Origin of the sequence: Sphingobacterium sp. CZ-UAM (genome assembly GCF_002000245.1) — a bacterium.
Lineage (GTDB): Bacteria > Bacteroidota > Bacteroidia > Sphingobacteriales > Sphingobacteriaceae > Sphingobacterium.
Genome location: NZ_MTCM01000003.1, coordinates 1 through 57671, shown reverse-complemented (window position 1 = coordinate 57671; position 57671 = coordinate 1). Strand labels below are relative to the sequence as shown.

45 protein-coding genes and 5 tRNA genes (1 of these 50 running past the window's edge) are annotated in these 57671 nt (G+C 41.3%); 18 read left to right on the top strand and 32 right to left on the bottom strand.

Annotation, left to right across the window (positions count from 1 at the left end; genetic code table 11):
- The 3 genes in view from nrdE to BWD42_RS14150 are tightly spaced (at most 35 nt apart) and all read right to left on the bottom strand, a layout consistent with a single transcriptional unit that may run on beyond the window.
- On the bottom strand, positions 1–699 hold the 5' end (the start) of the coding sequence (gene nrdE / locus BWD42_RS14160) for a class 1b ribonucleoside-diphosphate reductase subunit alpha (RefSeq protein ID WP_077437061.1). Its footprint begins 1407 nt before the window's first position; only the first 699 of its 2106 coding nucleotides appear in the window; it begins with the start codon at positions 697–699; its stop codon lies off the left edge, out of view.
- The gene (gene nrdI, locus BWD42_RS14155) at positions 659–1066 is read right to left on the bottom strand and encodes a class Ib ribonucleoside-diphosphate reductase assembly flavoprotein NrdI (protein ID WP_077437060.1); all 408 of its coding nucleotides are present in this window, start codon (positions 1064–1066) and stop codon (positions 659–661) included. The genes nrdE and nrdI overlap by 41 nt, the downstream gene beginning before the upstream one ends.
- 35 nt (positions 1067–1101) lie before the next feature.
- Positions 1102–1335, bottom strand: coding sequence for a thioredoxin family protein (locus tag BWD42_RS14150; protein WP_077437059.1), 234 nt, complete (start codon positions 1333–1335; stop codon positions 1102–1104).
- A 357-nt stretch (positions 1336–1692) separates the two neighbouring features.
- Between BWD42_RS14150 and BWD42_RS14145 the strand changes: the two genes are divergently transcribed.
- The 9 genes from BWD42_RS14145 (at position 1693) to BWD42_RS14105 (ending at position 17320) form a co-directional block, all read left to right on the top strand.
- Positions 1693–4095: a prolyl oligopeptidase family serine peptidase gene (locus BWD42_RS14145; protein ID WP_077437058.1), complete on the top strand. Its 2403-nt coding sequence runs from the start codon at positions 1693–1695 to the stop codon at positions 4093–4095.
- Positions 4096–4518: 423 nt separating this feature from the next.
- Positions 4519–5388, top strand: coding sequence for an AraC family transcriptional regulator (locus BWD42_RS14140; RefSeq protein ID WP_077437057.1), 870 nt, complete (start codon positions 4519–4521; stop codon positions 5386–5388).
- A gap of 487 nt (positions 5389–5875) precedes the next feature.
- On the top strand, positions 5876–8893 hold the full coding sequence (locus tag BWD42_RS14135; protein WP_077437056.1) for a SusC/RagA family TonB-linked outer membrane protein: 3018 nt from the start codon (positions 5876–5878) through the stop codon (positions 8891–8893).
- A 43-nt stretch (positions 8894–8936) separates the two neighbouring features.
- On the top strand, positions 8937–10559 hold the full coding sequence (locus tag BWD42_RS14130; protein ID WP_077437362.1) for a RagB/SusD family nutrient uptake outer membrane protein: 1623 nt from the start codon (positions 8937–8939) through the stop codon (positions 10557–10559).
- Positions 10560–10669: 110 nt separating this feature from the next.
- Entirely contained in the window at positions 10670–11122 is a 453-nt protein-coding gene (locus BWD42_RS14125) for a hypothetical protein (RefSeq protein ID WP_077437055.1), read from the top strand.
- 129 nt (positions 11123–11251) lie between these two features.
- Positions 11252–13072 carry an aryl-sulfate sulfotransferase gene (locus tag BWD42_RS14120; RefSeq protein ID WP_077437054.1) on the top strand — a complete coding sequence of 607 codons (1821 nt, stop codon included), beginning with the start codon at positions 11252–11254 and terminating at the stop codon, positions 13070–13072.
- A gap of 29 nt (positions 13073–13101) precedes the next feature.
- Entirely contained in the window at positions 13102–14313 is a 1212-nt protein-coding gene (locus tag BWD42_RS14115; RefSeq protein ID WP_077437053.1) for a glycosidase, read from the top strand.
- A 145-nt stretch (positions 14314–14458) separates the two neighbouring features.
- Positions 14459–15364 carry an endonuclease/exonuclease/phosphatase family protein gene (locus tag BWD42_RS14110; RefSeq protein WP_077437361.1) on the top strand — a complete coding sequence of 302 codons (906 nt, stop codon included), beginning with the start codon at positions 14459–14461 and terminating at the stop codon, positions 15362–15364.
- A 42-nt stretch (positions 15365–15406) separates the two neighbouring features.
- Complete coding sequence (locus BWD42_RS14105) at positions 15407–17320, top strand: sodium:solute symporter family protein (protein WP_077437052.1); 1914 nt, start codon at positions 15407–15409, stop codon at positions 17318–17320.
- A gap of 111 nt (positions 17321–17431) precedes the next feature.
- On the opposite strand, the gene BWD42_RS14100 is transcribed toward BWD42_RS14105, so the two are convergent.
- The 28 genes from BWD42_RS14100 to panC form a co-directional block, all read right to left on the bottom strand.
- Positions 17432–17947, bottom strand: coding sequence for a DUF2911 domain-containing protein (locus BWD42_RS14100; RefSeq protein ID WP_077437051.1), 516 nt, complete (start codon positions 17945–17947; stop codon positions 17432–17434).
- Positions 17948–18246: 299 nt separating this feature from the next.
- Positions 18247–19494, bottom strand: coding sequence for a threonine ammonia-lyase IlvA (gene ilvA / locus BWD42_RS14095; protein ID WP_175992065.1), 1248 nt, complete (start codon positions 19492–19494; stop codon positions 18247–18249).
- Between the two features lie 220 nt (positions 19495–19714).
- On the bottom strand, positions 19715–20878 hold the full coding sequence (locus BWD42_RS14090) for a 2-isopropylmalate synthase (RefSeq protein WP_077437050.1): 1164 nt from the start codon (positions 20876–20878) through the stop codon (positions 19715–19717).
- Positions 20879–20944: 66 nt separating this feature from the next.
- Positions 20945–22018 carry a 3-isopropylmalate dehydrogenase gene (leuB, locus tag BWD42_RS14085; protein ID WP_077437049.1) on the bottom strand — a complete coding sequence of 358 codons (1074 nt, stop codon included), beginning with the start codon at positions 22016–22018 and terminating at the stop codon, positions 20945–20947.
- A gap of 104 nt (positions 22019–22122) precedes the next feature.
- Entirely contained in the window at positions 22123–23601 is a 1479-nt protein-coding gene (locus tag BWD42_RS14080; protein WP_077437048.1) for an ATP-binding cassette domain-containing protein, read from the bottom strand.
- Positions 23595–24185 carry a 3-isopropylmalate dehydratase small subunit gene (gene leuD / locus BWD42_RS14075; protein ID WP_077437047.1) on the bottom strand — a complete coding sequence of 197 codons (591 nt, stop codon included), beginning with the start codon at positions 24183–24185 and terminating at the stop codon, positions 23595–23597. The genes BWD42_RS14080 and leuD overlap by 7 nt, the downstream gene beginning before the upstream one ends.
- 41 nt (positions 24186–24226) lie before the next feature.
- On the bottom strand, positions 24227–24748 hold the full coding sequence (locus BWD42_RS14070) for a PEGA domain-containing protein (protein ID WP_077437046.1): 522 nt from the start codon (positions 24746–24748) through the stop codon (positions 24227–24229).
- A gap of 29 nt (positions 24749–24777) precedes the next feature.
- A complete protein-coding gene (gene leuC / locus BWD42_RS14065) occupies positions 24778–26175 on the bottom strand; it encodes a 3-isopropylmalate dehydratase large subunit (RefSeq protein WP_077437045.1) in 1398 nt (465 codons plus the stop codon).
- A 178-nt stretch (positions 26176–26353) separates the two neighbouring features.
- Positions 26354–27835 carry a ketol-acid reductoisomerase gene (gene ilvC / locus BWD42_RS14060; protein WP_077437044.1) on the bottom strand — a complete coding sequence of 494 codons (1482 nt, stop codon included), beginning with the start codon at positions 27833–27835 and terminating at the stop codon, positions 26354–26356.
- A 45-nt stretch (positions 27836–27880) separates the two neighbouring features.
- Positions 27881–28345 carry a DinB family protein gene (locus BWD42_RS14055; RefSeq protein ID WP_254846238.1) on the bottom strand — a complete coding sequence of 155 codons (465 nt, stop codon included), beginning with the start codon at positions 28343–28345 and terminating at the stop codon, positions 27881–27883.
- A 14-nt stretch (positions 28346–28359) separates the two neighbouring features.
- On the bottom strand, positions 28360–28950 hold the full coding sequence (gene ilvN / locus BWD42_RS14050) for an acetolactate synthase small subunit (RefSeq protein ID WP_077437042.1): 591 nt from the start codon (positions 28948–28950) through the stop codon (positions 28360–28362).
- Between the two features lie 8 nt (positions 28951–28958).
- The gene (gene ilvB / locus BWD42_RS14045; protein ID WP_077437041.1) at positions 28959–30701 is read right to left on the bottom strand and encodes a biosynthetic-type acetolactate synthase large subunit; all 1743 of its coding nucleotides are present in this window, start codon (positions 30699–30701) and stop codon (positions 28959–28961) included.
- 121 nt (positions 30702–30822) lie between these two features.
- Positions 30823–32523 (bottom strand): dihydroxy-acid dehydratase, encoded by a 1701-nt coding sequence (ilvD, locus tag BWD42_RS14040; RefSeq protein ID WP_077437040.1) that lies wholly within the window; start codon positions 32521–32523, stop codon positions 30823–30825.
- Positions 32507–33397: a branched-chain amino acid transaminase gene (locus tag BWD42_RS14035; protein ID WP_077437039.1), complete on the bottom strand. Its 891-nt coding sequence runs from the start codon at positions 33395–33397 to the stop codon at positions 32507–32509. The genes ilvD and BWD42_RS14035 overlap by 17 nt, the downstream gene beginning before the upstream one ends.
- A gap of 396 nt (positions 33398–33793) precedes the next feature.
- Positions 33794–34042: an ATP synthase F1 subunit epsilon gene (gene atpC / locus BWD42_RS14030; protein ID WP_028071934.1), complete on the bottom strand. Its 249-nt coding sequence runs from the start codon at positions 34040–34042 to the stop codon at positions 33794–33796.
- Positions 34043–34151: 109 nt separating this feature from the next.
- Positions 34152–35654: a F0F1 ATP synthase subunit beta gene (gene atpD / locus BWD42_RS14025; RefSeq protein ID WP_077437038.1), complete on the bottom strand. Its 1503-nt coding sequence runs from the start codon at positions 35652–35654 to the stop codon at positions 34152–34154.
- A gap of 368 nt (positions 35655–36022) precedes the next feature.
- Positions 36023–36673: a hypothetical protein gene (locus BWD42_RS14020; RefSeq protein WP_077437037.1), complete on the bottom strand. Its 651-nt coding sequence runs from the start codon at positions 36671–36673 to the stop codon at positions 36023–36025.
- Between the two features lie 184 nt (positions 36674–36857).
- Positions 36858–38771, bottom strand: coding sequence for a DUF294 nucleotidyltransferase-like domain-containing protein (locus tag BWD42_RS14015; protein WP_077437360.1), 1914 nt, complete (start codon positions 38769–38771; stop codon positions 36858–36860).
- 8 nt (positions 38772–38779) lie between these two features.
- Positions 38780–39403: a 3'-5' exonuclease gene (locus BWD42_RS14010; protein WP_077437036.1), complete on the bottom strand. Its 624-nt coding sequence runs from the start codon at positions 39401–39403 to the stop codon at positions 38780–38782.
- A gap of 377 nt (positions 39404–39780) precedes the next feature.
- A complete protein-coding gene (locus BWD42_RS14005; protein ID WP_077437035.1) occupies positions 39781–40353 on the bottom strand; it encodes a DUF4136 domain-containing protein in 573 nt (190 codons plus the stop codon).
- A gap of 259 nt (positions 40354–40612) precedes the next feature.
- Positions 40613–42256 carry an NAD+ synthase gene (locus BWD42_RS14000; RefSeq protein ID WP_077437034.1) on the bottom strand — a complete coding sequence of 548 codons (1644 nt, stop codon included), beginning with the start codon at positions 42254–42256 and terminating at the stop codon, positions 40613–40615.
- A gap of 674 nt (positions 42257–42930) precedes the next feature.
- Positions 42931–43530, bottom strand: coding sequence for an FKBP-type peptidyl-prolyl cis-trans isomerase (locus tag BWD42_RS13995; RefSeq protein WP_077437033.1), 600 nt, complete (start codon positions 43528–43530; stop codon positions 42931–42933).
- Positions 43531–43792: 262 nt separating this feature from the next.
- Positions 43793–44482: an FKBP-type peptidyl-prolyl cis-trans isomerase gene (locus BWD42_RS13990; RefSeq protein ID WP_077437032.1), complete on the bottom strand. Its 690-nt coding sequence runs from the start codon at positions 44480–44482 to the stop codon at positions 43793–43795.
- Positions 44483–44557: 75 nt separating this feature from the next.
- Entirely contained in the window at positions 44558–45025 is a 468-nt protein-coding gene (locus BWD42_RS13985; protein ID WP_077437031.1) for a DUF255 domain-containing protein, read from the bottom strand.
- Positions 45026–45069: 44 nt separating this feature from the next.
- Complete coding sequence (locus BWD42_RS13980) at positions 45070–47406, bottom strand: TonB-dependent receptor (RefSeq protein ID WP_077437030.1); 2337 nt, start codon at positions 47404–47406, stop codon at positions 45070–45072.
- Positions 47407–47761: 355 nt separating this feature from the next.
- Positions 47762–48124, bottom strand: a complete 363-nt coding sequence (locus BWD42_RS13975) for a hypothetical protein (RefSeq protein ID WP_077437029.1) — start codon at positions 48122–48124, stop codon at positions 47762–47764.
- Positions 48125–48234: 110 nt separating this feature from the next.
- Positions 48235–48585 (bottom strand): aspartate 1-decarboxylase, encoded by a 351-nt coding sequence (gene panD, locus BWD42_RS13970; RefSeq protein ID WP_077437028.1) that lies wholly within the window; start codon positions 48583–48585, stop codon positions 48235–48237.
- A gap of 155 nt (positions 48586–48740) precedes the next feature.
- The gene (panC, locus tag BWD42_RS13965) at positions 48741–49589 is read right to left on the bottom strand and encodes a pantoate--beta-alanine ligase (protein ID WP_077437027.1); all 849 of its coding nucleotides are present in this window, start codon (positions 49587–49589) and stop codon (positions 48741–48743) included.
- 148 nt (positions 49590–49737) lie between these two features.
- Here panC and BWD42_RS13960 point away from each other — a divergent pair, with 148 nt between their 5' ends.
- The 4 genes from BWD42_RS13960 (at position 49738) to uvrC (ending at position 55903) form a co-directional block, all read left to right on the top strand.
- Entirely contained in the window at positions 49738–50556 is an 819-nt protein-coding gene (locus tag BWD42_RS13960) for a glycogen/starch synthase (protein WP_077437026.1), read from the top strand.
- Positions 50557–50880: 324 nt separating this feature from the next.
- Positions 50881–51360 (top strand): 2-C-methyl-D-erythritol 2,4-cyclodiphosphate synthase, encoded by a 480-nt coding sequence (ispF, locus tag BWD42_RS13955; RefSeq protein ID WP_077437025.1) that lies wholly within the window; start codon positions 50881–50883, stop codon positions 51358–51360.
- Positions 51361–51651: 291 nt separating this feature from the next.
- Complete coding sequence (locus BWD42_RS13950; RefSeq protein WP_077437024.1) at positions 51652–53922, top strand: transglycosylase domain-containing protein; 2271 nt, start codon at positions 51652–51654, stop codon at positions 53920–53922.
- 169 nt (positions 53923–54091) lie between these two features.
- A complete protein-coding gene (uvrC, locus tag BWD42_RS13945; protein ID WP_077437023.1) occupies positions 54092–55903 on the top strand; it encodes an excinuclease ABC subunit UvrC in 1812 nt (603 codons plus the stop codon).
- Positions 55904–56064: 161 nt separating this feature from the next.
- Here uvrC and era read toward each other — a convergent pair whose 3' ends face one another.
- Positions 56065–56943 (bottom strand): GTPase Era, encoded by an 879-nt coding sequence (gene era, locus BWD42_RS13940; RefSeq protein WP_077437022.1) that lies wholly within the window; start codon positions 56941–56943, stop codon positions 56065–56067.
- A 115-nt stretch (positions 56944–57058) separates the two neighbouring features.
- Between era and BWD42_RS13935 the strand changes: the two genes are divergently transcribed.
- The 5 genes from BWD42_RS13935 (at position 57059) to BWD42_RS13915 (ending at position 57655) form a co-directional block, all read left to right on the top strand.
- Positions 57059–57131, top strand: a tRNA-Met gene (locus BWD42_RS13935).
- 59 nt (positions 57132–57190) lie between these two features.
- Positions 57191–57263: transfer RNA gene (locus BWD42_RS13930), tRNA-Met, on the top strand.
- Between the two features lie 57 nt (positions 57264–57320).
- Positions 57321–57393, top strand: a tRNA-Met gene (locus BWD42_RS13925).
- Positions 57394–57451: 58 nt separating this feature from the next.
- Positions 57452–57524, top strand: a tRNA-Met gene (locus tag BWD42_RS13920).
- A 58-nt stretch (positions 57525–57582) separates the two neighbouring features.
- Positions 57583–57655 (top strand) — tRNA-Met (locus BWD42_RS13915).
- The last annotated feature ends 16 nt before the right edge of the window (positions 57656–57671 follow it).

Below are 57671 nucleotides of genomic sequence, written 5' to 3'. Positions count from 1 at the left end.
ATCTTCCATGATTTTCATGATCGGAAGGACACCACCTGCACGGCCCTCAACACCTTTGATCGCCTCGCCACGAGCGCGGATTTTGGAGATATTGAATGAAACGCCGCCACCGATAGACGATAATTTCATCGCTGAATCAACCGCATAACCGATCCCGTTCAGGTTGTCACCAATTTCATCCAAGAAACAGGATACCAATTCCCCCGAACGTTTTTTACCCGCATTCAAAAATGTTGGTGTCGCAGGTTGGTACTCTTGGTTGATCATGATCTCCGCATATTCAATCGCTTTTTTTACCCCTTCTTCGCGTGCTAAGAATAGGGATACCGCAACAACGCGGTCTTCATAACGCTCTAAGAATTTTTCACCGGAATCATCGCGAAGTGCATAGCTCTGGAAAAATTTAAAGGCCGCCATAAAGGATTCGAAACGAAATTTTTTGGCATACACATAATTGAATACCTCTTCCATTTCTTCAAATGTAAACCATTGATAAAAATCAATATAATAGTTGTTCTCTACCAAATAGTCTATTTTTTCTTTCAATGTATAAAAGAACACGGTGTTCTTATTTACATATTCCAGGAAATATGCGCGAACAGCTTCTTTATCTTTATGTAAGCTGAACTCGTCATCATGCTTAATCATGATTTCATTATTAAGCAATATCCAGTTTTTTGCTACTTCGTTTGCTACCATCGCAAAAGTTCTTTAAGATGTCAATAAATTGGTTTATGTCTTCCATTGTTCCGGACAGTTCAAATTTGAACGCCAGTGGAATGTCGAAATCCTGTGAAATACGATCAGCAGCCAAACCGAAATTTGGTCCCCAGTTGCGGTTGCCACTGGAGGTGACGGAATAAATATTTTTAGCTTCTCGTTTCATGAATTCTTTTGTGTTTTCGGGCACCTGTCCAAAATTTGTGGTAAATGTGACCAAATGGCCAGGCTGATTTACCTGAAGGTCAGCGCTGATTTTATGGATCTGCCAGCCAGTAATCTGTGCGACTTTATCCATAAAACGCTGTACGTTACCCGTTCTGGAATCGTAATAAATGTGTATCATGTTATTGTGTCTGTTTTAATGATACCCTCGATTTATTAAAGTGCAATGGCAGCCAATTCTTCTGGTTTAAAGCCAATGATACGGTGTTGAATTTCTTCATCTTCCAATACGATCACTGTTGGTACCGTACGGATTTTGAATTTTGCGGCCAAGTCAGGTTCATCAAAAGGATTAACCGTTTCATATTGGATACCTTTTTGATCCAAATAAGCCGATACTTGTGCACAAGGAGCACAATCGTTTTTCTCAAATTTGATAATTCTTGCCATGTGTGTATGTTTATTTTTTTAATCCGATCTTCATAGAAAAAGAAAGGTCGTTACTTCGTTGAATTGCCAATTCTTTCATTAGCTTAACAAATATCATATATTTTCTTGCGAAGCGCTAGTTTGACTTTTCCACATTTTGGGCAAAAGTTTGTCATAGGATGCGTTTACTGCTAGTTAACACTCTTAAGTTGTTCATATATAGTAATGTATGAATGTGGATAACTTTAAATAAACAAATTTTACCTGTTTTTTACGAAACAATCTAAGTTTAATTTTACTGTCATAAAACGGCTACAAAACTTGGTTTTTTTTCATAAATTTATTACCTTTTAATGCCCTAATTTGCAAAATAAATTTATGAAGAAGCTATGCTATGCTCTCCTGTTGTTATTGTCGTTGAAGACGCAGGCACAGGAGAATATCACGTTCCAAAAACCGAGTTCCGAAATTTTGGCCCTGGCTGATTTTGTCCGGCCGCCCCAAATTAAGATTTCCAGCGATAACAAGTGGATGTTATTCACCTATCGTTCGACTTATAAGAACTTGGAGGAACTGGGGCAAGAAGAAATGAAATTGGCAGGATTAAGGATCAATCCAAGGACCAATATGGAAAGTTCGACCGTCTTTTACAACAAGATCGGTTTGAAAAAAATCGGACAGCAGACCGAAGATAAAGACTTCGTAGGAATGCCTCAAAAGCCTGCTTTGTCCAATTTTGCGTTCTCCCCCGACAATAGCCTGCTGGCATTTACCAATACAAACGATATGGGAACGGCTTTGTTTGTGCTGGATTTGGCAACAAAGACAGTAAAGCAGTTAACCACTTACAATTTAAATGCGACGTTGGATGTCCCTTTTCAATGGTTGGGTAATTCAAAGCGTTTACTGATCATGGCATTGCCAAAAGAGAAAAAAGCCTTATTGGATCCGTCAAGAGACCTGCCTACAGGGCCAGTGGTATCAACAAGTGATGGAAAAGTATCCCAGTTAAGAACCTATCAGGATCTATTGAAAAATCCACAGGACGAACAGAATTTTGAAACATTAGTGCAGTCCAATCTACAGTTTGTGGATCTGGAAGGTACAATTTCCAATTTCAAAGATAAGGGGATCTATACAGGGGTATCTTTTTCTCCAAATGGGACCTACGTAATGATAACAACAATTGCAAAACCTTATTCGTATGTGGTACCCGCTTCACGTTTTCCCCAACAGACGCGGATCTATGATCTAGCTGGTAAGGAGGTTGCCCTGGTTAATGAGGTGCCTTTGACAGAGGTTATGCCCAAAGGTTTTTCTTCCACACGTCCCGGCAGAAGATCCTTACAATGGCGCGACGATCAGCCGGCCACTTTAGCTTACGTTGAAGCCCTGGATGGAGGTGATGCCAACAAACCAGCGGAATTTCGTGATGCGCTCTATACATTGGATTACCCTTATACGGGAAATGGAAAATTGATCTTCAAAACGAAGGATCGGTATGCTGGGGTAGTATGGGGTAACGACAAATACGCGCTGGTCTATTCGCAATGGTACGATACGCGCAATGCCAAGACTTTTGTTGTCAATCCTTCTACAGGCGAGTCTAAGTTGTTGCATGATCGGAACAGCCAGGATATCTATAACGATCCGGGTACAGTGTATCAACACAAAAATGCACTCGGAAACTACAGCATGTATATCGATAAAGACAAAGTGCTATTTGTAGGCAAGGGCTTTACCAAAGAAGGCGAATTCCCTTTTGTCGAAGAATTAGACCTGCAAACACTAAGGAAAAAACGGCTGTATACCGCAGCTGCATCTGAACTGCAGGAACGGATCAGTGAGATTATAAACCCCAAGACGGGCGAATTGTTGGTCTCACTTCAATCGGCGTCGGTGTATCCGAATTATTACCTGAAAAATATGAAATCGGGTAAACAGTTTGCCTTGACTGCATTAGAGAATCCGTTTAAATCACTTGAGAAAGTTCATAAAGAAATCCTAAATTATAAACGTAAGGATGGAGTCGAACTTTCGGGCACGCTATATCTGCCAGCAGGCTATGATATGACAAAAAAAGAAAAATTGCCCTTGTTGATGTGGGCTTATCCGAGGGAATATAAAGACAAAAATACTGCTGGCCAAAGTACGGCGAATCCTAAGGAATTTACCTTCCCGAGTTATGGTTCATTTATTTATTGGGTATCAAAAGGATATGCGGTACTGGATAATGCTGCCTTCCCGATCGTAGGTGAAGGAAAGAAGGAACCGAATGACAACTTTATTGAACAGTTGGTAGCCAATGCCGAAGCAGCAATCAATGCTGTGGATAAACTAGGCTATATTGACCGTAAAAAGGTTGCTGTAGGTGGACATTCCTATGGCGCTTTTATGACTGCGCATCTGCTTTCCAACTCAAAGCTTTTTGCTGCCGGAATCGCGCGTTCAGGAGCTTACAACCGTACCTTGACGCCATTTGGCTTTCAAAGTGAACAACGGAATTTTTGGGATGATCCAAAACTGTATATGACCATGTCTCCATTTGTCAGTGCAGATCGGATGAAGACACCATTGTTGCTTGTACACGGCGGGGCAGACAATAATCCCGGAACTTTTACCTTACAGACAGAACGTTATTTTCAAGCTTTAAAGAACTTAGGAGCACCCGTGCGTATGGTCATTTTACCACGTGAAGCCCATGGTTATGTTGCCAAGGAAAATATCTTTCACCTGCTATGGGAGCAGGATCAATTCCTGGAAAAATACTTGAAGAACTAATTATCGTATTTAAATATTAGGCTTGGGTGCTTTCGCAAACGACAACTGTCAGGGGCGATTGCTTTAAAGTTCTTCTGCTTATTAAGCAAGATACTGTGAGTTCATGGGCACCTTAATACAAAATAAGAATCCCGATAAATGGACACTTTCCGAAAAAAAATGGGCTGCCTAAAAGCAGCCTATTTTTTTGACTGATCGCTATTGGCAAAATAGAGTCCTGTCGATACTTCTTGGCTTTTTTAACTGGGGTGTAACGCATTTATAATTGGGGGAGGAAGATGATCAACATGGGGAGCAGGGACAGCAGTGTAAATTAGACTATTGTTATTGTGTGGAAATGTGTATCGACAAGAAGGGGGATTGATTATGCGTATAATTTTAGTTAAGTTTGGGTAATTTACCAAAGGGAGAAAAAATCTGATTATGAGACCTGATATATTTCGCGAAAAGTCACCGTTGTCCTCTGATGATTGCTTTGTGGTCTTTGACAGACGGAAGTCTTCTTTCACTTTTCCCGTACATATCCATCCTGAATATGAGCTCAATTATGTCGAAGGCGCATCTGGAGCACAGCGTATTATTGGTAATTCTGTAGAGACGATCGGTGAGCAGGATCTGGTACTCATAGCAAGCCCCGAGCTGGAGCATGCCTGGAAAGATGGTGAATGCCTGTCCAATGATATCCATGAAATCACGATACAGTTTCATCCATCCCTTATTGACCAATATCTGGACAAAAAACAATTTGCCAGCATACAACAGCTTTTGTCAAAGGCATCGCGGGGCGTTGTATTCGGAAAAGATACGGTAGACCGTGTGCTCCCCTTGCTTCGCATATTGACCTTGGAACGCGATGGGTTTTATTCGGTTATGAAGCTCCTCGTCCTGCTTTATGAATTGTCAAAAGGGGAGGATATCCGTGTACTTTCTACAGCGACAAATTCGATCTTGAGCAATAGCGAGCTGCTGATGGGGCGTTTACAGGAATATGTCGTTGCGAATATCAACAAAGAATTAAGTCTACCTATGGTGGCCGCGATGATGAACATGAGCAAATCGACTTTCTCCCGCTTTTTAAAATCAACGACAACATTGAACTTTACGGATTACTTGCTTGATTTTCGGATCAATATGGCTGTCAGGCTGCTAAAGGAGGAGACCCCAATCGCTGATATCGTTGAACAATGTGGTTTTAATAGTGTTTCCTATTTCTATCGTGTATTCAAGAAGAAAAAAGGGATAACACCAATTGAATACAGAAATAGTCTGCGGAAGCAGCAGATGATTATTTAGTGATCCAATTGCACCCTACCCCAATGCTCCGCCATTGTATATTCCTTTACACATAAGTAAGATAGTATTGGCCAAACAGCTATTGACCCATTTGATGGATGGGGATGTTGCGGTCTGACAAAAGAGTGCATGGAATTGCTTGAAACTGTGGAATAATTCAATAAATATGAATGCAGAGTTCAATGAATTGCTGTTGCTGTTTTTGTAAAGTATTGTTTTTCAATTTGTTGTTATTATCTCAAGATCGTCGCATATTTTCATTATTATCTTTTGTTTTTTAGATCGCGCAATCGTTTGCGTTTGTTCTGTTGAAGCTTATTTAGCCGAAATATGAAGTAAAAGTGCAATACAAATGACCTGATCTTGCTATTCTTGGCTTTTCCTTTTCTCTAATTTCGTCCTATAGACCAATAATAGTATACCCAATTAAGTATAGACATATTATATACAATCTATCTATTTATTGTAAACCTTAAATACACAAAATATGAGAAAAACAGCTTTACTGCTTTTACTTTCGGCTTATGGCACATTTGCTTGGGCGCAACAATCCCAAAAAGTAAGGGGAAAAGTTCTTGATGCAGATAATAAGCCAGTGGCAGGAGCCACCGTAAACATCAAAGGCGGTACCGGGGGAACAAAAACCGATGCGGATGGTTCGTTTACGCTTGATGTTGAGAAAGGAAAAACCTTAAAAATTACCTATGTAGGGATGAAGGAACAGGAGATCCTTGTCAATGATGCATCGACTTATAGTATTGTACTTCAATCAGGAACCGACTTGGATGAAGTTGTTGTTATCGGATATGGTACAGTGAAAAAAAGTGATTTGACAGGCGCTGTCGCTTCTGTTACAGGTAAAGATCTACAGTCTAATTTAGCGAAGAGTACAGCAGGTGCCTTGCAAGGCCGTGTGGCTGGGGTAAGTGTTTCAAATGCGGGTGGCTCTCCGGGCGCCGGAATGAACATTAATATACGGGGTATCGGTTCCATGGGAAGCACTAACCCATTGTATGTCATTGATGGCGTATTTGGTGATATTAATACGGTAGATCCCAACGATATTGCTTCGCTGGAAGTTTTGAAAGATGCTTCAGCTGCTGCGATATATGGATCTCGGGCGGCCAATGGTGTTGTTATTATTACGACAAAAGGTGGCAAGAGGGGGACAGCAGCAACCTTGGGTTTAAATGCGTATACAGGCGTGCAGAGTCTTCCAAAAAAAATGAGCTTAATGGATGGGCCACAATGGAAAAAATTTGTGGATGAAAAAGGCTATCTGCCTGCGCAGGCGAAAGACTTTAACGCAAATACCGATTGGCAGGATGAGGTTTTTCAGACTGCACCAGTGAATAAGGTCAATTTGGACATTGCCGGTGGGGGAGAGCGATCTACTTATAGTGTTTCGGGAGGATATTTGAATCAAAAAGGTATTCTGAAAACAACGGGTTATGAATCTTTCAATGTACGCAGCAAAAATACATTTAACTTTTTCAATGATCATCTTCGTGTTGGAAATACCTTTTTAGTTAAATCGGGTGACCGCCAATATGCCAACTTAGTGATTACAGATATTTTGCGTCAAAATCCATTGTTACCGGTTTATGATGCGAATGTAGTTGGGGGATATTCCACATATGCTCCTTGGATGAAAAATCTGGATAATCCTGTCGGTAATTTAAATCTGTATACGAATCATGTCTATCAGACGGATATAATGCTCAATGGATATGCAGAAGCAGATCTTTTTGTTAAAGGGTTGAAATACCGATTAAACGTTGGTATTAATCGGACCACTGGAAGGAATTATAATAAAGCTGACAGACGTCCCGATGGTACTGCTGTCTTACAGTCATCATTGAATGAGAGTGCTTTCTTCAATAACCAGTGGTTGATTGAAAATACTTTGCACTATGATCGTACATTTGACAAGCATACACTATCTGTTTTGGCTGGATATTCAGCGCAGGAAAATTCGAACAGAGGGTTTGGCGCCAAGAGACTTGATATTCCAACTGGAACAGATGCAATTGATGCGGCATCGCCGGCAGAGCAATCGACTTCAGGAAGTTTGCAGGAAGCATCCATGATATCGCAATTTGGGCGTGTGATGTATACTTATGATAATCGTTATCTATTTACGGCAACAGTCCGTCGAGATGGATCTTCTAAGTTTGATAATGGACACCAATATGGCGTTTTTCCATCGGTAGCGTTAGGATGGAACGTAATGAATGAAGGTTTCTTTGAAAAGGCAAAAAATACAGTCAATGAATTTAAGATTCGTGCAACTTATGGCCGCCTGGGTAATCAGGAGATTGCTAACTACACAACGCAAAATGTTACACGATATGGAATCAACTATATCCAAGGTGGGGTATGGTGGCAAGGAGCAATCCCTGGGACAAGCTGGGTTTCGCCATCTAATCTAACTTGGGAAGAAACCGAGACGAGCAATGTCGGTATTGATCTGGCTTTTCTGCAAAGCAAGCTAAGAATCAGTGCAGATTATTATGTCCGAAATACGAAAAATATCCTTTTATCAATTAACCAACCTCCTTCTGCTGGAAAATCAGGATCACCGGTGATGAATGCTGGTACGATCAGTAACAAAGGATTTGAGTTTCTCGCGAGCTACCGTGACGCAATCGGGGAAGTAAATTATAATATCGGAATCAATGCTTCTGCCGTTAAAAATAAAATGAAAGCTATTACGGTTGGAAATAAACAAGAATTTGAAGGTTATAATCCACAAGGCGAAGGAGTAATCAGCTGGGCTAAAGTCGGCTACCCAATTGGAGGCTTCTGGTTGATCCAAACCGATGGATTGTTCCAGTCAGATGCTGAGGTACAGGCCTATAAATCGGAGAACGGCACAGTGATCCAACCTACCGCCAAAGCTGGAGATATTAAGTTTATCGACTACAATGGCGATGGAAAGATCGACAACAATGATCGTCAATACATGGGTAGTCCTTATCCTTCGTTAGCTTATGGTATTCGAGGTGGTCTGGATTATAAAGGTGTTGATTTTGCTTTCTTCTTTGATGGCATGTATGGTAATAAGATCTATAATTATACACGTGCAAGGATAGAGAGCACAAGTGAGGTGCATAACTACTCGACCAGTCTTTTGAATTCGTGGAGCCCAACGAATACGAATACCGATATTCCACGGTATACGCGTGAGGATCCCAATGGCAACGTTCGTAGGGTAAGCGACCGTTGGTTGGAAAGTGGAGCTTTCTTCCGTTTGAAAACGATAGAACTGGGGTATACGCTGCCAAATGCTTGGTTAGACAAGGTGACTTTAAGAAATGCGCGTATTTATCTAGCAGCAGATAATCTGTTTACCGTAACGAAATACAAAGGATATAGTCCTGATTTGGGCCCGAGCAACAATGATAATGGTGTCGGTCAAACTGGGGTAATGACGGCAGGTACAGATCATGGTCGGTACCCGCTGGCACGAACAATAATGTTTGGTTTACAGGCTAATTTCTAATGGATTGCCAGAAGTTTTACGATTAAAATTTAAAATGACAAAAATGAAGATTTCAATTAAAAAATATACAGCGGCCGCTGCGCTTCTTTTATTAATGGGAAGCTGTAGTAAAGATTTTCTCAATCATATTAATCCCAATAAGCCAGTAGCGGAGATTTTTTGGTCGAATGAAAGCGAAGTACAGGCGGCTATGGCGACAGTTTATTCCCCTATCCGAGGACAGATGGAAGGATATTATGGGGCCTATACAGGGTGGCAGACGATGAATCGTGCGGATGATGTTTGGTTTCTGGCAGGGGAGGAAAGGTTTACTTGGGAATACGCTACATTTCTAAATTCTCCAGGAACTGGAGGAAGCGATTTCGGAAGTTTGTACAATGGAATTAACCGAGCCAATGTGCTTTTGTATAATATTGGTAAAGTTGCGATGGATGAAACAAAGAGAAAGCAATTGATTTCAGAGGCTACTTTCTTGCGTGGTGTTTATTACTTTTTGCTTGCCTCCAATTATGGGGATGTACCGCTATTACTGGTTCCGGCAGATGTTGACCCTGAAAACAAGCCATCAAGCCCTGAGGCTGACGTATGGAAGCAAGTGATTCTAGATTTTAAGGCTGCCAAGGAAAACTTGCCGGTGACCCGTCCCACTGCAGAAGCAGGTCGAGTAACGAAGGGGGCAGCGATTGCCTTTTTAGGAAAGGCATTGGTTTATACCAAACAATATGGAGAAGCCGAAACCGAGTTGAAAGCGCTATTAACTGCTCCATATAACTATGATCTAGTTGAAAATTTTGAAGATAATTTCAAAGATAACACAAAGCTCAATAAGGAGTCAGTTTGGGAGTTGGTATACGACGGTAAATATGGTTCAGATGGTATCTGGGGATCAGAAAACCCGAATAGTCGTCAGGGCTTTATTATCCCCAATTTTGCAGGACCTGCTGGCACGGGAGCCTGGTTTAAATTGGTACCTGGTATTTCTGTCGTTCGTGATTTTATAGCAGAAGAGCGCCCGAAAGGATCAGACACACGCTTTGATAAGCGGATGTACACCAGTTTCTACTGGAAATATTCGGATTATGAAACTGGTCTTACGGATGGAGCCTGGTTCGGAAATCTTTCTTTTGATAAGTTGTGGTCGGAATCCATGGCAAAGATTTCAGCAAATCCCGGCTTGGTATATCCGAAAATTGATAATAAGGAAGGACGTTTCCTGATTAAGAAATATACCAATTTCTTTAGAAATGTATCTGGGGGTAACAGCATGTATGATGCTGCAAATACAAACAATAACTTTCGTTTGCTGCGTTTTGCTGAGGTATTGTTGTTGCATGCAGAGGCCTGTGCTCGAAATGGAAATACTGCTGGAGCTGCCGCTAGTTTAAAACGCGTTCGCGATCGCGCAGGTTTGGCAAATAAAACTTGGGCCAATGCAGATGAATTGATGAAAGAGGTAATCAGGCAAAATGAATTGGAATTTTTCTTTGAGGGGCATCGGTTTTTCGATCTAAAACGTTGGTATGCCTATGCCGATATGAAAAAGATCTTTGTAGATAACAAAAAACAGGGTGCCGCAGAGTTTCAACCAAAACATTATTATTTGCCTTTGCCAGAGAGCGAGATAAATACCAACACAAAAATTCAGCAGCATCCGTTGTGGAGATAAATCAGGAATAGCTTACAGCTTTGTTTATGGTTACAAGCTGTAAGCTATCCAATTTACTTGGTGAGAAATTTTAATGATAAACTCAATTATAATTTTAAAAATAGTAAATTATGAATTTTTTAAAATCAATTCCACTTTTAATTTGTGCAGCAGTTAGCTCGGCCTATGCAAACTCTACTTCCGATAAGGACAAAAATGTGCAACCAGGTAAACAAACTGTTGAAAAGAACTTGGCCACTCAAGGCACCGTTAAAATTGTTGCTGGTGCGACGCTTCGCCTGAACAATAATACCGCGTACACCTTAACAGCAGGTGTGCAGTTGTGGCGCGGTAATGATGTCATTAATTTGAGTTTTCCTTCCGCACCCTGGTCTAATATTTTATACGAAAATATTCCGGAGGGCACCTATAGTATTTCAGTTTATGGGGCGGGCATGTTTGAATATGAATATTGGATTCCTCAATTGGGGGAAAAGAGAACAGGCAATTCAGATTTTTATGGTATTCAATTTTCAGCTGACAAGCCGCTGGGTATTTTTTGCAGTATAAAAAGCGGTAATTAAACAATTTTATTCCTCAAACAGCAGTAAATGATAGTACAGTACTGCACACATAAACCTAAATTTTTATCCAGTAGCAGAATTCCTGCTACTGGAATATTAGAAAAAGCGCCATTTTAACAAAATAAATGTATGATAGCAACGAGAAAAATAGGAAGTACTTTTGCAGATTTGTTCTTATATGGAGCAACCTTTCTGTTGCTGTTTGTTTCTTGTAAGAAAGATCGAGAAACGCCAGTAGAATTACCTGCCAAACAATCCTTGAATGCAAAGGTAGAGGGGGGCGAATTGCTGCTAGAAGTCACAAAGAAAACGGATGAGTATATCTTCAATTTTGAAAAAGGAAGTGTAAATGTCCCACTGCAGAACATTTCAAAAATAGACGCTGAACTAGCCCGCTGGCGAACTGAACTTACATTTAGTGATGGTTCCAAATTGGCAATTCCAACGAAAGGTACATCGCTTGATTATATCGTTGAGAACATTAAAATCAATCCTTCGGGATACAATCCCTTGGCGGCATCAGTGGATGTCGGATTACCAACATATGGTCGTGTGAAGGTAATAGTGCACGGTAAACAAGGTAAACAAGGTACGATCAGCCATCTCTGTACAAGCGAAACGCAACGTCAGCGTATTCCCATATTGGGTTTGTATGCCGATTATAATAACGTTGTCGATCTGATTTTTACCGATCGGGAAGGCAATGAAAGAGGGAAAACGACCCTACATATCCAGACTGCAGCATTGAATGTACAGGACTTTCCAAGATGGAAAATAGTAAAAGCCCAAACTGGTAAAATGGAGCCGGGAGTCAATCTGGTGCATTATCCCGGAAGAAGCGAAGCGGATGTTTCTCTTCCTTATATGGTTGATCAAGAAGGGGAATTGCGCTGGCTTCTACAGTTTAAATCATCGCCTGATTTGAAACGTCTCTCTTATTCTATTGGTCTTAAACGAACCAAAAATGGAACATTCATTGCAGGTGATCAGGCGCAGCAAAGGGTAGTGGAAATTGATATGTTCGGTAATCTCAAGCGGGAATGGGATCTCGCTAAACTGGGATTCGGATTTCATCACGAAATTACAGAGGCTGCCAACGGCAATTTTTTAATAACAGTCACAAAAACAGCCGCACGTCTGGTTAATGGTGAGCCTCGTATCAATGACTTTATCATTGAACTGAATCCCCAAACAGGGGCCTTGGTCAATGAGTGGGACCTGGCCAAACAGCTGGATACTGCCCGTTACGTAAAACCTGATGGTATTACACCGCCTGCATTTTCTCAGACAGCAAATAACTGGGCACACAACAATTCCATTGCCGAAATAGGTGATGACCTATTGGCGACATTACGTTATCAGGGAATTGTACGTTTTAACCGCGCTGGCCAAGCCCAATGGATGATTTCACCGCATAAATTCTGGGGAGCCAATTACCAGTCGTTGTTGTTGAAACCCGTCGCCGAAGATGGTACAGCGATTACTGATCCGGCTGTCATCAATGGTGATGCAAGCAGCGCAGGATTTGATTGGCCTTGGGGACCGCATACGCCAGTAGCGCTTTCCGAAGATCGTATCCTGGTCTTCGATAATGGTTATAATCGAAGCTGGATACCCAATTTTGGATCAGGTGCAAACAATTATAGCCGTGTTGTAGAATATAAAATTGATAGGACCAAAAAAACAGTCCAACAGCTTTGGTCATATGGAAAAGAAAGGGGAGGAAGTGCATTTTCTCAGGCTTTATCAGGGGTTCAATACCTGTCGCAAACGGGCAATGTGCTATTTTTCCCTGGTATGGGTGTGAAAACGAGCATAGGGACCGGAGGCCGTGTGATGGAAATTGATCCAAAAACAAAAGAAGTGCTGTTTGAACTTGAAATAGCAACTAGTAGCGGCACTGCTTTTCACCGGGTGACACGTATTCCACTTTATCCAGCGAATCTATAATAAACTATTTTTTGAACTTACGTAATTTTATGTCCGAATCCTTTAAATGCCAGCAAGCTTACATTATTGAAACACAGCGTTTATTAATCGAAAAAACAAATGTTGGATTATCCAGTGCCGGTAAAATCGTTACGCGTTATTTTAATCCTGTCGTCACCAAAGAACATATTCCGCTGACCTGGCGCTACGATTTCAACCCTTTGACAAATCCTCATTTTTTGGAGCGGATTGCCTTCAATTCGACGATGAATGCCGGAGCTTTGTATTGGAAAGGAAAGTATCTGCTATTCGTTCGTGTGGAGGGGGTAGACCGAAAATCTTTTTTTGCAATTGCCGAAAGTGACAATGGTATTGACCATTTTCGTTTTTGGGATCATCCTGTCTTACTTCCAGATTCGGAAGCTGATGAAACCAATGTCTACGATCTGCGGCTTACAACACATGAAGATGGTTGGGTTTATGGGATTTTCTGCAGTGAACGTCGTGCCTCAGATGCTGCCCCGGGAGATCTCTCCAGTGCGGTAGCTTCCGCGGGGATCATCCGGTCCAAAGATCTGATACAATGGGAGCGCCTGCCTAATTTAAAAGCAACTAGCCAACAACGGAATGTGGTACTTCACCCTGAGTTTGTGCAGGGCAAATATGCATTCTATACACGCCCGCAGGACGATTTTATTTTGGCAAAAAGTGGTGGCGGCATCGGATGGGCGCTAGTGGAGGATATCACTAAAGCTGTTATCCGGGAGGAAAAGATTATTAATAAACGTTTTTATCATACCATCAAGGAACTTAAAAATGGGGAGGGACCGGCACCACTAAAGACGGAAAAAGGTTGGTTGCATCTTGCACATGGTGTCAGGGGGACTGCAGCGGGTTTACGCTATGTGTTATATCTTTATCTCACGAGCCTAGCGGATCCAAGTGAATTAATCGCGGAACCTGCGGGCTATCTCATGGCGCCAGAAGGAGAGGAAAGGGTGGGCGATGTATCCAATGTGCTTTTTTCCAATGGCTGGATCATGGATCCGGATGGAACGGTGTACATTTATTATGCGTCTAGCGATACGCGGACACATGTTGCGGTTTCTTCTATAGCGAAATTATTGGATTATTGCCTGAATACACCGGCAGATGGACTCCGTTCAGCAGAATCACTGCGTAAAGTGGTTAATCTAATTGATGATAATATGCGGTATATAAATAATAAAAGTCGGGGGGAGGTCGGACGGCTTTCACAATAGCACTCGACCAACAAGAAATACAAAGTGTACCCGAGTTATAGTAAATGATCGTAAATTGTATGCCTAAAATAGTGTGCTTAGCACAGGTTATGCAAAGGGAGATGAAATATATGATAACAAAATGTGCAATGAAAAAAACAATGCTATGTTAAAGAATGTTTGTGCTAAAATTCTCGCTTTGATCAGTCTTTTCAGCTTGGCGTTTTCGGTGCGGGCTCAAGAATCGGAGACCTTAAAAATTATCTCCTATAATATCTGGAATGGCTTTGAGAAGCAGCAGGACCGTAAAGATAAATTTAGTGATTGGATTCGAAAAGAGCAGCCTGATATTGTTGCATTGCAGGAACTGGTCGATTTTAAGCAAACAGATCTCGCACAATTGGCCAAAACATATGGCCATCCCTATACGGTTTTATTAAAAGAGAAAGGTTACCCCGTCGGTATCTCCTCGCGTTATCCAATTACGCTGATTAAAGCGCAGGTGGATAGCTTCTGGCATGGCATGCTACATGTAAAGATCAAAAACTTAGATCTTATTGTGACCCATTTAAGTCCCTTTTCCTGGAAATATCGACTGGGAGAGGCAAGACAAATTGTAGAATATATAAAGACTAACCGTTTGGACAACTGTATCATTATGGGAGACCTGAACGCTTATTCTCCGTTGGATGCCAGCTGGTTGGAGCCGAAGTCTGCATTGAAGGCGAATCTAAGAAAATGGGATCAGGAGCATCCACAATATGGCAATATGAACGGTAGTAGATTTGATTATCGTGTATTGTCAACTTTTATGGCTGCAGGTTTTGATGATTGTATCGGACGCGCTGTGTTTCCTGAGTCCAAACGGGCTAGCTTCCCTACAGCCACGCTCTATAATTGGAAATGGGGAGACGCCCGACTGCCTGCTGTTTCCGAACGTTTGGATTATATTTTGTTATCTGAAGCTTTAGCCCCGCATGTGCAACAGGTAGAAGTTCATAATGGCGCAGCACTTGAAGGGATATCCGATCATTACCCGGTGTCGGTCGTCATTGATCAATTGGAGAAATAGAAATATAATTGTAGATTGCGGATGACCACGAAAAGAATATTCATGGAAATTTCCGTAATAGATATAGTTATCATCGTTAGTTATTTAATAGCGATGATTGTAATCGGTTTGATCCTCAAAAAACGAGCCGCTAAGAATCTCGATTCCTATTTTTTAGGCGGGAAGACCCTGCCTTATTATATGCTCGGTATTTCTGATGCGTCAGGTATGTTCGACATTTCGGGGACCATGTGGATGGTCTATCTTGCTTTTGTATATGGCTTAAAAAGTATGTGGATTCCCTGGTTATGGCCTGTTTTCAATCAGATCTTTTTGATGGTCTATTTATCTGTCTGGCTTCGACGTTCCAATGTTCTGACCGGAGCAGCGTGGATCCGTACGCGTTTTGGTCATGGTCGGGGTGCAGACGGGGCGTACACCATTGTGATTCTATACGCTATTGTTGCGGTACTCGGGTTTTTATGTTATGGTTTTATTGGTATAGGGAAATTCATGGAGGTTTTTTTTCCATGGGAGCAGGTATCCCGCTTTATTCCCTTGACGATTGACCCTGCAATGGCGCCTCAATTGTACGGCATTTTCTTTACCGCAATCACGACTTTTTACGTCATGCTTGGGGGAATGCATAGTATTGTCTGGGCGGATATAGTCAAGTTTGGCATTATGATTATTTCGGGGATTGCCATTGCTGTGATTGCCATGCAGCAGGTTAGTCCCGAGCTATTGGCGGCTAATACGCCAGAAGGTTGGGATTCGCCCTTCTTTGGTTGGCAATTGGATCTGGACTGGAGTACTTTACTTCCTTCCATCATGGACCGGATCGCCAATGATCAGTATAATCTTTTTACCGTATTTGTCATGATGATGCTGTTTAAGGGTATATTTATGAGCATGGCAGGACCGGCGGCCAACTATGATATGCAGAAGATATTGGCCTGTAGATCTCCGAGAGAGGCGGCTTTGATGAGTGGTTCGGTGTCGGTGATCCTACTTATTCCGCGTTATCTGATGATCATGGGTTTCACAGTGCTAGCACTTGTGTTTTTTAGGGATGAATTTGCGCAGATGGGCAATCAGATGGATTTTGAGATCATCTTGCCCAAAGCAATCAGCCGCTTCGGCAAAGTTGGGCTGACTGGATTATTGTTGGCAGGTCTATTGGCGGCATTTATGTCTTCATTTGCATCAACGGTGAATGCTGCACAGGCCTATCTAGTAAACGATGTGCTGTTGAAGCTTATGTACCGGTCTGCCTCTCCCAAAAAGCAGATCCGTCTAAGTTATATTGTATCGATTGCAGTGGTCGTCTGCAGCACGGTTATAGGTTTGTATGTGCAGAATATAAATTCGGTTTTGCAATGGATTGTCTCCGCTCTTTATGGTGGTTATATCGCAGCAAATGTATTGAAATGGCATTGGTGGCGTTTTAACGGCGCCGGATTTTTCTGGGGAATGTTGACCGGGATATTTGGAGCAATCCTATTACCGCAAATTTTTCCGGATACACTGCCGCTGTATTTCTTTCCTGTTTTGTTTGCCTTATCCCTATTGGGCTGTTTTGCCGGTACATGGCTATCCCAGCCTACCGAAGAGGACGTGTTAGTCGATTTTTATGTGCGTGTACGTCCTTGGGGATTCTGGAGGCCTATTCATCAAAAAGCGCTCGCAAAATATCCTGATCTCAAGAAGAATAATCATTTCAAACGGGATATGGTGAATGTAGCGGTGGGTATCTTATGGCAATGTTGTCTAACCTTGGTGCCGATGTATATTGTGATCAAACAAGGGCAGGGTTTACTTACAACAATCCTTGTATTGGGTATTACGACGCTAATCCTAAAAAAGAACTGGTACGATAAAATGAACCGTGATGAGGAGGAGTATAACGCCTTTATGGTAAAGTACGGCTTGAATAAAACAGATAAGACCGTTACTGAAAAGACGATTATTGACTAAGCATACGAATTGCTTTTTGACCATATAAAAGCTTTCCGATCCTATAACAATAGGCTACCCGTCGTACTTTGACCGGTAGCCTATTGTTATAAAACGGACTTATGGGATCCGCTAGTTGCTTGCCTTGACTTTAAAAGGGACGGCATATTCTCCCCATTCCAGGGAAATATTCCCATCTGCGGTCGCGTTTATCTTGAACTGTTCCTGCATATTGCTGCTGGTACTATTGCTAACAGAAACGCGCAGAGCATCATCTTTAGCATCATATTTTGTACCCCATTGGTTCCACACTTTGCTGAACATCAAGGTTGTCTCATGCTCTCCGGGGATGCTGTAAAGACCGTATTTCCCTGCTGCTAGCTTTTTACCCTCTACGAGTACATCTTTGTTGAACTCGATCGTGGTGGCTTCATTGGCGCCCGTACGCCAGACTTTTCCAATGGGGGCGATATCGACGCCGAGCTTGCGACCTTTCAATGAAGGACGGCTATAGTTGATGTCAATTGTCACACCGTCGGTGGTCGTTACTTTCGTATTGGCCGGAGGACTTGGACGTTTACTTTTGTCTTCCTGTGCGAAGGTAAGCTGACCGATTAAGGTCAGAATCGTTAAAATTAGTACTCTCATTTTTCTTGTAGTATTGATTAAACACTTAAATATAAGATTTTTATATCATGAAAAATAGCATAAATTTTAACCGCTATAATGGACTTGCGTGAATGGCGCAGACTGATTTTCGGAATGGTTGATAAAATGAGCCGATTTTACCCATTTTGCTCTTGTTAAGCTATTGAAATGTAATTTTCGGAAAGGGTATGCTGCACAGTTTTGACAATGGGGCTGCGTTCTTTCCTATATAAAAATGCCTCCATAAAGTTCGTTAAACTTCTGGAGGCATTTTATACCTAAATGGTGGATTTATATTTTTAGACCAGATACTCAAATAAAGTTTGATCTTTATTGATTTCAATAACATCAAATTTGTATTCTTTCATCCTTGCGATCAGTGTTTCGTAATCTTCAGGCTTGTTGAGCTCAATACCGACCAAAGCGGGACCTCTTTCCCGTTCTGTTTTTTTGATAAATTCAAACCGGGTGATATCATCTTTGGGACCGAGAACTTCGGATACAAAAAGTTTCAACGCGCCTGGTCTTTGTGGGAACCGGACAATAAAATAATGCTTGTAACCTTCATAAAGTAAAGACAGTTCTTTGATCTCACTCATGCGGTCAATATCATTATTGCCACCAGAAATAATACAGACGACTTTCTTACCTTTAATTTCGTCTTTGTGGAACTCCAATGCGGCGACCGAAAGTGCGCCCGCAGGTTCAACCACGATTGCATCCTTATTATATAGTTCCAGAATGCAGGTACAGATTTTACCTTCGGGGATGGAACGTGTATCATCCAGCAGCTGCTTGGCGATGGCGAATGTTGTGGCGCCTATTTTTTTCACAGCAGCCCCATCCACAAACTTGTTGATATGCTCGAGTTCAAAAGGGGCATCGTTTTCCAACGCGGCCTGCATCGATGGTGCTCCCTCAGGCTCGACGCCATAGCACTTGATTGCTTTGTTTTTACTTTTCAGGTAGTAGCTTGCACCCGCAGCGAGTCCACCACCACCGATCGGTATAAAGATCGCATCCATATCGGGTAGATCCTGTAATGCCTCTACCGCTACCGTGCCTTGTCCTTCCACAACTTTGAGGTCATCGAATGGCGGAATAAAAGTCATTCCATGTTCTTCCGTATAGGCCAGAGCCGCTTTTTGACAGTCATCAAATGTATCGCCGGTCAATACAATTTCAACATTGCCATTGCCCCACATTTCGGTCTGGGAGATCTTTTGGCGTGGGGTTGGTCCAGGCATAAATATGACGCCCTTAATGTCTAATTTGTTGCATGAAAAGGCTACCCCCTGAGCGTGATTACCTGCGCTGGCACAGACCACACCACGTTGTCTTTCTTCTTCTGTCAACGAGATAATTTTATTGTAGGCACCCCGCAGTTTATAGGAACGTACCACTTGTAAATCTTCTCGTTTGAGATAGACTTCCGCGCCATATTTTTCAGATAAATGTCGGTTATATTGTAAGGGCGTACGATTGACCACAGATTTGATACGCTCAAGCGTAGCTTCGGAATCGATGTTTAGGGTTGATAGATTCATAGTTAGATGATATGTCTAATGAAGGTAGTAAAGAAAACGGGGATATCCGCCGCGATGCTAGAGATGCTACCTATGTTGTGTTTAAATTTGATTTAAATTCAGTTGATTTTTATGAAAAAGATCAGGCGTACATAGTACAAAAAAGTTTATACATGTTATTGCAGAATCCTCTTAAAAATGTATTCCTGATAAAAAAAGGCTGCATGTGCAGCCTTCCTTTTTATATCTTTTCTTGGATGAGGCTTTTTAGGTCATCATCGCAAATATTTTTCTTTTCGTCGGCCAAAACCAAAAAGCGTTGATAGCAATCTGCTAGGTCATCTTTTTCAAGATGAAAGCCCAAACGCTCTAAATGGTGTTTAAGTGCATGTCTACCTGAACGCGCCGTTAAGATAATATCTGCTTCATCCAAACCCACATCTTCTGGTCTGATGATTTCGTAATTTTCGCGGTGCTTCAAAAAACCATCCTGATGGATACCTGAACTATGGGCAAAGGCATTCCGTCCAACAATTGCTTTATTGGGTTGCACAGGCATGTTCATCATTTCACTCACCTTACGGGACAGGTAGGTAAACATACGGCTATCGATATTTGACGTTAAGCTACCGAAAGCTTGGTTATGTACTTTAAGGATCATTGCTACTTCTTCCAAAGAGGTATTTCCCGCGCGTTCACCGATTCCATTGATGGTACATTCAACCTGACGGGCGCCGTTCTGTATAGCTGCGATAGAGTTCGCAGTAGCAAGGCCTAAATCATTATGGCAGTGTGCCGAGATAATTGCCTGATCAATATTGCGTACATTTTCCTTGAGATACTTGATTTTGGAACCATATTGGTCCGGTAAGCAGTAGCCGTTGGTATCTGGAATATTTACGACCGTTGCGCCGGCAGCAATGACAGATTCAACCATTTTAGCTAAAAATTCCAGATCTGCACGACCCGCATCTTCGGCATAAAACTCTACATCTTCCACATAGGATTTAGCATGTTTTACAGCTGCTACTGCACGTTCTAAAATTTCTTCACGTGTACTATTGAATTTATACTTGATATGCATATCCGAAGAGCCAATACCGGTATGGATACGCGGACGCTTGGCAAATTTCAATGCTTCTGCAGCTACATCAATATCATTCTGATTGGCACGGGTCAATGCGCATATAATAACATCATTCACCGCCTTGGATAGTTCTACTACAGATTGAAAATCTCCGGGACTGGAAACAGGAAAACCAGCTTCGATAATATCAACCCCTAGTTTTTCTAAGTCCTTTGCGATCTCAATTTTCTCTGGTGTAGTTAATTGGCATCCTGGTACCTGTTCGCCATCACGTAATGTGGTGTCGAAGATATAAAGATGATTAGGATCGTGTAACATAATTTCTTAATTCAAAAGATTTATAAAAAAACGTAAGAAGCAAAACTCCCCACGCATATCTCATTATTATTTAATAAACGCTAATACTTTTTCACCCATTTCCTGCGTACCTAAGATTTTTGATGCATCGGTGTTACTATTGGCGATGTCACCTGTTCTCCAGCCAGCTTTCAACGTTTCAGCAACAGCGTTGGTGACCGCTTTTGCTTCCTCCTGAAGACCAAAGCTAATGTCAAGCATTAGGGCTGCAGATAAAATGGAAGCAAGTGGATTCGCTTTATTCTGACCCGCAATATCGTGTGCTGAACCGTGGATAGGCTCAAAGAAACCTGTGCCATCACCCACTGAAGCGGAAGCCAACATACCCATTGAACCGGCAATTTGTGAAGCTTCATCGGTCAGGATATCACCAAAAAGATTAGCCGTTAATACAACGTCAAATTTTTTCGGATTTTTAACCAATTGCATGGCTGCATTATCGATAAACATGTGCTCCGTTTCCACATCTGGATATTCTTTGGCAATCTCTTGGACTACTTCTCTCCAAAGGCGAGAGGTTTCTAAGACATTGGCTTTATCAACCGAGCATAATCTTTTGTTACGTGTACGGGCTGCGTCAAAAGCTTTGCGTGCGATACGCTTTACTTCATAACGGTGGTAATTCATCAGATCCGAAGCGAAGGTATTGTCTTCATTACGGTTTTTCTCACCAAAATATACATCGCCTGTCAATTCACGGAAGAAAAGAATGTCGGTGCCGCGAAGAATTTCAGGTTTTAGGCTTGAAGCATCCAATAATTCATCAAACAAAAGGATTGGACGAAGGTTGGCGTAAAGTCCTAGTTCTTTGCGGATTTTCAATAAGCCCTGTTCTGGTCTTACTTTAGCTGAGGGATCATTGTCATATTTGATATGTCCAATTGCACCGAAAAGAATGGCATCGGATGCCTTTGCCTTCGCCAATGTTTCATCTGGAAGTGGGTTGCCAGTCGCTTCAATTGCAGTATGTCCCATGATGGCCTCATCAAAGTTGAATTCATGGCCATAATTTTCACCGATTTTCTCTAAAACTTTTTTACCCCAGGTTGTTACTTCTTGGCCAATGCCATCTCCAGGTATGATTAAAATATTTTTGTTCATTGTATTTTAGTATTGAGATATTAGATCTGAGTACAGAGACGCTAGCTCGTGCCTGATCTGTTATCTTTTTTATTTGTTTCTAATTAATGGGTTTTCCACAATTTTTATGTTGATAAAACCTCTTTTTTGTGGATAACTCGTTCCACGGATTTAATTTCACCTCTTTCCAGTACCATCCTGTTATCTATGCAGGTCGGCAATTGGCTCTGAAAATGACCGACATATATCAGCGTCTGCCCATTCTTGCTCAGGTCATCGATCACATCGTTGAAATATTGCGATTGCTCCTTGTCCAACCCTTGACAAGGTTCATCTAGTATAAGTAATTCGGGATGTTTTACGATTGTTCGCGCTAAGAGTACCAGTCGCTGTTGGCCTAAAGGTAAAGATCCCAAAGTTTTATGCTTTACATCTTTGAGATCAAAGAAATGGAGCACTTGATCGAGCTTCTGCTGTTGCTCGTAGCCTAATTTCTGATAAAGACTCATTGAGTCGAAAAAGCCTGAAGCGATGGTCTGGCCTACGTTGGCATTCATATCGTAGTACCAATGTAATTCGGGCGAAATAATTCCAAGGTGTTCTTTGATTTCCCAGATACTTTCTCCTGATCCCCGTTTTTTACCAAACAAGTGTATGTCATTGGCATAGGCCTGCGGATGGTCTCCATTGATCAGACTTAATAAAGTTGATTTCCCTGAGCCATTATGACCCTGCAATAGCCATTTTTCACCTGCTTTCACTTCCCAGTCAATGTTTTTTAAAACCTCCTTATCGCCATAAGAAATATGGACTTGCTTCATCTTGACCATAATCGGGGCGGAGATTTTTGGCGATTTCTGTAAAAAATAAGGTAATTCCTTTCGCTTTCGTGGTACTCCTTTCGAAATTTCGCTGCTGTTTTGGCGAATGACTATTTTCCCATCCTGGATTTCGGCAAAGCGATTGATGCAATCCGGCTGTTCATCATCATTCGTAATCAACAGTAGTGATACGCCCTTTTCTGCAAGCTGATCAAAGATTTGATTCAAATCTTTTCTAGACTGTACATCCAGCCCGGTATAAGGCTGGTCGATAATCAAGACCTGTGGTTGAAGCCATAACGCTTTGACCAACTGTAGCCTTTTGTGTTCGCCACTGGAAAGTTCGATCAGTTGTTGATCTTTGAAGTTTTCAAACCCAAAAATGCTGAGGTAGGGTGTGACATCTTCAAAGGCTAACTGTTCGTCCTTTGCATAATGCTTTAATTCCGCAAAGACCGTTAAGGTATCGTTTTTTGCAAATTTGTTGTAGCGTTGTTGATAATAGAAATTGCGATCACCCTCCAGATTGGTAAATTGAAACCAATTGGAGACGTAATGCACAATCGCTGGCAAAGGGCTTTCCCTATCAAGATGAAAGGATAGGGTACCCTCGTATTTTAGTTGTCCAGTAATTGCTTTTGCAAGCGTCGTTTTTCCCGTGCCACTTGGACCGCCAAGGATCCATTGTTCTCCGGGGAAAATTTGCCAATTTAACTCTTGCAGTATGGTATCTTTACCATGCTGAATAGTTAAATTGGCAATATGGACGACTGGGTCTACCATTTTCTTGTTGTTTCAAATGATTCAATTAGATCTTTTTGATTCAGGATAAAATCGATATCATCGTATCCATTAATCAAGCATGATTTTTTGTATGGATTGATTTCAAATTCAAATTGATCGCCAGTCTCTGTTAACATAACTGTTTGTTTTTCGAGATCAACGATAATTGCTGTGTTTGGATTTTGGTGGACCAATTCGAAGATTTTGGCTAAGAACTCATCAGAAACCTGTATCGGCAATACGCCATTGTTAAGGGCGTTACCTTTAAAAATATCTGCAAAAAACGAACTGATAACAACGTCAAAGCCATAGTCCTGGATTGCCCATGCAGCATGTTCACGGCTAGAGCCGCAGCCAAAGTTTTTACCGGCCACTAATATCTTTCCGGAATAAGTGGGGTTATTCAATACGAAATCTGCTTTAGGCTGATTTTCGCTATCAAAACGCCAGTCACGGAACAGGTTGTCTCCAAAGCCCTCGCGTGTGGTCGCTTTTAGAAAACGTGCCGGTATGATCTGATCGGTATCAATATTTTCGATAGGTAATGGAACTACCTGTGATGTTAAAGTTTCAAATTTTTTCATTTTTTTAAAAAGTCAAAATAAAAAACCAAAAGCTTTAAATATTAGCTTTCTGTTTTTTTATCTGTTTTATTTTCAGTCGAACTATAGTTGTTCAAAACCTTTTCCCGTTGTTGTTCGTACTCCTCTTTGGTGATGAGCTTGTCCTCATACATCTTTTTCAGCTCTTGTAATTTCGCTGCTATTGATGTATCTGTTGTGGTTTCTTTTTTTGTCCCTGCACCCAATGGTATTAGTTCGTATGTATGTTGGTCTTTATATTTCATTGTCCATAGAAATGGAACCAAGACAAAAATACCGCCTATAATAGCGCCGACATCAGCTTTTTCATTTCGTGAGAAACTTGTTGAGAATGGTTCATACCCCTCTTTCTCAATTTTCAGGTTAGTCGTACTACCAACGATTTTTGTGTCTTTATAAGAATATGGTGTTGTCCCCGCATATTCACCTTGAATATAAACTTTTGCACCAACTGGATTTGACTGAATCATTGTTGTGCTTGCGCAACTGGTAAAAAGTGTCGCTCCGGCTAAGATGATAGATGTGATCTTAATGTTACTTTTCATTTTTAGATTAATATATTATAGTTATTTTCTTAGATCAACTCTCTAACATCTGTTATTTTGCCAGTTACTGCTGCTGCTGCTGCGGTGAGTGGCGATACCAACATGGTACGTGCATTAGGTCCCTGACGGCCTTCGAAATTTCTATTTGAAGTTGAAACACAATATTTGCCTGCCGGGATTTTATCTTCGTTCATTCCTAAACATGCCGAGCATCCTGGTTCACGCAATTGGAATCCCGCGGCTTCAAATATTTTATCCAAACCTTCTTCTTTAGCTTGTTTTTCAACTTGTTTGGAGCCCGGTACGATCCATACTTCAACATCCTGTGCTTTTTGTTTTCCCTTCACGAAAGAAGCTACTTCACGTAAATCTTCAATACGGGAATTCGTACAGCTCCCGATAAATACATAATCAACACGGTTACCCAAGACAACGGAATCGTCTTTAAAGCCCATGTAGTCTAAGGCTTTTTGATACGAAGGTCTTTCCGATTCCGGTTGTGCACTGGTTGCTGGGATATGTTCTGCAATACCCATACCCATGCCCGGATTTGTACCATAGGTAATCATCGGAGCGATATCTGCTGCATCAAATGTCAATACCTTATCGAAGATCGCGTCTTCGTCTGAATATAATGTTTTCCAGTAGGCAAGGGCATTGTCCCAATCTTCTCCTTTTGGCGCGAATTCACGGCCTTTCACATAATCAAATGTAATCTGATCGGGTGCAATTAAACCGCCACGAGCGCCCATTTCAATACTCATGTTACAGATGGTCATCCGTGCTTCCATACTCAACGAGCGGATTGCTGAACCTGCATATTCGATAAAATAGCCTGTCCCACCTGCCGCAGAAATCTGAGCGATAATATAGAGAATAATATCTTTTGCGCCAACACCCTTTTGTAGGGTACCATTGACTTCAATTTTCATGGTTTTAGGTTTGGACTGCAATAAACATTGCGTCGCAAAGACCTGTTCAACCTGAGAGGTTCCAATACCAAATGCAATAGCTCCAAAGGCACCGTGTGTCGAGGTATGGCTATCTCCACAGACCATTGTTTTACCCGGCAGTGTGATACCTAACTCCGGACCGATCACGTGTACAATCCCTTGATAAGGATGTCCCAAACCATAGAGTTCAATGCCAAATTCAGCGCAATTTTTGGTCAGCATATCGACTTGATAGCGCGATAACTCTTCTTTGATCGGTAAATGTTGGTTGAGGGTCGGTACGTTATGGTCGGCAGTAGCTACCGTTTGCTTTGGACGAAAGACTGGAATTCCTCTTTTGCGTAAGCCATCAAAAGCTTGAGGTGAAGTAACCTCATGAATTAAGTGGGTGTCGATATACAGAATATCTGGAAACCCTTCTTCACGCTTGACGACGTGAGCATCCCAAATCTTTTCTACTAATGTTTTTGACATTTTTATTCTCTCTTATGTTATTTTTATATTAACCAAGGTGATATTGTAAATGTCTCAATATCACCTTGGTTTTAATATACTAAATTACGAAATTTTCATGATTTAAAGACACATATGTCTATTGAATTCACTTGGATATTCGTTTCGGCCGTAAAAAAACAGCTGATTTGTATGATTTTTAAACAGTTTTGATCGCTTTCATGGCAGTCATCGCTTTACGCAATTTGCGGCCAACGATTTCTACAGGATGCTCGCGTAAAATTTCATTGATGGCAACCAATTGTGCATTGTCAACAGCAGCATCTTTACCTTCGTTGAAGTTTTTACCTACTAAATCTGTATCCACAGTTTTCATGAAATCAGCCAATAACGGTTTACAAGCCTGATCGAATAAGTAACAACCGTATTCTGCTGTATCAGAAATAACACGGTTCATTTCGAACAATTTCTTACGTGCAATTGTGTTAGCGATCAAGGGTGTTTCGTGCAGTGATTCGTAGTATGCTGATTCCGGTTTGATACCAGCTTCAACCATTGTTTCAAATGCCAATTCTACCCCAGCACGAATGAAAGCGACCATCAATGTATAATTGTCGAAGTATTCTTGCTCGTTGATTTTAACATCGGCAGCCGGAGTTTTTTCGAAGGCTGTTTCACCTGTTTCGGCTCTCCATTTCAATAAGTTTGCATCACCGTTTGCCCAATCTTCCATCATGGTCTTGCTGAAGTGACCTGACATGATATCGTCTTGGTGTTTTTGGAACAATGGACGCATGATATCCTTCAGTTCTTCAGAGATCTCAAAAGCTTTTACTTTTGCAGGATTGCTCAAACGGTCCATCATACCGCTTACGCCACCATGTTTCAAAGCTTCAGTGATCACCTCTACACCATATTGTACCAATTTGGATGCGTAACCCGCGTCGATTCCTTTTTCGACCATTTTGTCGAAAGATAAGATCGAACCTGTTTGCAACAATCCACAAAGAATCGTTTGCTCACCCATTAAATCTGATTTTACTTCTGCGACGAAGGATGATTTCAATACACCGGCTTTGTGACCACCTGTTCCCACACAATATGCTTTTGCTTCAGCCCAACCTTTTCCTTGTGGATCATTTTCTGGGTGAACGGCAATCAAAGTAGGTACACCAAATCCACGAAGGTATTCTGCACGAACTTCCGAACCCGGACATTTTGGCGCAACCATGATCACAGTGATATCTTTACGGATCTGCATTCCTTCTTCAACGATGTTGAAACCATGTGAATAAGACAATGTAGCTCCCTCTTTCATCAATGGCATCACGGCGTTGATCACTGATGTATGTTGTTTATCTGGAGTCAAGTTGATAACTAAATCCGCAGTCGGGATCAATTCTTCGTAAGTGCCTACGTTAAAGTTATTGTCTGTAGCGTTTTTCCAGGAATCTCTTTTTTGTTCAATAGCCTCTTTACGTAAAGCATAAGAAACGTCCAGTCCGCTATCTCTTAAGTTTAAACCTTGGTTCAAGCCTTGTGCACCACATCCTACGATTACGATTTTTTTACCTTTTAAAGCGTTTACACCATCCGTGAATTCGCTGTTGTCCATGAATTCAGCGTGACTTAATTGTTCTAACTGCTCTCTAAGCGGTAAGGTGTTGAAATAATTTGCCATTGTTTTACTTTCTTTCTGTTATTGGTTGTTGATTATTTATTTTAATTATTGTACTAATCTGCGTTGAGCCATTGCGTAACCGAAATGAACGTTATCATGTCCTGATGTCAGGGCAATAACTTCTTCAATTGTGTCCATTGGGTAACCGTAGGTTGCTGTTGAAAAAGAGCTGATTTCTCCGAAAACACCATTTTCATAGTCAGTGGCAATTTGCTCGATACTGCGGATTGCAATTTCTTTCAATTCATCAATTTCCGCTTGTTCGACAAAGCGGGTTGGTTTAGTATCTTTTTTATAATCTTCGTTATATTTCACCCAAGAAGTGTCGGCTTTGATTCCTGTGCGGACATAGACCAAGGTCTGTGTACTGACAACGATATGAGCAAAGTTCCAGATGATATTGTTATTAAATCCTGCTGGAATTTTGTTGAGTTGTTCTGGGGAAAGTCCATCAATTAATTCGATGAATTTCTGACGCGACTTGAGGATAAATTTAAATGTTTCTTGCATGATATTTTTAAAACTTACATCGTAAATACGTCGTCTCTTTTGTCGAGATATTCATTTTCAACGATTTCAATAGAGGGTTCCTTCGCCTCAAACTGAACGAGTTTGGAGTGGAAACCGGCGCTATCTTTAATGATTGCAATACGTGCGCCGCGTACAAATTCGATCAAGCCATATTTGGTCAGTTCTTCCGTTAACTTATCGATCTCTTCGCGGTGACCTGCAGTTTCAAAGACGATATAATCATTACGGATAACAACCACGTTGGCTCCATATTGACGTAGTAAACGCTCCACATAAACTTTTTCATTGACCACGTCCGCAGGTACCTTATATAGCGCCTGCTCTTGCCAGATCACTTCATCATTGGTGTTGTAGTAGGCTTTAAGAATGTCGATCTGTTTTTCCAACTGACGACAAAGCTTCCGTAGCACCTCTTCTGCTTCAGTAATCACAATAGTGAACCGATGTATGCCTTCTACTTCGGAAGGGGAGGTATTCAGGCTTTCGATATTGATTTTTCTTCTTGAAAAAATCGTGGAGATCCTACCGATTAGACCGATAGAATTCTCCGTGTATAGGGTAATGGTATATTCTTGTTTTTCCATTTTCAACTTTACTTTAAGCGGATCTCTGATACGGATGTTCCTTGTGCGACCATGGGGAATACATTGTTTTCTTTTCCTACCATGACTTCCAATAAATAAGCACCATCGTGTTCAAGCATGGTCTGAAGTGCAGTGCGGAGATCTTTCCGTTCTGAAATTTTCTGACCATCGATATAATATCCTTTGGCAACAGCAACAAAATCAGGACTGGTGATATTCACGAATGAATAGCGCTTGTCATGGAACAGTTGTTGCCATTGGCGTACCATTCCCAAGAACTCATTGTTAAGGATCAAAATTTTCACCTTCGCGCCAAATTGCATAATGGTTCCCAGTTCTTGAATGGTCATTTGGATACCGCCGTCACCGATAATGGCTACAACAGTTTTCTCGGGAGCACCATACCACGCGCCGATAGCTGCCGGAAGCCCGAAGCCCATTGTTCCTAAACCACCTGAGGTCACATTGGATTTGCTGTTATTGAACTTGGCATAACGACAGGATACCATTTGGTGTTGGCCTACATCTGTTGTAATGATGGCATCACCGCCTGTCAATTCATTCAACACATTGATGACCTCACCCATGGTCATAATATCGGTTTGTGGGTGAAGTTCATTTTGGATGACTTCTTTGATTTCTTCTTTTTCAAGTTCGCGGAATTGTTGAAGCCAAGCGGAGTGATCCACGGCTTTAACCAATTCTGTAAGCATTGGCAGCGATTCTTTACAGTCGCCCCATACCGGTACGGTTGTCTGTACGTTTTTGTCAATCTCTGCAGGGTCGATATCCAAATGGATTACTTTTGCCTGTTTGGCATATTTGTCTAAACGACCTGTTACACGGTCATCGAAACGCATGCCGATAGCAATTAGGACATCACATTCATTGGTCATGACATTTGGTGCATAATTTCCGTGCATTCCCAACATCCCGACATGAAGTTTATGGTCAGTAGGAAGCGCACTCAATCCCATGACAGTAGCTGCTGATGGAATTCCGGTCTTTTCGATAAAAGCTTTGAATTCTTCTTCTGCTTTACCTAGGATGACACCCTGTCCAAAAAGAACAAATGGTTTTTTTGCATTGTTGATTAACTCAGCAGCCTGTTCGACATACTCCTTACGCACTTGTGGGGCAGGTCTGTAGCTACGTACATGGTTGCATTTTTCGTAACCATAATAATCGAACAATTGCATTTGCGCATTTTTGGTGATATCAATCAATACCGGCCCCGGACGACCGGTGCTGGCAATATAAAATGCTTTTGCGAGTGCAGCTGGAATTTCAGTAGCGTCGGTGACCTGATAGTTCCATTTTGTGACCGGTGCGGTGATATTGATGACATCCGTTTCCTGAAAAGCATCTGTCCCCAATAGTGAGGCAAAGACTTGACCTGTGACACAGACAATAGGATTACTGTCGATCATGGCATCAGCCAGTCCAGTAACTAAGTTTGTCGCTCCAGGGCCACTCGTCGCGAAGACGACACCAGTACGACCTGAAGTTCTTGCATAACCTTGCGCCGCGTGGATTCCACCTTGTTCATGGCGCACTAAAATATGCTTCAGACGATCCGTATAATCATAAAGGGCATCATAGATGGGCATAATTGCGCCACCCGGATAACCAAATACGGTATCAACTCCTTCGCTCAATAAGGCTTCCAAAACAGCTTTCGATCCCGAAATTTGTGTCGGCGTTTCCTGCTTGGTAGCAGCCTTATTTTCTGTTATTTCCAGTGTACTCATATTGATTAGTATTGAGATATTAGATTTTAGATGAGAGACATTATATTTGAGATTGAACTCTTCAGCCTGTGGCTTATTAAGTGTCTCCCACTTTTAACTTTTTAATTTTGACTTTTAACTTCTACAAATCTGTTACACAGCCTTCTGAGGCGTCAGCTACAGTTTTAGCATATTTGTATAATACACCTTTGCTGACTTTCAACGCTGGTTGCACCCAGGCCGCACGACGTTGTGCGATCTCTTCATCCGAAAGAAGTACATTGATACTGTTGTTGACGGCGTCAATTTCGATGATATCGTCATCATGGACTAAGCCAATTAGTCCCCCTTTGTAAGATTCGGGCGTGATGTGACCGACGACAAAACCGTGTGTTCCTCCGGAGAAGCGGCCATCTGTAATCAAAGCCACGGATTTACCTAAGCCAGCACCGATAATCAATGAAGTAGGTTTAAGCATCTCAGGCATACCCGGAGCGCCCACAGGACCTTCATTTTTGATAACGACAACATCTCCTGGTTTGATTCTGCCGGAAGCTATTCCAGCAACTAAATCATGCTCACCGTCAAATACACGAGCAGGACCGGTAAATTTCTCGCCTTCTTTTCCAGAGATCTTCGCAACGGACCCTTTTTCAGCTAAGTTACCGTACAGGATCTGTAAGTGCCCTGTAGCTTTGATCGGGTTGCTTAATGGTTTGATAATAGGTTGCTCATATTCCATAATGGATTTAACATCCGCTAAGTTCTCTGCAACTGTCTTTCCGGTTACAGTGATACAATCACCATGTAATAAACCTTCATCCAAAAGATATTTCATCACGGCAGGCGTTCCACCAAACTGTTGAAGATCCTGCATGAGGTATTTACCAGAAGGTTTAAAATCTGCCAACACCGGGGTCTCGTCGCTCATACGTTGGAAGTCATCCTGAGAAATATCAACGCCTACAGCTTTACCGATTGCGATAAAGTGAAGTACGGCATTGGTACTTCCACCCAAGATAACGATGGTACGTAAGGCGTTTTCGAATGCCTTACGGGTCATGATATCCGAAGGTTTAATATCTTTTTCCAGTAAGATACGGATGTATTTACCCGCATCTAAACATTCATTTTTCTTTTCTTCAGAGATTGCCGGATTAGAAGAAGAATATGGCAAGCTCATTCCCAATGCCTCGATTGCTGAGGCCATCGTGTTTGCGGTATACATACCGCCACAGGCACCGGCACCGGGACAGGTATGTTTGATGATACCTTCGTAATCTTCATCGGAAAGGTTGCCACAGATACGTTGTCCTAAGGCTTCAAATGCAGAAACGATATTTAGTTCCTCGCCTTTATAATGACCGGGTGCTATCGTGCCCCCATAGACCATTAGTGAGGGGCGGTCCAAACGCGCCATAGCCATAATGGCACCGGGCATGTTTTTATCACATCCAGGAATAGAGATCAAGCCATCATAATATTGACCACCACAGATCGTTTCAATACTATCGGCGATTACATCGCGGCTGACCAGTGAGTAACGCATACCATCCGTACCGTTGCTCATCCCGTCGCTGACACCAATGGTGCCAAAGGTCAAACCGACTAAGTCATTGTTCCAAACCCCTTTTTTGACGATTTGCGCCAAATCATTAAGGTGCATATTACACGTATTACCATCATATCCCATGCTGGCAATACCGACCTGTGCCTTGTCCATATCGGCATCTGTCAGGCCGATACCGTAAAGCATGGCTTTAGCAGCAGGTTGCGTTTCGTCTTGTGTAAATGTACGGCTGTATTTGTTCATTGCATTTTCGCCGTTAGATGATGACTTCATAATTTTCGTTCTCTAATACTAAATTTTTATATCTTCTTTGGATAGATGCCCCTATGCTGTGTTCCCACTCTTCTTGATAGATCACATCATCAACTTGTTTGATTCCGATAATTTCAGCTGCTGTACCGCATAAGAATGCGCTGTCGGCAGTATAGATATCTTCTACTGTCAATGGCTTTTCAATGACTTCGAAATTCAGTTTTTTACAGATGTTTTTAACCGTCTGCCGCGTAATGCCGGGAAAAATGTTTTTCGCTGGCGGCGTATAGATTTTGAAATCTTTCTCGATAAAAATATTCTCGCTTGAAGCCTGTGCCACGAAACCTTCATGGTCAAGCATTAGTGCCTCGTCAAAACCTCTTTTGATGGCTTCTGTAGTTGCCAGAATAGAGTTTACATATTGGCCTGATATCTTCGAGTCGGTTTTGAAAGATTTTGGATTAGGTCTTTTGATGTCAGAGATACATACACGTAAAAGGTTCTGACCGAGATAAGGCCCCCATTCCCAGGCGGCAATCATCAGATTAGCCTCTGTAGAAGACGTCAGGTGCATATTCGAACCTGTGAGCACCAAAGGACGGATATAAGCTTCCCGTAAATTGTTAACGGCCAGAAGTTCATAACATTTGTCAATTAGCTCCCGGTTACTCCATTGATAAGGAATATTAACCGCTTCGCAGGATTTTTTTAATCGGTCAAAATGCTTGTCCGCTTTAAAGATGCGCGGGCCATTATGGGTGTTGTACGCACGTAAACCATCGAATACGGCGTAGCCATAATGAAGCGATTGTGCAAAGGGATTCAATGCAGCCTCGGAGGCTTTTACAAAAGCTCCATCCAAATAAATCAATGTGTTCTTGTCGTAGTATTTCATAACCCAAAATTTACCTTATATAAATAGTTCCCCTGTTTGGTTTTTTGCTGGTAAATCGCGCTATCTCAGGCTGCTGTAAAAACCTTCGATTTTCATTTCCTCAAGGTAGCAGGAATTACAATAATTGGCAATAGCTAAAGTGCTAATTTTCTATTTAGAATAAAATTCTATGTTATGTTGTTTTATAGAATTTTAAACTGTAATTATTCGGTTTTTACGGTTTTAAATTTTGTTAGTCGTATACCATATTTAAAATTGGTCTACATGGTCAAAAAATTATTTTTTGTTACAAAGGGCAAATTTCTTCCTAAAATGAAGAAATTGTCAAAAAAACTTTAAAAAAAAAGCTTCCGATATTTCTATCGGAAGCTTTTCAATATTTTAAAATCAATTGATTTAATCTCCGATAATTCCTTCAGCAAGCACGGTAATGACATTGTCTTTAGCTTCCACAACACCACCTTTAATGAACACTTCTTGTCCACCTTTACCTTGTTGAATAATTACTTTTCCATCTTCCAAAGTAGAAACAATAGCCGCGTGGTCTTTCAGAATTTGAAAGGAGCCAGCAGAGCCAGGGACAGTAACCGATGTTACTTCGCCTTCGTATACTAATTTGTCGGGAGTGATAATTGTTAATTTCATTATTCTTAGATATAAGATTTGAGATATGAGATTTGAGAACTTTAGGTTTTCAAATAGATATGAGATAATCGAAAGTCTATTATCTCATATCTATGGTCCAATATCTAAATTAAACTGCTTCTGCTAATAATTTCTTACCTTTTTCGATAGCATCGTCGATGTTACCTACCAAGTTGAAGGCAGCTTCTGGATATTCATCAACCTCACCATCAATGATCATGTTGAAACCTTTGATGGTATCTTTGATGTCTACCAATACACCTTTTAAACCTGTAAATTGTTCTGCTACGTGGAAAGGTTGGGACAAGAAACGTTGTACACGACGTGCGCGGTGTACAGTTAATTTATCTTCTTCAGATAGCTCGTCCATACCTAAGATGGCGATGATATCTTGTAATTCTTTGTAACGTTGAAGAATTTCTTTTACACGTTGTGCAGTATCGTAATGTTCAGCACCTAAAACAGCAGGAGAAAGGATACGTGATGTAGAATCCAAAGGATCCACAGCAGGGTAGATACCTAACTCAGCAATTTTACGAGACAATACTGTCGTTGCGTCCAAGTGAGCGAAAGTTGTCGCTGGAGCAGGGTCAGTTAAGTCATCGGCAGGTACATAAACCGCTTGTACTGAAGTAATAGATCCGTTTTTAGTTGACGTGATACGCTCTTGCATCAAACCCATCTCTGTTGCTAGGGTCGGTTGGTAACCTACAGCTGAAGGCATACGGCCTAATAGTGCGGATACTTCAGAACCAGCTTGTGTAAAACGGAAGATGTTATCGATAAAGAATAGGACGTCACGACCTTGACCTTCGCCATCACCATCACGGAAATATTCAGCAACTGTCAAACCTGACAAGGCAACACGTGCACGTGCACCAGGAGGCTCATTCATCTGACCGAATACGAAAGTACATTTAGAGTCTTTCATTAATTCGTGGTCAACAGTGTCCAAAGGCCATTCGCCTTTTTCCATGCCTTCCATAAAATGCTCACCATATTTGATGATACCCGATTCCAACATCTCACGCAACAAGTCATTACCTTCACGTGTACGTTCACCTACACCGGCAAATACCGAAAGACCACCGTGACCTTTAGCAATGTTGTTGATCAGCTCTTGGATTAATACGGTTTTACCTACACCGGCACCACCGAACAAACCAATTTTACCACCTTTTGCATATGGTTCTAAAAGGTCAATAACTTTGATACCAGTAAAAAGTACTTCGGATTCAGTTGATAGATCTTCGAATTTAGGAGGGACGTTGTGGATAGGACGACCATTCTCTTTATTCAAATCTTGGATACCATCAATGGCATCACCAACTACATTGAATACACGACCTTTGATTTCTTCACCAACAGGCATTTTGATAGGAGCACCAGTATCGACAACTTCCATTCCGCGAACCAAACCTTCAGTTGCGTCCATGGCAATTGTACGTACACGATCCTGACCTAAGTGTTGTTGAACTTCCAATACAACACGTTGTCCATTTTCTTTTTGAATGTACAATGCATCGTAAATTTTAGGTAGATTTTCACTGTCGGCGAAGTTGACGTCAACAACTGGGCCGATAATCTGCGCTATTTTACCAATCTTGGGCATATTATAGGGACTAAATATTTATTAATCAATTTTGTATAAGAGACATAAAAGGCCTCTTTTTTGGTCAGCAAAAATAAGGTTATTCGTTTTTAAAAACAAATAGAATTTGCAATTAAATTACATTTTTATTCATGTATGTCAAAATGTTATCTCTTGTAATTCTGTTAGTTTGGATTCCTCTTGTTGTAAATATACCTTTTCCGAGCTGTTGATCATCCTATTTTTTTGCAGCAGCACTTCTTTTTCAGATGCCCATGTGATTGGATGCGTATGGTATTTAAATGTTATCGACCTGAAGCGAGGTCAAGATTGAGCGTCGATTCAGGTCGATAAAAACAGAGAATGTATAGTCTTTGAACTAGGCTATCCTATATCTTTTTATTGAGTTCATCCTGCAATTGACGTTTCAGCAATTGTTCTTTTTCCATTGCCTTTTTACGGAATGTCGCAAATTCTTCCTGCGACTGTTCCGCTGTTTTCTGAAATTCTACCGTGTCAACCTTAGCTTTTCGATAAGAAAATAGGAAAATAAAGGTAGCAACAGCCAATACCGCAATGATCGTCCAGACAACGGTGCTATATAAACCTTTGGAGGTATTGATGCCCATGAATGAAAAACTGTCCGTTTTTTGCTGTTCCTGGGCGAGCTGATCTTTTAATAGCTGAATGGAATCCTGTAAGTTTTTCGTATTGGCAGTATAGTTACTGGAAGACGATTTTAAAGTAGTGATTTCCTTGCGCAACTTCGCAACTGTGTCGACAACATTCCTTTTTACGATTTCCAGGTTGGTTTTGCGAACCATCTTGAAGTCGTAGTTATTTTTTGATATATAATTTAGGTGATCAAATTGATTGGCCAAAGTCCCTTTTCTTAGTCCATCGGGGCTATATTTATAAGCCTCATTAGCCTGCTGAGTAGCGGTAACAGGCGCTGCTGCAGGAGTTTGAGCCTGTAATAAAGTGTACGATGAAATAAATAAAATCGTAAAGAATACAAATGCTAATCTCAATTTGCTCATGTTGTTTATTGTTATTAATAAGTTTAATCCGGATATTCCAGCCACAAAGCTAGTATATGCCTGTGATAAATATAAGGAATTATTGAAAAAACGAAAATTGAAAGTGAAATATATTTTAGTAAAGCATTAAAGGATAATAAAACCAAAATGGAATCAATACCACGCCAAGGCCATTCATTTATTATTATCCGAACATATTATTTGTAAACTTCAACTTGATCCCCAGTTGGAAATTGCTTATTGATTTAAATATTTCCTTTAATGTAGCTTTCTCAATTTTTGTCAGGTTCTCCATGGTAATGTAATTATCCGGGTTCAGCTTTGCGATCCGGATCTGATTCGTTTGATTTTTTAACCGGATGGACATCAGATAGTAATACGATTGATGGAGTTCGTTGTATTGTTCCTGGGTAAATATTCCCAGCTTTAACAGAGCCTTGAGCCTACCACCGGTATTCTCCTCGTAGATCTGATTTTTCAGCGCATATACCCGTACCAGGTCAACAATAGGTGTCATTGCTTTCTTTATATTGAATACTTCTGTCGACCCGATGGTCTGTGTTTTTATGGTTTTGAAAAAAGTCAGCGGCGGTTCGTATTGCAAGGCATTTTTCGCAATGAAAGCAAAAAAACGTTCGTTAGGTTTTTGTAATTCGGCGGTCAGAAAGGCTTTCAATTGGTCTATAATGCCCTGATCGCCATATAATCTCCGGCAGTCAAAGAAGGTGGAGAACTTTATGGCATTTTCGGGGACGCTCTCCTCGATCCACATTTTATAATTGTTTTTCCAATGGGAAAGTGAATGCGTCCACTCGGGATTGCTGGCCATATAACCGCCGGTACAATAGCTGAAGCCAATGGTATTCAGGTGATCCGAAACCTCACGCGCGAATTTTAAAAAATAATCCCGAACATATTCCCGCTGTTCATTGGCCTTGTCCTCATATATAATGGCATTGTCCTGGTCGGTCATCAGCGTCTGCTCTTTGCGGCCTTCACTTCCTGTAACCATAAAAACAAATTTGGCTGGTGGTTCACCCATTGTTTTGATCACTTTTTCGATCACTTTTATGGCAATACTGTCTGCCACGGTAGTGATGACTTGATTGGCAATTTCGGCATTTACCCCTCTGCCCAATAACTGATGGATGATTTCGGGTACATTGTTCCATTTATCCCTTAATTCTTCGAGTGTTTCGGCAAGCTTTACCGACTGGACAAAAACCAGTGGGGATTGCCCTTGTTCACTCAAGAGCCGATTGCGGCTCAGAAAGCCAACGTAATCTCCTTCTTTTTCAACAAGGAGATATCGCGATTTGGTATGGAACATTTTGAGTACGGCTTCATACAGATAGGATTGATCGGAAATACTGACGATGGGGTTGTCCATAACCGAAGCGATAGGAGTTGTGACAGCTACCTGCTGCGCGATCACATGATCTCTAAGGGTCATGTCGGTGACATAACCAATGATACGTTGCTCGTCTCTGATGAATGCGCAGCTTACTTTATGCTGGGCCATCACCCGTGCAACTTCGTAAATGGCGGTATCAGCGTCGCAGGCTACAATGTCTTTATATACAATGTGTTCGATCTTGCGGGAGTAGAGCTGGTCGGCAGCAAAATAGCTTTCTTCGAAAGACGCTGGAGACTTGACAAAATGCGAGAACTCCTCATCTAGCATCCTCTTGCCAAAGGAGCTGGTGAAAAATTGAAAGAATTCTTCATTGGCATTGCAGAGTTCGATAAAATTCTTCCGTGGTAAGCGATAGATGAGCGTTCCTTTTTTGGCAAGAACAGACTTTAGTGCTTTCGTTCGATTTAATAGCACGGAGATGCCTCCAAAACAATAGGGATTATGATGGATTTCAACCAGCCTCTTGTTATCTGAACTGTCGAGGAAAAATGTTTCATATTCACCTTCCCAAATCAGGTCTACACCTTCCATATCCGTAATATTCTGTCGATAAACTAAGCTATCTTTTGTGAAGCGGTAGGGGTACATCAGTTCGACCAGACTGATCTGAACAGTTTCGGGCAGTACCTGAAAGGGTTGGGTAGACTTGAGCAAGGAAAGGATATCTGCTGTATTTTTCATCGTCGATGTCATGATAAGATGTTATTGAATTCCCCTTGTTGTTTGCTGATATCTTGTTCACCAAGCTCCGTTCGTTGCAGCATTTCGAAATAGCATCTTGCGGTAATTTCCGCATCTATTTCGGCATTATGTATCGCCGCGGGTATTTCTGAAAACAGGGCTTCGTGTAGCAATGCCAATGGCAAGTGGACCATGTTGGGATTGCGCACATATTTTTTGCTGTGCATTAGGGTGCAAAAGTACTTCAGTCCATGGAATGGAATCGGTAAGCTGGTGCGATGGTATTCTGCACAGAGCACCTGTAGATCAAAAGAAAGAAAATGCCCGACCAGTTGAGGTTGATATTTTTTGATGTCGTGGCTGAACTTGCGAAGCACATCTTTTTTCTTGTCACCGTGTTGCATCAGAAAAGGCGGAGTAAGACCATGAATCTGTTCGGAAGCGGGACTGATCGGAATCAGTGGTTCATAGATATATTTATTGCTGCGTTTGATCTCTTGCTGTTCTTCATCAAAAATAATCCAGGCCAATTGGAGTACATGCGGCCAATTTTCACTGTCCGTATATTTTCGATCCCATTTTTTTGGTAATCCAGAGGTTTCGGTATCTAGGAATAAAAAATATTTTTTCAACAGCTGCTCAGTATTAATTCCAGCTAAACTTAGCTAAAATCCTTTTGATATGCAATGGCAGGATCGTCTTAATCCATTTGGACTAAGTGTCGCCGGGGGAGAATATTATATTGAAAATGGAAGCTCAATAGGAATAAAACGGTAACGATAGGGTTGTGGTGAGACTGGGAACCAGTGGTTAGCATGTGATTCGAATTAGATCAGAAGATTGTATAAAATTCTCGTTTTTAATTGAAACTTTGGACATTGCGACAACGTATACAACACAAAAGCCCGATTTACGATGAAATCAGGCTTTTGTGTACAATTGCTTTCCGTCATGAGCGGTAAAGCAATCTACTGTGTCGTATAGCGGGAGGGCTTTGCCCGGACCAGCTTTATTTTTTTATTGTTTTTATGGGGAACAACTCTATCACACCTTTCGCTACTTTACTGATGTTGTTGATCGCCTTTTCAGGATTATCCACATCACCTGAACCACGTGCCTGCCAGATGACCGAATTGGTTTTGCGATCGATCGCTTCGATGATTAGGTGACCGTAGCGGTAGCGTTCTTTTGCCACGGGGTAATATCCACCACCATAAAAATAAGGTGAAAACCAAGGTCGGTACCAGCCCCAAGGACCACCCCATCCATAATATCCGCCGCCTCCATAGACCAAACGGCTTTTGTTGTTGACGATGGTAATATAACGGAATAACAAATCTGGGTTATCTTTTGAATATTGGAGTCCCTTTGCCTCTAAAGCCGTATTTGCAGCATCCAAAATATTAGTTTTGGCAATGTCATTGTCAAAATAAGATTTCGAAAGTGAGTCTACCGGAGGTAGCCAGGCATATGTTTTAAAAGGAGTGAAATCCATCTTTTCTACCCGGGTGGTATTATATTGATAAGACGAACATGATGCAAGCGCGATGCAGAGCACCAAAAATAATAGTATCTTTTTCATCGTAGTAATTTGTTTATTAACTGTGATGAATCTATCATGAGTACGGATTTTCTGCGTTTAAGCAGTATACTCATGATGGTTTCATGGCCTATATGGAACTTAATTTAATTTACTTGTTTTAATTTCTTAATTATCCGCTTGTACAGTCTTCAGATTAACTGATGCCCTAGGGCAATTCGTTATTTGAGCTGTATGTACTGGATTTAATTTTTAATGTTAGACAAAAAACTGTACATATGGTTTAATCTTAAATGTAAAATTAATAGGAATATTTTGCCACCAATGGAATCTGTCTTCCAACGCCAAAAGCTTTGGCGCTAATCCGAAGGATTGGTGGTGCTTGAAAGCGTTTAAATTCAGCATTATTGACCAATTTATTTACTCTTTCTACTAACGCTTTTTCGAATCCCATTGCTACAACTTCGGAACCGCTCTTTTCGTTTTCAATCAATTCGAATAGGACCTTGTCGAGCAGATCGTACGCTGGCAGGGAATCCGAGTCTTTCTGATCGGGGCGTAATTCCGCGGAAGGAGCTTTTTCAATGGTATTGATGGGGATAATTTCACGCTCGCGATTAATGTAACGTGCCAGATCGTACGCTTTAGATTTGTAGACATCGCCAATAACGGAAATGGATCCGGCCATGTCGCCGTATAAGGTGCCATAGCCGACTGCGGCTTCACTCTTATTGGAAGTGTTTAATAGTATATGGCCAAACTTGTTCGATATCGCCATCAGGATAACGGCGCGTGCACGCGCCTGTATGTTTTCTTCGGTGGTATCAGCCTGCAGGCCTTCAAAAATCGGGGCAAGCGTATTTTCGTAGGCGGAAGCGATATCCTTTATAGGGACAATATGATGTTTGCAACCTGTATTGCTGACCAGATCCATAGCGTCTTTGATGGAATGGTCTGAAGAGTACACGGAAGGCATCAAAATGGACAGCACATTGTCGGCACCCAACGCCTCACAGGCTAAGGCTGCGACTAAGGCCGAATCCAATCCGCCAGATAAACCGAGTACCGCTTTTTTGAATCCTGATTTTTGGAAATAATCCCGTAGTCCCAGGATTAATGCATCGTGGATGAGCGCAATTTCAGTGACGGGCTCTTTGACTGACGCTGTGGTGGAGGTGATATTTTGCTGATGATAGGTAACATATTGCAGATCATCTTCAAATCGTTTTAATTCGGCAATCTTTGTTCCATCGTTGTTAAGTGCTAATGATCGGCCATCAAAGATAATATCCATATGTGCCCCCACTTGGTTGACGTAGATCAATGGACGATTTGATTTTTTGACCTGCCGGGCGAGTACCTTGACACGTTCATCAAAATGCGTATAGGAAAATGGAGAAGCAGCAATATTGATCAATAGATCGGGATTTTCTTTTCTGAGTTCGGCCATAGGGTCACCCACATAAGAATTGCCTCCCTCATCATCGTCCCATAGATCTTCACAAACTGTCAGAGCAATTTTTACCCCCTTCAACATGATACAGTTGAATCGCTTATTGGGTTCAAAGTAGCGATATTCATCAAAAACGTCGTAATCAGGTAGCAAGCCTTTTTTTACAATGTTTCGAACAGCACCCTGTTCAATAAATACAGCAGTATTGTAAAGCTCTTTCCCTTCGGGATCGCTGTTCCGAACGGGGGCACCAATGATACAGGCGATTTCTTGGCAGTGGCTTGCAATAGCATGGATAGCTTCATCACACTGTTGTTTAAATACTTTATTCCGTAATAAGTCTTTCGCAGGATAGCCACCAATAGCAAGTTCCGAAAAGATGATGAGATCTGCAGATGCGTCTTTGGCCTGCTTGATTGCCTGAATTATTGCTGTTGTATTTGCTTCAAAATTACCGATATGGTAATTCAGTTGTGCTAAAGCTATTTTCATCCGTTTTTATTTTTCTTTTTTTTAGATCCGCAATTAATATATTCCAATACGATGCTGTCTCTACCTACAAATTTATTCCTTTTTATTGAAAGTGTTTCTTTTATTACACACTGTTTTTTTGATGAGTTGACGTATCATAGCGGCTTTGTTCTGTCCATCTGCACCTAATTAGCAAGGACGATGCTGATCTTTCAATTCGCTTGCATAATGATTAAAAATATTGCATTAAAAAAAGAGGTTTAATGTTTATTGCAAAGTGCTAAAATGTTTTAACATAATTTTAACAACGTTAAATGCTGTTAAATTTCTTGACATAAAAGGGAATGTGTCTTACCTTTGATATATCAAAACAGAAAGATATATACAAAATAATATATAAAGAACTTTTCATAATTTAGGTTAATAATTGGTTAGGTAAAGCTCGGAGTTCCCCACTTCGAGCTTTTGTTTTTTTAAGCTATTTGTCTCCCTCTTAGCAGTATTGTTACGTTTATCGTTGGTTAAAAACGCTGTTGCTTTCGACCGTTTTCCGATCGCTAAAGAGATGGGATGCCGAGCTATTTGAGAACATCTATCGTTGATTAGTGTAAGGAAATATAAAAACGCCCAAAGCAAGTGCTTGCTTTGGGCGTTTTTATATTTGATAAATACTATCGAGTTTTATGCTACGAAAGCTATTTGATGTCCACGACTTCTATAACAAAATCCAAGGGAGAATTAGCCGGAATTTTTCCCATTGCACGATTTGCATAACCCCATTTGGAGGGAACCATGATATGAATCTTGGAACCCTTTTGAAGACCTTTCTCTGTTAATCCGCCCAGTTTTACATCGCCGATTTTCTTTGGTGCAAAAGCAAATGTCCAAGCGGGAATGATCGAGCTGTCGAAAGGATAATAATAACCGGTATTGGTGAGGATCTCAAAATTCGCTGTTTTATCTGCCTCGGTTTGGTCGAAAATACTGCCGTTTAAGAGTCTGCCGGTATACTTAACAGTAGGCTGAACTTTAAAGAGCTTAGCGTTTAAGGTATCCACGATTCTATATTGGTAATTTCCTTCGCCTTCAGCTAAAATTTCATACCAAATTCCCTTTTCAGAATCATACTGTGCATTAGGATATTTGCTGTCGACATAATTTTTAAGCAGGGTGGAATCCGTCTTAAATTGCGCCTCTGCGTCATACACAGGAGCATCTTCGCTTTTGCTACAGCTAACAGCCAGAAGAGCAATAGTTGCAATTCCTAAGAATAATGGCGATAATAATTTTTTCATAGTATTATTGATGTGTAAAAAAACATTTTTATTTTAAAAATGACCCTTAGCAAATGTATATTATTTTTTGTTGTCGTCTATTGTTGCTGCAATAATTAATATTTGTAAGCAGATTGAAATAATCTGTAAAATTGTATTACAATCGTTCTGCAGTACTATCAGATAAATTTGGCAAAAAATCTATCTATACGATATTATCGAAGCAATCAAAAAAAAACCATTCTCAGTATGAAAATGGTTTTCAATTAGCTTTGTTATTCTATTAATTGGAAGTTGCAGCTCCAATGGTAGTAACTTCTATTGTATACGCAACAGGCGTATCTTTAGAAACAGTCACTTTTTCACTTCCGTCTTTATATTCTTTCTGATCAAAGCCTAAATAAGAAGGTGCTACAAAGCGGATCTTGGATCCTTTCACTAGTCCTGTTGTCGTTAAACCGTTGAATTTTAATTCACGACCATCTTGACTAATTACTTTTGGGATAAAAGCATAATACCATGAACCTCCATATTTGGTAATTGCAGGTCCTAAATTACTGTAATTAGTAGGAGTGCTTTCTTTGCTTTGATCGAATACAGTTCCGTTTAATAATTGTCCTTTGAAGTTGATAGTTACTGATGGGGAGGTTATTACATAGGCTCCGTTTCCAGCCTGAGCTTTATAAGTGTAAGATGTTTTATCTCCTGGGTTTAAAATTTGATAAATAATCTTGGTGGAGTCATCTACAACGTAATTAGGTTGTCCGGCATCGTCCTTGAAGTTTTGTTTTGCATATTCTAATAGCAAAGGAGCTTGAATTTTATATAAGGAATCTTGTCTCGCTTTTTCTCTTTTGATAGCTTCTTCTTGTTGTCTGTAGTATGCATCCCAGTCAAAATTATCTTTGTTACAAGACGTGAAGATCATTCCCAGGCACAAAAATGCCATTAAAAATTTCGTGATATTTTTCATAATTTCTTAAAGTGTGTATTAATTATAAAACTCAAAACGCAGTAACGCTCGGTTTCGCTACACAAATATGTTAAATTATTCTAAAAAATCATTTAACTCTTTTGAGTTCAGGTATTTTTGTTGTATATTTTTTAATCGAAATCCGCTGTCAAACCGCAGTATACTTGGGAAAACCATTTGTTTACCTTGCAATAGCTGTAAGGCCAGCGGATGATACTGTCCGGTTCTTTTCCTGCTGGATTTTGCTTTCCAAAGGCTTTGATCAAAGCTGATTTGCTGCACAGACTCTGCATCCAGTTTGACTGCATAGTAACGTTTATTGATGGTTGTAGCAAGATCCTGTTTTGTAAATATTTCCCCTTCCATTTTTCGGCAATAGCTGCACCAGTCGGTATGGATAAAAATGAGGGTCTCGCGCGGTGCTCCTGCCAACAGGGAGTCGAGCTGTTCAAAGCTGACCCAATTTATCCGCTCTTGTCCAAAATGGAAGAGCGGATAAAGTAAGCTGACCAGCAGCAGGCTTATTTTCCTAAAATATTTCATTGTTCTCCTTTTGTTTATGGAACATTTATCCCAATACCGCTGTTCTAATGAAAATGGCCTATACGAAGACCAAAAGTATATGTTCGTGGACGGGTTGGACCATAGATGTAGTCCGAATCCCGTAATGCCCCTTTGTCAAAATCCTTTTGAAAAGCGTTGAACATATTCTGTACACCGCCAAAAAATTCAATACTAAAATCCTTGTGTACAGGTAGTGTATAGCCCAGGCGAAGATTCAATTCAACAAAATCGCGCGCGTTTTTGAGCGTCATGATATCTTGCTGTATATGGGGAACAATCATTTTGCCTGTGTATACTCCCGTCAGGTCGACAGCGAACCGCTTCGTCGCTTTCAGATTGGTATTCATATACCCGTAAACATTCGGCGTACGAACATATTTCCTTGTCCAGATGTCATGTGTGTCTTGTTCACCTTCGTAGATCAGCTGGTCTTTTTTATAACGTGACCGTTGAATTGTTCCCCCGGCCTGTAAGGATAACCAGGATGAAGGTGCAACGTTAATTTCGACATTGGAGCCATATACGCGAGCCCCTTCGCCATTTTGCATCTCCTGAATGATCAGCCCATCCTGCTGTGAAGCCATGATATTGACAAACTGATTGTTGAGGTCGGTGTAGAAACCTTCGACCAAAAAGCTTGTTTGCACATCCCCAAAATTCTTAGTGTAGCTGAACGATCCTGTATAGGCGTTGGAATATTCGGTCTTCAGGTTTTCACCGATCAGGACAAACACCTGGTTGCCGCCGATAGAAGTCACGTGCATATCTTCGTTAAATGCCTGTGGAGCTCGGAAGCCACGTGCGTAGCCCCCTCTGAACTGTAGATCTTTTGTCAGATCATAGAGGATTGTCAACCGGGGGCTGAATGTTCCGAAACGTTGATCCGAACGGCGGTTTATGCCGGCTAGGCTGTATTTGCCATCGACATAGGTATAATCGTACCGTGCACCGATCAGGGTTTTGAAAGTTGCAAAGGGCTTCCATTCATATTGAGCGTAGGTGCCCAATCCTTTATTCTGCTGATCAATTGTCCGTTTATATCCTGGGATTTCATCTTGGGTGTCATTATAAGAAAACTCAACACCTGCGGTAAATACATCTTTTTCGAAATTGTAGGTATATTGACTTCCCACAACCAGTGCAATGTCATCGGTCTTGCCATACGAATTGGAAGCAAGCGTACTGTCTGCTCTGGTTGTTCCGCCAGCAAGTCCACCATAATAGCTGTCACGAACGGTTTTCTGGACGGATCCATAGGCAGAAAGCTTATGTTTAAAGTCTTCGGAATAGTGGTCGTAGGTAATACCCCCGACGATAGAACTGGTTTGCAATTGCTCGGTGATCTGCGTTAGGTGTGGTACTTTGTCCAGTTGGTCTCCACCCCGACGAAATTCATTGACGGTACTAAAGTCTACCGTAATTTTATCCAGGTCGCTCGGTTTGTAAAATACTTTGGTACCAAAGGTGGTGTTGCGGAGTTTGGTGATCTCCGAAAATCCATCGCCGTTAGCGTCGTATGACTCCCTGTTGCGGTGCATGCCATAAAATGTTGCGCCGGTTTTTAGATCTTCTGCGACAAGGGAGGTGTTGAAGTCGACGGTGTTGTCCCAGCTTTTGCCGCCAATCAGCGAATTGGTGGTTTTTACCTGCCAGTCACTTTCGACGGGATCTTTGGTAATGATATTGATGGTTCCGGCAATGGCGTTGGCGCCAAATAGTGCCGAACCGCCGCTGCGGACGACCTCAATCCGGTCGATCATACTCGTCGGGATCTGATCCAGTCCATAGACACTGTTCAGTGCGGAAAATACAGCCCTGCTGTTGATGAGTATCTGTGAATATGGGCCTTCCAGGCCGTTGAGCCTAACCTGTGAGAAACCGCAGTTTTGACAATTGTTTTCCACGCGGACACCCGGTTGGTAATTCAGTGTCTCTGACATTGCTACGGACTGTGTGGCATTAAAAAGCTTGGGGCCGATAACATTGACGACTACCGGAGCATCTTTACGTTTTACACCATAACGTGTGGCTGAGACTACGACCTCATCTAGATTGAGGTTGTCTTCTTCAAGCTGAATCTGTAGCGGTGATTTTAAGGTGTCCAGTCCGATGGTTTTTGTGAGCGAACGATAGCCCACAGCGGATATATTTAGTGTTACTTTTGCCGTCGTAAGATTATTGAATTTAAAGTGCCCGTCAGCATCTGATGTCGTGGCTGATTTGCTGTTCTTTACCGTCAATGTGCCCGAAGCAATGGCTTCATGGTTTTTATTGAATAAATATCCCTCCAGTGTTGACTGTGCATATATTGAGGATGTTCCGGCCAACAAGGTCGCCAGTAACGTGTATTGCTTTAGCATTTTTATAGAATTGAGTATGTTGTAATTTCGTAGGAAGAGCAGTTCGCCTGTGCACAGGGCTTATCGCCTTGCTTTTTCGCATTAGACGACACATGATCTAGGGGAACCATTCTTGTTATTTAAGAAGTATACAGTTGATCCGTTTCCTTAAAATCGCTAACATGTTGCACATAGCTCATCTTTTTTTACTTTTTAATCATTAAATAGGACGATAGGGGTTTATGCCTATGGGCAATTAAACCAAAACCTTGGTTGCTATTTTGTAATGGCGAAAAATAAATAGACGAACAGATGCCGGAGGCATTGCCAGCTATAGTGTACAGTTTTAATGTTGGATTTAACGGATAAACCGTTGTTATGCAAAGCAGGGGGGGCCGCGGAGGTAATAGGATCTGATTGAGGTGGTCGCAATTTCCGGACATATCGAATAATAGTGCGTTGACTGAATCTCCCTTGGTATAGGAAGTTCTAGAACCAGGAAAGTGGCCTGAACATAGGTGTTCTGATAGATGACATTCAGATAATCAATCTGATCATCGGTCTCTTGCGGTTTTTGTTTCTTTGTAAAATCATAAGGGTGCGTGTGCATCACGATTTCCCCATTTGATTTTACCTCTTTGTGCATAAAAATAACACCCGAAATAATAATCAGCGACATCAGAGCCAATTGGAATGATGCGATAAGCTGACGCAGATTTTTTGTTATTTTTAATTGCATAAAAAAGCGCTACCTGTTAGAGTAACGCTTCAAAAATACGATTTTTATTTAGCAGTATATAGTTCTGCTAGATAAAATTATTGTTAAGTACTGTAGTAAGTACCTCAATACTATCTGATCAGATGATTGTTGTCATCAGGGAATACCAAGGCCGGCGTAAACCGTTTTGCTTCCTCAAAATCCATTGTTGCATAAGAAATAATAATAATGATATCGCCAACCTGCACTAGACGGGCAGCGGCTCCGTTTAGGCAGATCGTACCCGATCCACGTTGTCCCGGAATGACATAGGTTTCCAGGCGGGCCCCATTATTATTATTTACGATCTGAACTTTCTCGTTAGCGATGATATTTGCAGCATCCATCAAATCTTCATCTATCGTGATACTACCCACGTAATTCAATTCCGCCTGTGTGACTTTCACGCGGTGAATTTTGGATTTCATTACTTCTATTACCATGGCGCAAAGGTAGAGTTTTTTTTAGTATTGTATATAGCTGTGGCGCGTATTGGGACATTGGTACGACATTCTATGGATATCGTGCTGTTTTTTGACTTGATAACAACAAAATTATCAAGGTAAAAGCTTCTGTATCCGTAAAATGTCACCTTTAACTAGGTGAGGATCATGTTGTCAATAAGACGTACGCCTTCTACCCATGCAGTGACAAGTGCTACGTGTTGCTTGCTTGTATCAATCTGTTCGACTTCTTTGAGGGAACTGCTTTCGCAGATCGCAAAATATTCGACCGTTACGCCTGGAGTATCCGTTAAAATTGTCAGGGCCTTCTTTTTGATTTCCCGTAATCCGCTGTTGTCCGCAATATGGTCTTTCAAATATTGTAAGGCACGGGAGAGTGCAAGCGCTTTTGTTTTTCCTTCGTCGCTAAGTCGCATATTCCTTGAGCTCAAGGCCAGTCCGTGTTGATCTCTGATGATGGGGCAGATTGCCAGTTGGATCGGGAGCGCTTTGATCTCGATCATACGCTGGATGACCATGACCTGCTGAAAATCCTTTTGACCGAAGCAGGCAATATCGGGCTGTACTAGGGTAAACAATTTATAGACGACCTGTGTTACACCCTGAAAATGGCCCGGACGTTTTTCGCCTTCCCAGATCTGATCCAGTTCACCCAGGTCAATATGCCAATTTTCATTCTTGTCGGGATACATTTCTTCAACCGATGGCATAAATAAAATGTCACAATCGACAGATTCCAGCAAACTGATATCATTTTCAATCGGACGTGGATATTTCTCCAGGTCTTTGGGATCGTTAAACTGTGTAGGGTTGACAAAAATGCTGCAAACGCGGATGTCACTGATCGGTCTGGCATAATCTAATAGGGATAGATGTCCTTCATGAAGTGCTCCCATGGTGGGGATCAAGGCTATTTTTTTACCTGCCGAGCGTGCTTTTTGGAGATGTGCTTGGAGTGCTGCTTTCGTTTTGAAAATTTCCACTTTACTGAATAGTTTTTTGTTGGCAAAGTTGCGTATTATTTTGGGAATATAAAACGATGATTGATAGTAAATTGCATGGTAAGTATTTTTTTTGTACCTTTGTAGACCGATTTTACTGTTCGAAAATAATAAATAAAAATAACTGGAGATGGCAAAAACGAAGATATTGTTTATTACTCACGAGATGTCGCCTTTCCTCGAATTAACCAAAATTTCTGAAATTACACGTCAACTGCCTCAAGCGATGCAAGAGAAGGGTTTTGAAATCCGTATCTTGATGCCTCGTTTTGGGAATATCAATGAGCGTAGAAATAGATTGCATGAGGTGATTCGTCTTTCAGGCTTGAACATTATTGTGGATAATAATGATAATCCGCTAATTATTAAAGTAGCTTCACTGCCTGCAGCCCGGATGCAGGTGTATTTCTTGGATAACGAGGACTACTTTCAGCGTAAAAAAGTTTTTAGTGATGAGCATGGCGAATTCTTTGCAGACAATAATGAGCGTTCGGTGTTCTTCTGTAAAGGAGCGTTGGAAACTGTTAAAAAATTAGGCTGGTCGCCGGATGTAGTTCACTGCCATGGCTGGTTTTCTGCTTTGGTACCTGCTTACGTGAAAACAACGTATAAGGATGACCCTACATTTAAGGATGCAAAAGTGATGTATTCTTTGTTTAACGAAGAATTTAAAGGAACATTGGGATCAAAGTATGCTGAAATGGCTCCTGAAGGTGCTTTTAAAGCTGAAGATGCCCAAGTATATGGCGATGGTAGCTATGAGGCGATCTATAAAGGTGCATTGCATTTTACGGATATGGTTGTCGTGGCTGATGAAAATGTCAATACGGAGATCGTTGATTTCGCCAGATCCAAAGATATTCAGGTTTTTGAGCCTAACGGTGATCAGGACTACGACGCTTTTGGAGAGGTATACGATCAGTTTGCGCCTGAAGAGGTAGAAGCATAATTTGCTTTTCTTACGGATCTGCATAAAACAAACAGACAATAAATTATTAAAAAGGGCTATTTCCAACGAAATAGCCCTTTTGTGTTACTGCCCAATATGTTTTTGGTGTATCCTATGCTAACTAAAACATCATATCGATACTAAACTCCATTTTAGAATATCGGCACTAAAATGGTATCTTCGTAGCTGTAAAAGATCATGAGCGTAAATAGCCGCTTCGGTAAATCACCGACTTATGATAAATGTGAACTTTGGCAGATAAACAGCGTACAAAGAACTTTTTTATTACGTTGAAAAACGTATTCTCATAATATAATTGTAGTAATGAAAATTAAGGTAGGATTTGGGTTTGATGTTCATCAGATAAAAGAGGGACACCCATTTATTGTTGGTGGTGTGCAGTTGGAACATCATGCTGGAGCTTTTGGTCATTCGGATGCCGATGTGTTGGTACATGCGATCTGTGATGCTATCCTTGGCGCAGCAAACCTCGAAGATATCGGTTATCATTTTCCCAATACGGATATGCGTTGGAAGGGAATTAGTAGCTTGTTGTTGTTAAAAGAGTGCATGGGTTTGATTCAGGCCAAAGGGTACCAGCTCGGTAACATTGATGCCATGCTTTGCCTTGAGGCACCCAAGATCAAACCTTATATTCCCCAAATGAAGATTAAATTGGCTGAAGCGACCGGATTGGATATAGATGATATTTCCATTAAAGCGACGACCAACGAGACAATGGGTTTCATTGGTCGGCAAGAGGGCGTTGTAGCCTATGCTGTTTGTTTAATTGAACGGGTTTAATGCTAGATAGGTAAACATTTTCATGTTTTAATGCCTACTTTTGAATGAATTAATAATACCTTTGTTCGGAAGCATTCTTTGGCACATTATCTGATAGAGTGGACATTAAATATGACAGGCATAATGAAGCCTACTCATAGGGTAATGGGGAAATATCATGTTGAGAATAACAAACAGTTAAAAATAAGATATTTCTTATGTGCTTTTCGAAGACAGTATGCTATGCGTATGTGAATACCATTGCAGGCAAACATAAATGAATAATATTTGCATAAGAAATTTAGTTAATAGATGAAGCGAGTATCAAAAAAAAATCAACTGACTGAAGGCGATATAAAACGATATACATTCAATTTTTGGAAGATCATCATCGGCATTGTAGCCCTTGGATTTCTATTTATATTGAGTATACGTCTTGGTTTATTCGGGAAATTACCTTCGTTTAGCGATCTGGAAAATCCAAAAAGTAATTTAGCGTCCGAAGTCATTACCGATGACCACAAAGTATTGGGTACATACTATGTTCAGAACCGCTCGAATGTCAAATACAGCGAATTATCACCGTATTTGGTTAAGGCTTTGGTATCTACCGAAGATAAGCGGTTTTATGACCATTCAGGCATAGATTATTCCCGTACGTTTACGGTTATTTTCCATACCCTGATGGGTAACAAACAGGGCGGTAGTACCATTACACAGCAATTGGCGCTTAATCTTTTCTCTGATGGTCGTCAAAAAAATTTTTTAAAGCGTGTAATCCAGAAGTTTCAGGAATGGGTGACAGCTGTTCGTCTGGAAAGAAATTATACCAAGGATGAAATTGTGACCATGTATTTCAATACCGTAGATTTTGGGGCGTACAATACGTACGGAATAAAATCTGCTGCGCGTACCTATTTCAATACCACTCCGGATAAACTTACTGCCGATCAGGCTGCGCTTCTGGTCGGGATGCTGAAAGGCCCGGGGGCCTATTCTCCGGTGAGATTTCCTGAAAAATCAAAAATACGCCGTAATACGGTGTTAAATAATATGGTGGCCGCTAATTTTATTTCAGCAGAAGAAGCGTCGGATGCAAAGGCGAAACCGCTTGGGCTCGAACTTAAGATTGCAAACTATGGTGAGGGATTGGGCCCTTATTTCAGAGCTGTGTTAAAGGACCAGATTAAGAAAGAATTTGCTAACCTTAAAATCGTTAAAGCAGACGGTACACCTTATGACTTAGATCGTGATGGATTGAAGATCTATACCACAATCAATATGTCCATGCAACAGTATGCCGAAGATGCACAGAAAGAGTGGATGAAGCAGTTGCAGTCCAAATTTTCTGCGCAATGGAAAAATAGGGATCCGTTTAAAGGTGATAAAGCAAAGTTGTTGATCAGTGGAATGAAACGTTCTGACCGTTATCGTATCTTACGTGAAGAGGGCTTAAGTGAAGACGAAATCAAGAAGGCGTTCAACGTGAAAGTGCCGATGAATATCTTTACCTGGAAAGGTAGTAAAGATACCATGATGACACCAATGGATTCTATAAGGTACAACAAATTAATGTTGCGCAATGCCATGATGTCCATGGAACCAAAGACCGGGCATATCAAGGCCTGGGTCGGGGGGATCGATTTTGACCACTTCAAATATGATCAGGTTAAAATGGGGACACGGCAGGTGGGATCTACGGCCAAGCCATTTACTTATGCCGTGGCAATCGATAATGGCTATTCTCCTTGTTATAGTATTCCAAACTATCAGCAAACTTATAACGGATGGACGCCAAGGGGAAATGCGCAGGGCGGAAATCCGATTACTTTGGCAAAGGCATTGGCTTATTCCCAAAACTTTGCAACGGCCTATCTGGTGCATGAAGTGGGGGCTGCTGAGGTTGCCGCGCTGACCAAACGGATGGGGATAACGAGCGATGTTCCTAATTACCCTTCTATTTCATTGGGGGCTTACGAAGCATCTGTGTTTGATATGGTAGGCGCTTATTCTGCCTTTGTTAACCAGGGGACCTGGATTGAACCTACGGCCATCTTACGTATTGAAGATAAAAATGGAACTCCAATCTATGATAAGGCGCCGAAAGTAGTGAAAGCGCTGAACAGCGAGTCTGCTTATATTATTGTTGATATGCTGAAAAAAGTGGTATCTCAAGGTACTGCGAGACGTATTCAATGGAAATATAAACTGACGAATCCGATCGGTGGTAAAACGGGTACTACCAATGACAACTCCGATGCCTGGTTTATTGGTATCACGCCAGAACTGGTTACTGGTGTCTGGACTGGAGCCGAAGATCGCGGGATTAGTTTTGACCGGATGGAATATGGACAGGGGGCTGCGGCCGCAATGCCGGTATTCGCGTTCTTCATGCAAAAAGTCTACAAAGATTCAAAGTTAAAATATACAAAAGGTGATTTCGAACAACCTCAGGGTGGATTGACCCGTGTTATTGACTGTAATCAGTACTGGGGCGGGGGTGGCTCTGATGTAGAAGATGGATCTACAGATTCAAGCAGTAAGGATGAACCGAAATTAAAGGATGATCGTTTGGGATTTTAGCTGCCTACAAGCTGTCTTCACTTTCTTGTTTTGACTTTTTAGATTTGAACATGGACGTTAGTTATACGAGCTTGTTTTCAAAGATTAAAGGATAAGGAGATTAGTTTTACAGAGCCTGGTCTCTGTAAACGATCTCCATTTTTAATTTTTACTTTTTAATTTTAAAGTTTTGACATTTGACTATAGGGAAGAACTGAAGAAGATACCGCATCGACCGGGCGTCTATCAATATTTTGATAAACATGATGAATTGATCTATATCGGTAAGGCGAAAGACCTTCGTAACCGGGTAGGGTCTTATTTTGTCAATGAAACTCAATTGAACGGTAAGACCCGGGTTTTGGTCCGTAAGATCAACCGTATTTCTTTTACTATAGTTGATACCGAAATTGATGCATGGTTGCTTGAAAATTCGCTCATCAAGAAGCATAAACCAAAATACAATGTCATGCTTAAGGATGACAAGACCTACCCATGGATTGTCATCAAAAATGAACCCTTTCCGCGTGTTTTTTGGACACGACAATATATTAAGGATGGCTCCCGTTATTATGGGCCGTACCCTTCTGTGGGTATGATGCATATCGTGCTGGATCTGATCCGTGAATTATTCCCGCTTCGGACCTGCAACCTGGCGCTTACCCAGGAGAATATCCGAAAAGGTAAGTTTAAAATCTGTCTTGAATACCAGATCGGGAATTGTAAAGGGCCTTGTGAAGGCTATCAGTCCGAGGAAGACTATGACCAAAACCTGAGTGATATCAAGGATATTCTGAATGGTAAAATTTCCGTAGTCACCAACCGGTTAAAGGAAGGGATCGCGGCAGCGGCGGCGGCCCTGGATTTTGAACGTGCCCAATTGATAAAAGCCAAGCTGGATAAACTGGATAACTATCAGAGCAAATCTACCGTTGTTAATTCTTCCATTACGAATGTCGATGTATTTAGTATTGCCTCGGATGAGGGCTATGCATTTGTAAATTACCTCAAAGTAATGAATGGTGTCATCATTCAGACGCAGACGCTGGAAATGAAACGCCGTTTGGATGAGAGTGAGCAGGAATTACTGTCACTGGCGATACCTGAAATACGTGAGCGTTTCAAAAGCCTGTCGCGTGAGATTATTGTGCCGTTTGAACTGGATATTGAGGAAAATGAACGCATACGTTTTACAGTTCCTAAGCTGGGCGAGAAGAAAAAGTTGTTGGAGCTATCCCAAAAAAACGTGGCTTTTTTCAGAAAGGAACGCCTGTTGCAATATGAAAAGCTGAATCCGGATATCCGTACCGAACGTATTTTAAAACAGATGCAGAAAGATCTTCGCATGAATGTGTTGCCACAGCATATTGAGTGTTTTGATAACTCCAATATCCAGGGAAATTATCCTGTATCGGCCATTGTGGTGTTTAAAGATGCAAAGCCTTCCAAAAAAGATTATAGGCATTTTAATGTGAAAACAGTGGAGGGGCCGAATGATTTTGCAACCATGGAGGAGGCTGTTTTTAGACGCTACCGGAGATTATTGGATGAAGATCAACCTTTGCCGCAATTGATTATTATCGATGGTGGTAAGGGGCAGTTAGGTGCTGCATTGAAGAGTCTGCGCTTGCTGGGGATAGAACGTAAGGTAACTGTCATCGGTATTGCCAAGCGACTGGAAGAACTTTTCTATCCTGGAGATCAGTATCCGCTATATTTAGACAAGAAATCGGAAACGTTAAAGGTCATTCAGCATCTGCGTGATGAGGCCCATCGCTTTGGCATCACTTTTCACAGGAATCAACGCAGCCGGAAGACCTTTGTGTCTGAACTGGAAAATATTCCCGGTATCGGAAAGACAACTGTGGAGAAGGTTCTGACTGAGTTTAAATCGGTTAAAAGGGTAAAAGAAGCTTCGGATGAGGATCTAAAAAAAGTGCTTAATCTGAAACAGATTAAAGCACTTCGTGCATATTTTAGTGGAACGAGCTTATCAAGCTAGACTGATTTTTCCGATATCGCTATTTTGTTTTCTTTATTCATTTTTGCGATATTAAAAATGGATAAAGAAAAATAGACTGCCTGGTACAAAAACTAAAGTAACTAAGCCATAGGCTTGTACAACCAAATCTCAATACTCAATACGATCTACTCAATACTTGATTAATCGTCGTAACCAAAACGTTTAAGGTAGTTCTTTTTGCTTCTCCAATCAGGGATCACCTTCACGAATAGTTCCAGGAAAACCTTACCATCGATAAATTCTTCTATATCCTGACGGGCGTAAGTGCCTACTTTTTTGATCATCGCACCAGCTTTGCCTATAATAATGTTCTTTTGGGAATCCCGTTCAACGATAATCTCTGCAGCAATGCGTGTAATATTTGCTTCCTCTTTGTAGGAGGTAACAATGACTTCAGTGCTGTAAGGGATTTCCTTGTCATATAATTTGAATACTTTCTCGCGGATCATTTCCGAGACAAAGAAACGCATGGACTTGTCTGTCAGTTCATCTTTTTCGTAGTAAGCCTCATGGATCGGCAACTTATCTTTGATGTACTGCATGACGGCCGATACATTGTGATCTAGCTTAGCCGAAATAGCGAAGATCGTGTCCGGATTTAGTTTTTCCTGCCAAAACTCGATTTTGGCCTTTACCTCTTCTTCCGAAGATTTATCTATTTTGTTGATCAGGACAGCTACTGGAGAATTTGTCTTACGTAATTTTTCCAAGACGTCATTCTCATCGTATTTTTCGTGGATATCAGTCACAAATAAAATAATGTCCGCATCGATAAGAGACCCCTGTACAAAGTTCATCATTGATTCCTGTAGCGAATAGTTCGGTTTGATGACGCCGGGCGTGTCGGAAAACACAATTTGATGGTCTTCATCGTTTACAATACCGATAATGCGGTGTCTTGTCGTTTGCGCTTTGGGTGTGATGATAGACATCTTTTCACCCACTAAAGCGTTCATTAGGGTGGACTTACCAGCATTTGGCTTTCCGATGATACTTACGAATCCTGCTTTATGTGACATTTTTCTAAATTTTATTAGGATTACAAAGAAACAAAATATATCTTTGTACTCCAATTCGGAAGGATCATAATCTTGTTTTTTAAAAAGAAAAAAGCAATTTTGTTCAAAAATATATTGCGGGGTGGAGCAGTTGGTAGCTCGTCGGGCTCATAACCCGAAGGTCACTAGTTCGAGTCTGGTCCCCGCTACTAAAGAAGAGAGCCGGTTTGCAATGACCGGTTCTTTTTAAAGAAATCAAAAAATACATTGCGGGGTGGAGCAGTTGGTAGCTCGTCGGGCTCATAACCCGAAGGTCACTAGTTCGAGTCTGGTCCCCGCTACTAATGAAAGAGCCGGTTTGCAATGACCGGTTCTTTTTAAAGAAATCAAAAATACATTGCGGGGTGGAGCAGTTGGTAGCTCGTCGGGCTCATAACCCGAAGGTCACTAGTTCGAGTCTGGTCCCCGCTACTAAAGAAGAGAGCCGGTTTGCAATGACCGGTTCTTTTTAAAGAAATCAAAAATACATTGCGGGGTGGAGCAGTTGGTAGCTCGTCGGGCTCATAACCCGAAGGTCACTAGTTCGAGTCTGGTCCCCGCTACTAAAGAAGAGAGCCGGTTTGCAATGACCGGTTCTTTTTAAAGAAATCAAAAATACATTGCGGGGTGGAGCAGTTGGTAGCTCGTCGGGCTCATAACCCGAAGGTCACTAGTTCGAGTCTGGTCCCCGCTACTAAAGAAGAGAGCCG

Coding starts and splice junctions, on each gene's coding strand:
- BWD42_RS14150 (WP_077437059.1), bottom strand. CDS start 1,335: ATGGCAAGAATTATCAAATTTGAGAAAAACGATTGTGCTCCTTGTGCA.
- era (WP_077437022.1), bottom strand. CDS start 56,943: ATGTCACATAAAGCAGGATTCGTAAGTATCATCGGAAAGCCAAATGCT.
- BWD42_RS14115 (WP_077437053.1), top strand. CDS start 13,102: ATGTCCGAATCCTTTAAATGCCAGCAAGCTTACATTATTGAAACACAG.
- BWD42_RS14100 (WP_077437051.1), bottom strand. CDS start 17,947: ATGAGAGTACTAATTTTAACGATTCTGACCTTAATCGGTCAGCTTACC.
- BWD42_RS14130 (WP_077437362.1), top strand. CDS start 8,937: ATGAAGATTTCAATTAAAAAATATACAGCGGCCGCTGCGCTTCTTTTA.
- ilvA (WP_175992065.1), bottom strand. CDS start 19,494: ATGAATCTATCAACCCTAAACATCGATTCCGAAGCTACGCTTGAGCGT.
- BWD42_RS14080 (WP_077437048.1), bottom strand. CDS start 23,601: ATGGTAGACCCAGTCGTCCATATTGCCAATTTAACTATTCAGCATGGT.
- ilvD (WP_077437040.1), bottom strand. CDS start 32,523: ATGAAGTCATCATCTAACGGCGAAAATGCAATGAACAAATACAGCCGT.
- BWD42_RS13950 (WP_077437024.1), top strand. CDS start 51,652: ATGAAGCGAGTATCAAAAAAAAATCAACTGACTGAAGGCGATATAAAA.
- BWD42_RS13975 (WP_077437029.1), bottom strand. CDS start 48,124: ATGCAATTAAAAATAACAAAAAATCTGCGTCAGCTTATCGCATCATTC.
- BWD42_RS14055 (WP_254846238.1), bottom strand. CDS start 28,345: ATGCAAGAAACATTTAAATTTATCCTCAAGTCGCGTCAGAAATTCATC.
- ilvC (WP_077437044.1), bottom strand. CDS start 27,835: ATGGCAAATTATTTCAACACCTTACCGCTTAGAGAGCAGTTAGAACAA.
- BWD42_RS14120 (WP_077437054.1), top strand. CDS start 11,252: ATGATAGCAACGAGAAAAATAGGAAGTACTTTTGCAGATTTGTTCTTA.
- atpD (WP_077437038.1), bottom strand. CDS start 35,654: ATGCCCAAGATTGGTAAAATAGCGCAGATTATCGGCCCAGTTGTTGAC.
- BWD42_RS14015 (WP_077437360.1), bottom strand. CDS start 38,771: ATGAAAAATACAGCAGATATCCTTTCCTTGCTCAAGTCTACCCAACCC.
- BWD42_RS13985 (WP_077437031.1), bottom strand. CDS start 45,025: ATGAAATATTTTAGGAAAATAAGCCTGCTGCTGGTCAGCTTACTTTAT.
- leuB (WP_077437049.1), bottom strand. CDS start 22,018: ATGAACAAAAATATTTTAATCATACCTGGAGATGGCATTGGCCAAGAA.
- BWD42_RS14090 (WP_077437050.1), bottom strand. CDS start 20,878: ATGTTACACGATCCTAATCATCTTTATATCTTCGACACCACATTACGT.
- BWD42_RS14110 (WP_077437361.1), top strand. CDS start 14,459: ATGTTAAAGAATGTTTGTGCTAAAATTCTCGCTTTGATCAGTCTTTTC.
- ilvB (WP_077437041.1), bottom strand. CDS start 30,701: ATGAGTACACTGGAAATAACAGAAAATAAGGCTGCTACCAAGCAGGAA.
- nrdI (WP_077437060.1), bottom strand. CDS start 1,066: ATGATACACATTTATTACGATTCCAGAACGGGTAACGTACAGCGTTTT.
- ispF (WP_077437025.1), top strand. CDS start 50,881: ATGAAAATTAAGGTAGGATTTGGGTTTGATGTTCATCAGATAAAAGAG.
- BWD42_RS13980 (WP_077437030.1), bottom strand. CDS start 47,406: ATGCTAAAGCAATACACGTTACTGGCGACCTTGTTGGCCGGAACATCC.
- panD (WP_077437028.1), bottom strand. CDS start 48,585: ATGGTAATAGAAGTAATGAAATCCAAAATTCACCGCGTGAAAGTCACA.
- BWD42_RS14020 (WP_077437037.1), bottom strand. CDS start 36,673: ATGAGCAAATTGAGATTAGCATTTGTATTCTTTACGATTTTATTTATT.
- leuD (WP_077437047.1), bottom strand. CDS start 24,185: ATGAAAAAATTTGAAACTTTAACATCACAGGTAGTTCCATTACCTATC.
- BWD42_RS14070 (WP_077437046.1), bottom strand. CDS start 24,748: ATGAAAAGTAACATTAAGATCACATCTATCATCTTAGCCGGAGCGACA.
- atpC (WP_028071934.1), bottom strand. CDS start 34,042: ATGAAATTAACAATTATCACTCCCGACAAATTAGTATACGAAGGCGAA.
- BWD42_RS14125 (WP_077437055.1), top strand. CDS start 10,670: ATGAATTTTTTAAAATCAATTCCACTTTTAATTTGTGCAGCAGTTAGC.
- BWD42_RS14035 (WP_077437039.1), bottom strand. CDS start 33,397: ATGAAATACTACGACAAGAACACATTGATTTATTTGGATGGAGCTTTT.
- BWD42_RS14000 (WP_077437034.1), bottom strand. CDS start 42,256: ATGAAAATAGCTTTAGCACAACTGAATTACCATATCGGTAATTTTGAA.
- BWD42_RS13960 (WP_077437026.1), top strand. CDS start 49,738: ATGGCAAAAACGAAGATATTGTTTATTACTCACGAGATGTCGCCTTTC.
- BWD42_RS13990 (WP_077437032.1), bottom strand. CDS start 44,482: ATGAAAAATATCACGAAATTTTTAATGGCATTTTTGTGCCTGGGAATG.
- BWD42_RS13995 (WP_077437033.1), bottom strand. CDS start 43,530: ATGAAAAAATTATTATCGCCATTATTCTTAGGAATTGCAACTATTGCT.
- ilvN (WP_077437042.1), bottom strand. CDS start 28,950: ATGGAAAAACAAGAATATACCATTACCCTATACACGGAGAATTCTATC.
- BWD42_RS14105 (WP_077437052.1), top strand. CDS start 15,407: ATGGAAATTTCCGTAATAGATATAGTTATCATCGTTAGTTATTTAATA.
- BWD42_RS14140 (WP_077437057.1), top strand. CDS start 4,519: ATGAGACCTGATATATTTCGCGAAAAGTCACCGTTGTCCTCTGATGAT.
- BWD42_RS14145 (WP_077437058.1), top strand. CDS start 1,693: ATGAAGAAGCTATGCTATGCTCTCCTGTTGTTATTGTCGTTGAAGACG.
- BWD42_RS14135 (WP_077437056.1), top strand. CDS start 5,876: ATGAGAAAAACAGCTTTACTGCTTTTACTTTCGGCTTATGGCACATTT.
- leuC (WP_077437045.1), bottom strand. CDS start 26,175: ATGTCAAAAACATTAGTAGAAAAGATTTGGGATGCTCACGTCGTCAAG.
- BWD42_RS14005 (WP_077437035.1), bottom strand. CDS start 40,353: ATGAAAAAGATACTATTATTTTTGGTGCTCTGCATCGCGCTTGCATCA.